The following is a 54,774-nucleotide window of genomic DNA, read 5'->3' on the forward strand; positions in this document are numbered from 1 at the left end:
AACGCATGAACGACCTGAAGGTGGGCATCCGCTCCATGACGCAGGCCGTCGAGACCCTGTCGGGTGGCCAGCGCCAGTGCGTGGCCGTGGCCCGTGCAGCCGCCTTCGCCAGGAACGTGGTCATCATGGACGAGCCCACCGCCGCCCTGGGCGTGAAGGAAGGCAACATGGTGCTGGAGCTGATCCGCCGCGTGCGCGACAAGGGCCTGCCCGTGATCCTGATCAGCCACAACATGCCCCATGTGTTCGAGATCGCCGACCGCATCCATGTGCAGCGCCTGGGCAAGCGGGCCGCCGTGCTCAACCCCAAGATGGTGAGCATGGCCGACACCGTGTCCGTCATGACTGGCGCCATGCGCCCTGACCAGCTGCCCGCGGAGGCCCTGTGCTGAAAGGCATCGACCCCCTGCTGACGCCCGAGCTGCTCAAGGTCATGGCCGAGATGGGCCATGGCGACGAGCTGATCATTGCCGACGCCAACTTCACGGCCGCCTCGCTGGCGCGTGCCAACGGCCAGCCCATCGTGCGGGTGCCCTGCGCCACCGTGATGCGCATGACCGAGGCCGTGCTCAGCCTGCTGCCCCTGGGCACCCCGCAGGAGCAGCCCGTGGGCTTCATGCAGGTGTGCCACCTGCCTGCCGGCCAGGCTTCGGGCCTGCAGCGTGACGTGCAAGGCATGTTGCGCAACCGCGGCTGGCTGGCCCCCGAGCACACCGAGTTCATCGAGCGCTTCGCCTTTTACGAGCGCACGCGTCGCGCTTTTGCCATCGTGCTGACCGGCGACCCCCAACCTTATGGCAATGTGCTGGTCAAGAAAGGCGTGATCGGCGAGGCCCTGCGGCCCTGACCGCGCCACCCCTGCCGTCCTGACCGTGTTCGCCCCCATGCCCCGCCCTGCCCACCCCGCCTCAGCACCCCTGCCAGCCCGGGGTTCCAACCAGGTCGGCGTGCGGCAGTACAACGAACGCGTGGTGCTGCAGGCCATCCGCCAGCACGGTGCCCTGCCCAAGGCCGAACTGGCGCGCCTGACGCACCTGAGCGCGCAGGCCGTCTCGCTCATCATCGACCGGCTGCTGGCCGAAGACCTGGTGACCAAGCAGGCCCCGGTGCGCGGTGGCCGCGTGGGCCAGCCCTCGGTGCCCATTGCGCTGAACCCCGACGGCGCCTTCGCCGTGGGCATCAAGGTGGGCCGCCGCAGCATGGACGCGCTGCTGGTCGATTTCACAGGGGCCGTGCGCATGCGCCACAGCACACCCTACGCCTGGCCCGACCCGCAGCAGCTGTTCGCCGACGTGGGCCGTGACGTGCAGCGCCTGCAGGCCCACCTGAGCACCCTGGGCCCCGGCCTGGCCGAGCGCCTGCAGGGTGTGGGCGTGGCCGCGCCCTTCTTTTTGGGCGGCTGGCAGACCCTGCTGGGCATGCCCGAAGCACAAGCCCGCCAGTGGCAGCACCTGGACATGGCCGCGTGCATGCAAGACACCACCGACCTGCCCGTGCACTTCGTGAAAGACACCTCGGCCGCCTGCGTGGCCGAACTGGTGGCCGGTGTGGGCCGCTCGGTGCGCAGCTTCCTGTACGTGTTCGTCGACACCTTCATCGGCGGTGGCCTGGTGCTCGACAGCCGCCTGCACGCGGGCCGCCACGGCAACGGCGGTGCGGTGGGCTCCCTGCCCCTGCACATCCAACCCGACAGCGCCCACACCACGGGCGTGCCGCCTCAGTTGCTGAGCGTGGCCTCGCTGCAGAACCTGGAACAGGCCTTCGAGCAGGCCGGGCTGGACCCCACCGCCGCCTACGACGACCGCGCGCTGCTGGCCGACTGGGCCCCGCACAGCCAGGCCTGGCTGGCGCAAACCGCCCGTGGCATTGCCATGGCGGCCAACGTCACGGCCAGCCTGCTCGACATCGACGGCGTCATCGTCGACGGCTCGTTCTCGCGCTCGCTGCACAGCCTGCTGACCCAGCAGGTGCAGCAGGCCCTGAACCAGTACCACTGGGAGGGCATCTACCGCCCCGACATCATCGCCGGCACCATCGGTTCCGATGCCCGTGCCCTGGGTGGCGCCCTGATGCCGCTGTACGCCAATTTCGCGCCCGACCGCGAAGTGTTCCTGAAGCTGGAAGCCTGACCCGGCGCCCGGCCCTGCTGTTTTCCTGCCCTCTTTGCTTCGTGACGCTTTTCAGTTGCGCAAGATTTCATTAAGATGGCGATGTAACAACGTTACTTTCAAACAAGTAACACCATTACCAAGGACGACCCCGTGTCCAGCACCCCGCTCCCTTCTTCGCACACCCCCACGCCCGAAGCCCTCGACCTGCTGATCTTCGGCGCCACGGGCGATCTGTCGATCCGCAAGCTGCTGCCGGCCCTGTACATGGCCTTCGTGCACGACCGCCTGCCGGTGGGCACCCGCATCTACGCACTGGGCCGTCAGGCCATGGACCGTGCGGCCTATGTGCAGCAGGTGCTGGGCGCGGCGCGTGCCTTCATCGAGGCCCACGCCCTGAACGACGCCGACCTCGACCGCTTCGCCAGCCTGTTCGACTACGTGCCGCTCGATGCCGGGCAGGCCGCCGACTACGCCGTGCTGGCGCAGCGCTGCGCCCGCCCTGGCGCCACCCGCGTGTTCTACCTGGCCACAGCCCCCAGCCTGTTTGCCAGCATCTGCGAACACCTGGCCGGCGCCGGCCTGGTCGACGAACGCGCCCGCGTGGTGCTGGAAAAGCCCCTGGGCCATGACCTGGCCTCGGCCCGCCTGATCAACCAGCAGGTGGGGCGCTTCTTTGCCGAACAGCAGATCTACCGGATCGACCACTACCTGGGCAAGGAAACCGTGCAGAACCTGATGGTGCTGCGCTTTGGCAACAGCATCTTCGAGCCCCTGTGGCGCGCACCGAACATCCGCAGCGTGCAGATCACGGTGGCCGAATCGGTGGGGGTGGGCACACGCGCCGGCTTCTACGACGGCACCGGCGCCCTGCGAGACATGGTGCAGAACCACCTGCTGCAGCTGCTGTGCATCGTGGCCATGGAGCCGCCCGTGTCGCTCGACCCCGACGCGATCCGCGATGAAAAGCTCAAGGTGCTGAAATCGCTGCGCCGCCTCGGCCCGGCCGAGCTGGCCCGCGACGTGGTGCGCGGCCAGTACACCGCCGGCAGCATGGGCGGTGAAGCCGTGCCCGGCTACCTGCAAGAGGCCAATGTGCCGCCGCACAGCCAGACCGAAACCTTCGTCGCGCTCAAGGCCCATGTGGACAACTGGCGCTGGGCCAACGTGCCCTTCTTCCTGCGCACCGGCAAGCGCATGGCCGAGCGCAAGAGCGAGATCGTCATCGAGTTCGCCAACCAGCCCTTCTCCATCTTCCCCGATGCCTACCAGAGCGCCAACCGCCTGGTGATCCAGCTGCAGCCGGAAGAATCGGTGCAGCTGCAGATCATGGCCAAAGAGCCCGGCAGCGGCATGCGACGCCGTCCGGTCAGCCTCGACCTGGACCTGCACCAGGCCTTCACCGAGCGCCGCGCCGAGGCCTACGAGCGCCTGCTGGTCGATGTGGTGCGCGGCCGCCTGACCCACTTCATGCGCCACGACGAACTCGAAGCCGCCTGGACCTGGGCCGAGCCCATCTTGAACGGCTGGGCCGAACAGCACGAAGCCCCCCGCCCTTACGCGGCCGGCACCTGGGGCCCTGCGGCCTCGTCGGCCCTGGCCGCCCGCACCGACATGCCCTGGTCGGAAGAGGCCTGAGCCTCGGCGCCTGCCTCCAGCACACAAGGAATCCACACCATGAACCCCACCGAACCCACCCGATTCGGCCCTGCCGCCGACCACCTCACCCGCCACCCCCATGCCAGCGAAGCGGCATTGGCCGACGCGCTGGCCCATGACATCGCCCAGCGCCTGAGCGCCGCCATCGAGGCGCGTGGCCAGGCCCTGCTGTGCGTGTCGGGCGGCAAGAGCCCCGTGCCGCTGTTCCAGGCCCTGTCGGGCCTGCCGCTGCCCTGGGCACAGGTGACGGTCACGCTGGTCGATGAACGCTGCGTGCCGGCTGAACACGCCGACAGCAACGCCGCCCTGGTGCGCCAGCACCTGCTGCAAGGCCCGGCGGCAGCCGCCCGCTTTCTGGCCTGGGTGCCGCCCACCCACACCCCTGACCACACCCGAGTGCAGCGCCCGGCCTGGCCCCAGGCCCGCGCCGTCTACGCCGAGTGGGTCGAGGCCCTGAACACCCAGCTGGCCCCGCTGTGGCCGGCGGATGTGGTGGTGCTGGGCATGGGCCTGGACGGCCACACCGCCTCCATCTTCGGCCAGGGCGAGGGCATGGCCGACGCCCTGAGCACACCCGATCTGGTGGTGGCCACCCGCCCGCCCCACGCACCGCATGACCGCCTCACCCTGAGCCTGGCCGCCCTGCAGGGCGCCCGCCACCGCGTGCTGCAGATCAGCGGCGCGGGCAAGGCGCAAGTGCTGCAACAGGCGCTGCAAGCACCCAACAAGGCCCGCCCTGTCGGCCTTGTCCTGCAACCTGGCGCTGCCAATCCGTCGCACACTGTGTCGGTGTGGATGGGAGCCTGACCATGACGACAAGCCCGCTGAACCCTGGCCTGCACCCGGTGCTGGCCGCCGTGACCGAGCGCATCACGCGCCGAAGCGCCGCCGCCCGCGCCGACTACCTGGCCCTGATGGCCCGTGCCCGCAAGGCCGGCACCCAGCGCAAGGGCATGGGCTGCGCCAACCTGGCCCATGCCTTTGCCGCCAGCCCGGCCCACGACAAGCTGGCCATCAAGGAGCAGAAGGCCCCCAACATCGGCATCGTCACGGCCTACAACGACATGCTGTCGGCCCACCAGCCCTATGCCACCTACCCCGAGTTCATCAAGCAGGTGGCCCGTGCCCACGGCGGCACCGCCCAGGTGGCCGGTGGCGTGCCCGCCATGTGCGACGGCATCACCCAGGGCGCCGAGGGCATGGAGCTGTCGCTGTTCTCGCGTGACGTGATCGCCATGGCCGCGGCCGTGGCCCTGTCCCACAAAACCTTTGATGCCGCCCTGTACCTGGGCGTGTGCGACAAGATCGTGCCCGGCCTGCTGATCGGGGCCCTGCGCTTTGGCCACCTGGCCACCGTGTTCGTGCCTGCCGGCCCCATGACCTCGGGCCTGCCCAATGACCAGAAGGCCAAGGTGCGCCAGCAGTACGCACAAGGCCAGGTCACGCGCGATGCCCTGCTGGAAGCCGAATCGGCCTCGTACCACAGCGCGGGCACCTGCACCTTCTACGGCACGGCCAACTCCAACCAGATGATGATGGAGATCATGGGCCTGCATCTGCCGGGCTCGTCCTTCATCAACCCGGGCACCACGCTGCGCGAGGCCCTGACGGCCGAAGCCGTGCGCCGCGCCCTGGCCCAGGTGCCCGCCGAAGCCGGTGGCCAGGCCCCCATGTCCCTGGCCGACATCGTCGATGAAAAGGCCATCGTCAACACCATCGTGGGCCTGCTGGCCACGGGCGGCTCGACCAACCACACCATCCACCTGATCGCCATGGCGCGCTCGGCCGGCGTGCTGATCGACTGGGACGACTTCTCCGAGCTGTCGGCCGTGGTGCCACTGCTGGCGCGCATCTACCCCAACGGCTCGGCCGACGTGAACCACTTCCAAGCCGCCGGTGGCATGGGCTTTCTGATCCGCGAACTGCTGGCCGCAGGCCTGCTGCACGACGACGTGAACACCGTGGTGGGCCGTGGCCTGCACCGCTACACGCAAGAGCCCTGGCTGAACGACGGCCAGCTGGCCTGGCGCGACGTGCCCGCCACCAGTGGCGACCTGGGCGTGCTGCGCCCGGTGGCCGAGCCCTTCAGCGCCGACGGTGGCCTCAAGCTGATGCAGGGCAACCTGGGCCGCGCCGTGATCAAGACCTCGGCCGTCAAGCCCGAGCACCGCGTGGTGCGCGCCCCGGCCATCGTCTTCCATGACCAGCAGGACATGCTAGAGGCCTTCCAGAAGGGTGAGCTGGAGCGCGACTTCGTGGCCGTGCTGACCTACCAGGGCCCGCGCGCCAACGGCATGCCCGAGCTGCACAAGCTCACGCCTGCCCTGGGCGTGCTGCAGGACAAGGGCTTCAAGGTGGCCCTGGTCACCGACGGCCGCATGTCGGGCGCCTCGGGCAAGGTGCCCGCGGCCATCCACGTGAGCCCAGAGGCTGTGGACAACGGCCCCATCGCCCGCGTGCGCACCGGCGATGTCATCGTGCTCGATGGCACCACCGGCGAACTGCGCGCCGAGGTCGATGCCGCCACCTGGGCGGCGCGCAGCACCGAAGCCCCCGACCTGTCGGGCAACGAAGCCGGTGTGGGCCGCGAGCTGTTCGGCCTGTTCCGCCAGAACGCCGGCAGCGCCGAATCGGGCGGCAGCCCGCTGTTCGGTCACGCCCTCCACCTGTGAAGCCCATGACCATGCACACCCCTGCAACCCTGCCTGCTTTCAAGTCCCGTGTGGTGCCCGTGGTGGCCCTGAGCCATGCCGACCAGGCCGTGCCCCTGGCCCGCGCCCTGCTGGCCGGTGGTGTCGACGTGATCGAGATCACCCTGCGCCACCCTTGTGCGCTCGACGCCATCGCCCGTGTGGCCGCCGAGGTGCCCGAGATGGCCCTGGGCGCCGGCACGCTGCTGCAACCGGCCGATGTGGACAAGGTGCTGCGCGCAGGCGCACGCTTCGCCCTGTCGCCCGGCCACACCGACGCCCTGCTCGACGCCGTGCTGGCCGCGGGCCTGCCCTTCGTGCCCGGCGTGATGACGCCGGCCGAAGTGATGCATTGCCGCGACCGCGGTTTCGATTTCATGAAGCTGTTCCCGGCCGCGCAGGCCGGTGGCCAGGCCATGCTCAAGGCGATTGCCGGGCCCATTCCCGACGTGCGTTTTTGCCCCACCGGCGGCGTGACCGAAGACAACTTCACCACCCTGCTGGCCGAACGCAATGTGGCCGTGGTGGGCGGCTCCTGGCTCTGTCCACTGGCCGACATCGAGGCCGGCCGATGGAACCACATCACCACCCTGGCCCAGCGCGCCACCGACAAGGTCGCCGCCGCCGGCCTGGCGCGCTGAGCGCCCCTCGCCCTAGCACACCGTTTCAACCCCTGGCCCCACCCGGGCCCGGGCCCTTCCTGGGGGCCGCCCACAAGGTGGCCCCTGCCCAAGGACACCCACCGTGCCACACGCTTCCCAACCCCAAGCCACACCGGCCTGGCAAGGCCTCGCCCTGAGCGCCGCCCAGCCCCTGCCCCCGCTGCGTGAGCTGCTGCAAGACAGCGCCCGCACCCTGGCCCTGCGCGCTCAGGCCTGCGGCCTGACCCTGGATTTCAGCCGACAGCGCCTGACCCCGCTGGTGCTGCAGCAACTGCTCGACCTGGCCCGCCAGCAAGGCCTGGCCGACCAGCGTGACGCACTGTTTGCCGGCGAGCGCATCAACCGCACCGAAGACCGCGCCGTGCTGCACATGGCGCTGCGCGCCCCCGCAGGCTGCCACACCCACCCCTGGCCCGCCGACATCACCGAGCAGGTGCTGGCCGAGCGCGAGCGCATGCTGGCCCTGGCCGAGCGCATCCGCCAGGGCCACTGGCTGGGCCCGCGCCGCCAGCCCATCACCGACCTGGTGGCCATCGGCATTGGCGGCTCCGACCTGGGGCCCCGCATGGCCGTGCACGCCCTGCAGCAAGACACGGCCCCGGCCGTGCGCGTGCACTTCGTGTCCAACCCAGACGCCACCGCGCTGCACGATGTGCTGGCCACGCTCGACCCGCTGCGCACTGGCTTCGTGGTGGCCTCCAAAACCTTCACCACGCAGGAAACCCTGCTGAACGCCGAGAGCGCGCGGCACTGGCTGCAGGCTGCAGGGGTGTCCGACTGGGCGCGGCAGTTCATCGCCATCACCACCGCCCCCGACAAGGCCACGGCACTCGGCTTTGCGCCCGAGCACACCCTGCGCTTCTGGGACTGGGTGGGCGGACGTTACTCGCTGTGGTCGAGCATCGGCCTGCCGCTGGCGGTGGCTGTGGGCCGCGAACAATTCGAGGCTTTCCTGGCCGGCGCCCATGCGCTGGACACCCACTTCCGCACCGCACCGCTGGCGCAGAACCTGCCGGTGCTGATGGCCCTGCTGGGCCTGTGGCAGCGCAACTTCCTGAACGCGCCCACGCAGCTGGTCACCAGCTACAGCGCGCGCCTGGGCCTGCTGCCGGCCTACCTGCAGCAGATGGACATGGAATCGAACGGCAAGCGCGTGCACCCAGACGGCCAGCCCGTGCGCGTGGCCACCGGCCCCATCGTGTGGGGTGGCCTGGGCATCGACGGCCAGCATGCCTACTACCAGCTGCTGCACCAGGGCACCCACCGCGTGGCCATCGATTTCATCGGGGTGCGCCAGCAGGCCAGCCTGCCGGATGCACCGCCCGCCCATGCAGCGCACCTGCGCTTCAACCAGGCCAACCTGCTGGCCCAGGCCCAGGCCCTGGCCCTGGGGCGCGATGCCCAGGCCACCGCCGCCAGCCTGCGCGCCGCAGGCCTGAGCGAAGCCGAGGTGCAGCGCCTGACCCCGCACCGCAGCTTCGACGGCAATGTGTCGAGCAATGTCCTGTGGCTGGATGCGCTCACGCCCTTCACCCTGGGTGCCCTGGTGGCCCTGTACGAGCACAAGGTGTTCTGTCAGGCCGCGCTGTGGCAAGTGCATGCCTTTGACCAGTGGGGCGTGGAGCTCGGCAAGGTCGTGGCACAGGGCCTGCAGCACAGCCTGCACACCGGCGAGCTGCCCGCGGGCGTGGACAGCGCCACGGCCGCGTCGCTGCGGTTCTTGCGCGAGGTGCCACCCCTGACGCCTGCCGCCCTGCCCACCGCCGCATCCGCAGTGACACCCCTGGCGACACCCACTGTGGCGCCAACGCCGCGCATGGATCTTGCACAAGCCCCATCGGCATGAAACAAACGGGGTGGTGCGCACCCTCTTCATGCGCCCCTCACCCACCCGACCCAACACTCACCCTCCTTCGCACACCATGGCCACTGCGAAAAAAGCCCCGACCCCTTCGGCAAAACGCACCGCTCGCGCCTCGGCCCCTCGCGCCGCCGCCAGCGCCCCCTCGCTGATTGACGACATCCGCGTGCTGGGCCGCATCCTGGGTGATGTGATCCGCGAACAGGAGGGCCGCGAGGTGTTCGAGCTCATCGAACGCATCCGCCAGCTGGCCGTGGCCTACCGCAGCAAGCGCGACGCCGACGCGGGCAAGCACCTCGACAAGCTGCTCAAGGGCCTGTCGGCAGACCGCGCCGTGTCGGTCATCCGGGCCTTCAGCTACTTCTCGCACCTGGCCAACATCGCCGAAGACCAGCACCAGGTGCGGCAATCACGCCTGCAGGCCGCACAAGGCGCGGCGCAGGCCAGCCCCGGCACGCTGGCCCACAGCCTGAGCCGCCTGCTCGACGCCGGCCACAGCAGCGAAGACGTGGCCGAGCTGCTCGCACGCGCCTACCTCTCGCCCGTGCTCACGGCCCACCCCACCGAAGTGCAGCGCAAGTCCATCCTCGACACCGAACGCCACATCGGGCAGCTGCTGGCCCAGCGTCACCTGCTGGTGGCCGCAGGCGATGCCACCGCGCTGCACGACACCGACCTGGCCCTGCGCGCCCGCATCACGCAGCTGTGGCAGACGCGCATGCTGCGTTACACCAAGCTCACGGTGGCCGACGAGATCGAAAACGTGCTGAGCTATTACCCCGGCACCTTCCTCACCGAGATCCCGCGCCTGTACGGGCAGCTCGAAGCCGCACTGCCCGGTCTGGAGGTGGCGCCCTTTTTGCGCATGGGCCACTGGATCGGGGGAGACCGCGACGGCAACCCCAATGTCACGGCCGACACGCTGAAGCTGGCCCTGTCGCGCCAGGCCGAAGTGGCCCTGCGCCACTACCTGCGCCAGGTGCACGAGCTGGGCGCCGAGCTGTCGATGTCGGGCCGGCTGGTGGGCGTGTCGCCCGACATGCAGGCCCTGGCCGACCGCTCGCCCGACCACAACCCCCACCGCGAGGACGAGCCCTACCGCCGCGCCCTGACCGGTGTGTACGCCCGCCTGGCCGCCACGCTGCACGCACTGACCGGTGGCGAGGCCCTGCGCCATGCGGTGGCACCCTCGACCCCCTACCCCGATGCCCAGGCCTTCCTGGCCGACCTGCACACGGTCGATGCCTCGCTGCGCGCCCACCATGCCGCGGCCCTGGCCGACCTGAACGTGCGGCCGCTGATGCGGGCCGTGCAGGTGTTCGGCTTCCACCTGGCCACGCTGGACCTGCGCCAGAGCTCCGACCAGCATGAGCTGGTGGTGGCCGAGCTGCTGCAGCACGCGGGCCTGGAAGACTACGCCACGCTCGACGAAGCCCAGCGCCAGGCCGTGCTGCTGCGCCTGTTGCGCGAACCGCGCCCCCTGCGTGTGCCTGGCGCCGAGTACAGCGATCTGGCCCGCAAGGAACTCGCCATCTTTGAAGCGGCGGCCGTGGCCCGCAAGCAATACGGCCCCGAGGCCCTGAAGCACTACATCATCAGCCACACCGAAACCGTGTCGGACCTGCTGGAGGTGCTGCTGCTGCAAAAGGAATGCGGCCTGATGCACGGCACCCTGGGCCACCCGCAAGCCCGAGCCGAACTCATCGTCTCGCCCCTGTTCGAGACCATTGCCGACCTGCGCAGCGCCACCGCCATCATCGGCGGCTACCTGGAACTGCCCGGTGTGGCCGAGCTGGTGCAGCGCTCGGGTGGCGAGCAGGACATCATGCTGGGCTACAGCGACAGCAACAAAGATGGCGGCTTCTTCACCAGCAACTGGGAGCTCTACCGCGCCGAGGTGGCCCTGGTGGCGCACTTCCAGCAGCTGCAGGCCTCGCACGGCATCCGCCTGCGCCTGTTCCATGGCCGCGGCGGCACCGTGGGCCGGGGCGGTGGCCCTTCGTACCAGGCCATCCTGGCGCAACCGCCGGGCACCGTGAACGGCCAGATCCGCCTGACCGAACAGGGCGAGGTGATCGGCTCGAAATACGCCAACCCCGAAGTGGGCCGCCGACACCTGGAAACCCTGGTGGCGGCCACGCTGGAAGCCAGCCTGCTGCAGCCCGAACAGCCCGTGCCGGAAGAGTTCCTGGAGGCGGCCGACTTCCTGTCGAATGCCAACATGGCGACCTACCGCGCCCTGGTGTACGACACCCCTGGCTTTGCCGATTACTTCTTTGCCACCACGCCCATCCGCGAGATCGCCGAGCTGAACATCGGCTCGCGCCCGGCCTCGCGCAAGTCCACCCGCCGCATCGAAGACCTGCGCGCCATTCCTTGGGGCTTCTCGTGGGGCCAGTGCCGCGTGGCCCTGCCGGGCTGGTTCGGGCTGGGTTCGGCCATCGAGGCCTACCTGTCACGCCCGGGCACGAAACGTGAGGCCCAGCTCAAGCGCCTGCAGAAAATGGCCAAGACCTGGCCCTTCCTGCGCACGCTGCTGTCGAACATGGACATGGTGCTGGCCAAGAGCGACCTGGCCATTGCCGAGCGTTATGTCAGCCTGATCGAAGACAAGCGCCTGGGCAAGAAGATCTTCGCGGCCATCGTGGCCGAATGGCAGCGCACCAACGAGGCCCTGAGCCTGTTGACCGGCAGCAAGAGCCGGCTGTCCACCCAGCCGGAACTGGCCGCCACGCTGGCTTTCCGATTCCCTTATGTGGACCCGCTGAACCACCTGCAGGTCGAGCTGATGCGCCGCCACCGCAAGGCCCCGGCCTTGCCACCGGGCACCTCGCACGACACACCGCCACCCGTGGGCGCGGTGGAGTCACCCACGCAACGCCTGCGCCGGGGCATTCACCTGTCGATCAACGGGGTGGCTTCGGCGCTGCGCAACACGGGCTGAGGCCCTCTGCCCCCGGGCCAGAAAACACAAACGGCTCCCGAAGGAGCCGTTTTGATGTGCCAGACCGAGCCGCTTCAAACCTTGCGGCGACGGCTCCAGACCAGCCCTGCGCCACACAGCGCCATCAGCGCCAGCGAGCCAGGCTCAGGGACGCCGGTGGGCGGCGGTGGCGTCTCGTTCACCGTGCCAGCCACCGACATCAGCTTGAACGAATCGCAGTTGCTGTCGTTGCCCAGTGCGATGACCATCCAGTAGCTGGAAAACACGTTGGTGGTCCATGAAGCTGATCCACCAAACGATGTGCCGTTGGAGGCACCCACATCGGGCTTGTGCTGAACCTGCACCCATCCGGTCGAGCCGATGGGTGTCATGCTGGAGGGGCCTGTCGGCGTACCGCCCATCCACGCGTACACGGTGATGTCGGAATCGTTGAAACCATTGACCGGGTTGTCAGTGGCGTTCCAACCAATCGACAACGCGTTCAGCGACACCGACTGGGTGAATCGCATCACCAAGGAATCGTAAGTGCCGCCATTGTCGATCGCATGCGGACCCGACGTGTTGGTGTCACCGTTGGCCATGATCCCCAGGCCGTTGCCCTGGAACGACACCACGGCCGCGTTGGCAGCGCTGGTGGTCGAACTCCAGGTCAAACCGGCCACGTCAACATCCACGCCGCCGGAGTTGGTGGCGCAGTTGATGGCACCCCAGGAGCCCGCCGCAGCCACCGTGCCATCGCCACAGGTGCTGAACGAACTGGACCAGTTGGTTGCAGCCAACGCCTGCGCGCACAGACCCACAGCCATCGCAGAAGCGATGACAGCGCGGCGGGCAATGTGTTGTATCAAATGGGTCATGTTGTGGCTTCCCGACCTGTCTTGTTTTGTAACAACCAAGCAAGATGCAGGCCGCATTCAAAAAGTCTTTCAGAAACAATGTGTTGCGTTTTCAGCATGATCGCGCAACACGGAGTCTGTCAAAAATCCCGACAGTCACTTGAGCGTCTTGAGCAGCGCCCTGGCATCTTCCGCACCGTCAAAAGAACTCGCCGTGCGCAAAGCCTCCTGAAGTTCTTGTCGTGCCTCGGCAGCGCGGCCTGTGGCGGCCAGCACCGCGCCGAGGTGGTAGCGGATTTCCGGATGCGAGGGTGCACGCAAACGAGCATCTCGTAACAAGCCCAGAGCTTGCTCCACTCGGCCTCGTTTGAACAGCACCCAACCGAGGGTATCGACCACCAGCGGATGGGTGGGGGCCAGCTTGTGGGCACGTTCGGCCGTTTCAAGGGCCTGAGGCGCATTGAGCCTCAGTTGCACATTGGCCAGGCTGTTGAGCGCATCGACCTGCCGGGGGTTCTGCGTCACCACAGAACGGTAGACCGATTCCGCCTCTTGCCAGCGCCCCAACTGCACCAGCGCACGCCCCACGGCCAGAGACAACGTGTCATCACGCGGCGTTTTGCGCAGCTGCAGTTGCCCCACCGACAGAGCCTCCGCCTGCTGCCCCGCAGACTCGAGCGCCGACATGAGCTGCCGCGCGGTCAAGGCGCTGGGCTCCACCTTGTGCGCCTGCCGGAAGGCCGCCACCGCCGCAGGAACCTGTCCACGCGACAGGGCCACCTGCCCAACAAGGCTATGCCCCACCGCCCTGGCAGGCAGGTCCCGGGCCAAAGCCTGTGCGCGTTGCCCAGCTTTCTCGGGCTGCCCTTGCCGCAATTCGACTTGCACCATCAGCCCGCGCGCCTGCACATGGGCGGGGTCTGCGTTCAAGGCCTTGTCCAGGCTGTAGGCCGCACCCTGGAGGTGTGACGCTGCGAGCTGCGCCTTGGCCACCTCGACCTGGAGGTCTGGGTTGTACTCGGCCACTCGGGTGGCAGTGGACAGTGTGGCCCTGGCCTGGGTGGTGTCCTGCATCGCAATCTGGGTGCGGGCATGCATCAGCAAGACGTTCAGGTTGTCCGGCTGTTTATCCAGGGCCAATTTGCCTTCTTCCAGCGCCTCTTTCCATTGCGTGCGCTGTTGGTACCACTGGATCAGGGCCATGTTCCAGCGCAGGTCGTTGCGTTCACTGACCTCGCGCGCGCGGATCAACCAGCGGATGGCATCGTCGGCGCGACCGCGACGCTCCAGAATGCGCCCCATTTCCGCCAGTGCGTCGCTGGATTTGGGCGCATCGCGCATCACGGTCTTCAGCCGGGCTTCGGCGGCATCCAGGGCGCCGGCCGAGATGTCCATGCGCGCCAGTTGCAACCTGGCCGAAACCAGCTGTGGAGACAGGCTGAGTGCCTTTTCATACGCCAGACGGGCATCGGCGGGCTTGCGTGCGCGCATCAGGATGTCACCCAGCAAGTTGTGCATGCCCGCCTGAGAAGGCTGGCGACTCACCAGGTCGCGGATCACCTTCAGGGCCTGCTCATGTCGTCCTTGCTGACTGTACAGCTGGGCCAGCGTCACACCAGCCCCCACTTGCCGGTTGTCTTTTTTCCAGGCCAGCTCGAATTCCTTGATGGCATCGTCAGCGCGGCCGTTGCGCATCAGGCTCATGCCCAGGGCCACCCGGGACTCGGGCTGGTCCTGCTGAGCCAGGGCCTCCTGAAACAAGCGGGTGGCGCGCGCGGCATTGCCTTGCGCCATGTGGGCAGACCCGAGCAAGGTCAAGGCCATGGCATCGTTGGGTTGACGGCGGAGATGCGACTCCAACAGGGGGATGGCGGACTTCGGGTGCCCCTCCAGAAGATGCAGCCGAGCAATCAGGCGCACCACCGGGGTGTCTGGCTGAGCACGGTTATAGGCTTCCAGGTACTGGCGTGCCTTGGCATGGCTACCCAGTCCGTAATGCGACAGGCCGTTGAGCATCAGCAGGTGTGGCCGGTGGCGAACAAAAGGCATCGGCACCGGATCCAGCAAGCGGGTGACCTCCTGGAACGCGGCCCGCGCCACGTCGGCACGTCCGTCTCGCTCGGCCAGCACAGCCCGAAGGTAGGCCGCACGCGGCTCTCGCGGTGCCACTTTGGCGATCTGCTCAAGTCGCCGAGCAGCCGCTTCACCTTGGTTGCGGTCGACCAGAATACCGGCCGCGGCCACCAGCGATTCAACATGATCGGGCGCAATCGAAAGGGCCTTGACGTGATCGGCCAGAGCTTGATCGAGTTGCCCCTGCACATGCCTGACCGTGGCCCGCGCGTTGTAGGCTTCGGGGTCCTGCGGATTGATCACCAAGGCCTGCTCGGCGGCCTTGAGTGCAGCATCGAACTGCCGCTGCCTGACACGCACCGGCACCTCGGCCAACCACACATCGGCGCGACGGTCATTGAGCGCTCGGGCCTGGGCGATCGTGTCCAGGCTGGATCGGAAGTCTCCCAGGTCCGACTGCGCGGCAGCCCTTTGAAGCAGCAAGGAAGCCATCACCTCAGGGGGCAGTCCGGACGGCTGCAACTGCGGGTGCACCAGCATGTCGGTCTGACGGCCCTGCGAATTCAGGGCCTGCGCCAGATGGACCACCACCTCGGAGCGACTGATGCCGAGCTTGAGGGCTTCTGTGTACGCCACTTCTGCACCGATGACATCGCCATTTTGGTGAAGGGCTCGTCCCAGCTGATACTGAAGCGCGAGCTTGCCCGGCTCCTTCTTGATGGCGTTTTTGAGCTGAATGATGGCGCCAGCGAAGTCTTTGGCATCCATGCGACGCAAAGCGTCTTCATGGTAATCAATTGACCAGGCCGAAGGCGCCGCCAAAGCCAGGCTCAGCAGCCACGCCAGCCGCCATTGCAGTGTGTGGTGAGCGCGAAAAACGGAGTTCAGGGGCATCATGCTGCCGATTGTGACGTCAATGGCCACGCGCCAAGCCCCCTTGATGCGGGCCCCCCGACCACCCAGTTCAAGCCCCCGTGCACCACCATGCGGTAGATGTGCCCCACATCACCCTGCCTCAGGCAGCCATGGTCCGGGAGGGATCGTCGACGACGCCATGCAGGCGCATGGTCGAAGCCTCGGGGCTGCGGCCAGGCGTGGACCGCGCGGCCACTTGCGCCAACTCATGGGCCGAGAGGGGCTGTCGGGTGCCTTCGGGCAACGGCTGGCGGGTGGCGCACAGCCACAGGGCCGACGCCAATGAGCCCGGACGCATCAAGGACCACGGCGATACGTGGCGTGCGCCCACAGCCATCATGCGCGCGGCCCACCGGGGATCTCGCACGGCGGCCGCACAGAACAGGTGTTCAGCCGCATTGAGCTGCAGACGCCGCGCGAAGTCGTCGATGAAGAAGCGGTGGGGTCCGAAGTGCTGGCGCACCTGACGGGCGTAGGCCTTCAGGCCCTCGCGCCGCCAGCGCTCGTCTTTCAGCCGACCGGACAGGGCCTCGGCCAGCCACTCAGCGCCCTGCAGAGCCCAGCCGCAGCCCACGCCGTGGACGTAGTCCACGCTCTGAAGAGCGTCCCCCACCAGGGCCATGCCTCGCACCACCGGTGGACGGTACAGATTGGGGTGGTCACGCACGACCATCAGGTCGCCTGCCACGTCGGCCTCGTGCAGCTGCGGGGCATCGGGGAGACTGCGGATGCGCGCCAGCAAGGCGTCATGCACCTCAGGCCGTTCCAGCCCGTCGAACCGATCCGGCGGCGCACACCAGGCCAGCAGGGTCACACTGTCGTCGTTGGGGAACACATAGGCCACCTCGGGGCCCGTGAGCCACATCTGCGAACGCTGCCCGCGCTGCAGGTCGACACCACGCATGGCCAACATCACACCATGGCGCCGGTTCTGCGACTGCCGCGGCACCACGCCCGCCAGACGGGCCATCTCGCTGTGCCGGCCGTCGGCGGCCACCACCAGCGGGGTGCGAAGGCTGCGCTCGCCGATGGCGCCCTGCACACGCACGCCTGCGATTCGGCCTTGATGGTCAATCAGCCCGCGAGCTGACACCCCCGTGAGCAGGGTCACTCCGCGTGTGTCCGAGGCGAGCTGTCGCACCATGGGGTCGAGGCGAGCACGGCGGATGTTGTAGCCATGCAGCGGCTGGCCTGGTGGGTGATGTTCAGGGTGGTCCGCGATCCAGCCGTGCGGAGTGTGCAGCTCCATGATGTTGGGCACCCCACCCGCCGTCTCGATCAATGGCACCAGGCCCAGCCGCTCCAGCACCGGCCAAGCCGAGGCCTGGATGTAATGGGTGCACAACTGCTTGTGGGTGTCGTGCCGCGCATGGCGCTCGATCAGGGCCACACGGGCCCCGCCTCGGGCCAGCAGGATGGCTGTGGCGCAGCCGGCCAGGCTGGCACCGACCACCACGACATCGAAATCGGCTTGCGGCATGGTCGCTCCTGAAATGAGTGCGACAGGCCGACGCCACTGCACCGTGCAGCCCGTCCCGCGATGCGGGATGCCCCATTGCAGCACGAAGCCTTGGTGTCCGAAAGACGGGGTATTCCCCCTGATGGCTGCAGAGCCGCGCCATCAGCCCGCGGGCAACACACGGGGCGCCATGCCCAGGTCACGCCACCACTCGGGGTGGCAGCTGAACAGCAGCACCTGGTGGCGTGTGGCGGCGTCGAACAGCACGCGCTTCATCTGGGTCAGGCGCTGGGCATCGGTGTGCACCAGGGCATCGTCCAGCATGATCAGCGTGGGCCGCCCCGCCTCGCGCAGCAGGTCGGCATAGGCCAGTCGGCTGATCAGGCCCAGTTGCTCGCGTGCGCCGAAGCTCAATTCGTCGAGGACGCCCCGTTCAGCCAGCCCGCCAGCCTGTGGCCGCTGCAGCACCGTGGGCACCAGCGTGGGACTGAGCGTGAGTTCAGCCCCGGGGAACAGCAGGCCCAGGTAGCGCTGGAGGTGATGTTGCAAAGGCGCCTGCAGGCGCGTCAGGGCAGCCTGCCGGTGGACCTGCAGGCGATCGCGCAGCAAGGTCAGCGCTTCGGCGCGTTGTTGCAGCTCGGCCAGGCGGCGTGCAGCGCGGGCGGCCTCGGCCTGAGCCAGGGCGAGCCGCTCTTCCAGCCCCTGCGCGCCTTGCTGGGCCAGCGCCTGCTCGCTCAGGGCCAGCTGCGTGCTGCGCTGCTGGTGGGTCTGCCGAACCTGGGCCAGGCTGCGCCCCAGGCGGCTCACGTCCTGCGCCAGAATGTCCGGGCGCGCCTGGCTGATCTGCTGCTGACACTGCTGCACGCGGGCCTGCTGGGTCTGCAGCAAGGTGTGCAGCTCGGTCAGTCGGGCCTGGGCCTCGGCCTGTTCCCGCAGCTGGTCGGGCTGCTGCGCCTGCTGTTCGGCCAGGGCCCACTCGCGCTGGGTGGAATCGGCCAGTGCACGGGCCGCGGCTTGTTCGCTCTGGGCCTGAGCGTGCGCCGCGGTGGCGCGCTGCAGGGCCTGCTCGGCCAGCTTGCAGGCGGCCTCGGCTTCCGCCACGGTGGCCGCTAAACCTGCGCCGGGTTCGGCCAATGCCGAGTCTGCCGCGGGGTCTGATGCCGCGGTGTCTCCGGCGCGCGCCAAGGCCTGCTGCAAGGTGTCCACGTCCTGTGCCAGGCGTGCGGCGTGCGCGCGCAGGGCGGGCAGGCCATGAGGTGCGACCAGTTGCAAGGCCTGCTCGGCCAGGGCCTGTTGCTGCTGACGTCGTACCTGCTCGGCCAGACGGGCCTCCGCACTTTCCAGGTCAGGCACCCCCAGCTCGTTCAAGGCCGCCAGCCAGGCTGCCTCCGCCGCCTGGGCCGTGTGGTGCTGCCGGGTCAAGGCCTGAGGGTCGGCGCCACCCGGTTCGATCTGCAAGGCACCCAGGCCAGGCAGGGTCAGGCGGGTGGCGCCCAGCAACAGCTGCTCGCCCTGGCCTTGCAAGCTCAGGGTTTCAGCATCTGTCAGGCCTTGTGCTTGCAAATGCTGCCCGGGCAACAGGTCAAAACGCAAGCGTGTGGCCAGGCCCTCCAGCCTCAGACGCGCCTGCGCCACATCGGCCTGCAGGGTGCGCAGGCGCCGGATGTCTGACTCTTTCAACGACAACGCGGTGGTGCCTTGGGGCTGAGCGACAGCCAGGAGCGCACGCTCGGCCGCCTCGGCCTGCTGCACCGATTGCGCGGCTTGGGCCTGGTCGCGCCGCAGGGCCTGCAGGTCACGTTGCCACTGGCGGCATTGCTCTGCCTGCTGCGCGCGCTGCAACACAGCCTGTGCTTTCAGCCAGGCTGCTTCGGCCAGGTCGCGCTGGGTCTGCGCCTGAAGCAGGGCCTGCTCGGCACGCTGGGCACGCTCGGCCGCCAGGCGGGCCTGCTCGGCACGCTGAACCAGTCCCTGGGCCTGGCGGGCGCTGTGGCTCAGCACCTGCTGGGCCCACTGCTGCTGGCGTTGCAGTTCGGCTTCCCGGGCCTGAGCCTCATCCAGCTGCTGCCGCGCTTGTTCGGCCAGGTTCAAGGCTTCACGGGCCTGGGTCAATTGCTGCTCCAGGGCCTCCCAGGGTCGCTCGGCTTCGTCGCGCTGGTGCTCGGCGCGCAACTGACTCAGAGCATCGACCTCCTGCTGGTACTGGCTCACCTGGGCCTGCAGGTCCTGCACACGGGCCTTCGTGGCGTCCAGCTGCGCCAGGGCCTCGGCCAGGGCGCCTTTGGGCCGCCCGGTGGCGGTCAGCAGCACCTCACGCAAGGCGTCCACCTGGGCCAGCACCGCATCGCCCTCGGTGGCGGCCAGCCCGGTCAGGCCCGGTGCATCGGCACCGCCTTGGCCATGTCGGGCCAAGGCCTGGTGCAAATGGGCATGGGCATGGTCGGCCGCCGCCTGCAAGTCCTGCCCGGTGCCCTGGCTCACCCACAACAGGCCCGGGATGCCCCAGTGCTCGGCCTTGCTGGCCCCCTTGGCCGCGAAGCCAAAACCCAGCCATTGGGCCAGGTGGTCTTCGGCCTCGGCGCCTTGCCAGCTCTGCGCCCCGATGCGCAGGTCACAGCGGCGCTTGCTGCCCAGGAACGATTTGCTCAACTCACCGGCCACGCCATCGTGCTCGAAGCCGAGCACCACCTGCGGCGTGGCGCCACTGTCGCCCCAAGGCCGCAGATCATCCACCGCCGTGGAGCGGTAGCGCTCGAAGAAAGCCGCCCGAATCGCCCGCACCAGGGTGCTCTTGCCCGCTTCGTTGGGGCCACAGATCAGGTTCAGCCCGGGCTGCAGGTCACGCAGCTCGAAAGGCTGGCGAAAGCGCCGCAGCTGCTCGACCTTCAGGCGCGTCAGGTGAAAGCTCATGCCGTGCCCCCCTGGCGCTCGGCCAGCACACCCGCCAGGATGGCCAGGGCTTCGCGGTGCACGGCCTGCTGCTCGGGCGTGCCGTGGGCCTGACCGTGTCGCAGGTCATCGATGACCGGGGCCAGGTAACCATCGGCCTTCAGGCGCGCCAGGTCCTCGTCGGAAGGCTGCAGGCGCACGGCACCCAAGGGGGCATCCAGATGGCGCAAGCGCGCGCTCGCCTGTGCCAGCGCTTCGCGCAGGGTCTGGTGGCCTGGCAGGTCGAGGGCGCCGCTCAGGGCCAGCTGCACCACGGCACCGTCAGGCAACTGCTGCAGGCTGTGCACCAGGGCTTGCACGTCAGAGGCCACATGCAGCGCGGCCTCCAGGCTGAACCAGCGGTGCCGCGCCGTGGGCAGGCGTGTCACGGTGGGGGCCTGCCCCGGCTCGGGCACATCCACCAGCAAGGCGTGACCCGCATCGTTGTCGCGGAAACGATCCGGCTCGGGCGTGCCGCTGTACCAGGTACGGGCATTGACCTCGCGGCAGCCATGCCAGTCTCCCAAAGCCAGGTAATCCAGCCGCGCGCGCTCGGCGCGGTCAGGCGCGATCGGGTTGGGCGAATCGATGTGCTCGGCCAACAGGCCCTGCACGCTGCCATGGGCCAGGCCCACGCGCACCAGGCCCGCAGGCGTGTCGGCCAGGTCGAACCACGCGGTGGCATCGTCGAAGGTGTGGCGTTGCGTCAAAGGGGCCGGCAGCACGGCCAGCCCGGCCTGCGGCAGCAGCACAGGCTCGGGGCGCAGGGCCAGGTGCACATGGGCGGGCACCACGCCCAGGCGCTGCGCGCGGGTCCACACGCTTTCGGCCAGGGCCGCGTCGTGGTTGCCGGGCATCAACACCCAAGGGCCATCAAAGCCTTTCAGGGCATTGAACAGCTGGCGCACCGTGCGCTCGGACACCGTCTGCAGGTCGAACACATCGCCCGCCACCAGCACGGCATCGGCCGCATGCTGCACCGCCAGGGCCGCCAGCCGCTCCACCGCGGCCACGCGCGCCTCGGCCAGGGGCACGGCGTCTTCTTCCGGGAAGGTGGTGTACTGGCGACCGATCTGCCAGTCGGCGGTGTGGAGGATGCGGGGCATGGGGGGCGTGTTCAGGGCGCACACGCAAGCGTGCCCCGGCACTGTACAACCCCATGCGGCTCAGGCCGCGCCGGGCACACGCATCAGCTGGTCGCGCACCCAGGTTTGCGACAGGTCCAGCCACTCGCGGTAGTGGCCCATGGCGCAGTGGTCGTCATTCGGGTAGAGCTTGAGTGTCGCACGGGGTGCCTGGGCGGCCAGGTCACGCGAGTCCTGCGTGCTCAGCAGGGTGTCGTGGTCCCCGTTGATCACCAGCAGCGGGATCTGGATCTGCGCATACAGCGGGCGCAACGACAAGGCCCTCAAGGCCCGCATCAGCCCATGAAGGCTGGTCGCCCCCGTGGTGTGCTGCAAGGCTTTGACGATGATGTCGGGGATGCCGATGGTGTTGCCGACCTGGAAGGTGCGGTGGGTGGGCGCGCCGCACGCCACCGCGCATTGCAAGCGGCGGCTGGTGGCGGCCAGGCGTGCGGCCCAGTAGGCCCCGAAACTCACGCCCACCAGGCCGATGCGGCCAGGGTCCACACGCGGGTGGCGGGCCAGGTGTTCAATCACCCCGTGGTAGATGCTTTCCGAGTCCACCGACATGCGCTGGCGGTGCGCGTAGGTGCCGGGCATCTCCATGAAAAACACCGCCAGGCCGCTGTCGTGGTAACGCAGCAGCGGGATGGCCAGCTCCTGCACCGTGCCTTCCAGGCCATTGGTCACCACCACCAGCGGGCATCGTTGCGAGCCTGCGGGCGTGGCCAGGTAGCCCTTGACGGTCTCGCCGTTCACCTCGATGGCCACGCGCTCGATGACCATGCCCAGCAAGGGCGCGACCACCTGGGTGAGGCCATCGAACAACTGCGCCGACCGGTGATACGCCTGCAGCCTGCCGGCTGTGTGCCCCGGGAAGGCGCTGACCTGGTAGTAAGTGATGGCCTTGACCGTGCAGCGCAAGGCTTCCAGCGCCTGCTGGGCCGACGACCCCTCGTCGCCGGCGACCCCCAAGGGGGCGCTACGCTCCGACATCAAGGTGGCCACCTGCGCCCCCCAAGGGGCCAGGGCCGCACGGGCCTGCGTGCAGGCAGGGTTCGAGGCGAAACCGGGCACACACGCCTCGGCCGCCTGCAACTGGGCCTCGGCCAGCGCGTTCCAGTGACCGCACCAGGCCTCGTCGGTGAACGAGCGAACACCGTTCATCTGATCACGGAACTGCGCGGCGTCCAGCCCGCCCATGGCGGCATAACGCTGCACGAACAAGGCCGGCAGGAAGTAGCCAGCCCCCAGGCGCCGGGCGGCGTGCTCGGTGGTGCGGGTCAGCAGGCAGGTCGTGATGAACAGGCGACGCAGCGCGTCGCGGAAGGGCTTGGGCATGCGGGCTCTCTGGCGGGCGTTTATTGAACTCATGTTCAATAAATGATTATGCGTAGACTGTTGAACCCATGTCAAACAAAACACCCTCTCCCACGAAGCGCCCGGTGCGCCAAGCGACAGGCGCGCGCCTCGCCCCCGACGCGCGCCGGGCCCACCTCTTGTCGGTGGGCGCAGCGGCGTTTGGCGCGCATGCTTACGACGACGTGCAGATCGACCAGATCGCGCAGCAGGCGGGGGTCTCGCGGGGGCTGCTCTACCACTACTTCCCAGGCAAGCAGGAGTTCTTCGCGGCCATCGTCGAAGACGGGTACGACGACATCCTGAGGGTGACCCTGCCGGACCCGGCCTTGCCGCCGCTGGCCCAACTCCAGGCCTCGCTGGAGGCCTACTTCGACCACGTCGCCGAGCACCCACACACCTACCGGGCGCTGTTTCGCAGCGCGGCCAGCGCCCACCAGGGCGTGCAAGCCGTGGTGCAGCGCAACCTGGACACCCAGGCCCAGCGCATCATGGTTGCCTTGGCCCCCATGTCGCCGCCCAGCCCTTTGCTGACACTGTCTGTGCGTGCCTGGCTGGCCTTCCTGGTGCACGCCGCGCTGGACTGGCTGGACAGCCAGCCGCCACTCGACCGTCAGGCCGTGATCCGTGCCTGCACGGCGGCTTTGGTGGGTGCGGTGGGGGGGGTGGGGGGTGTGCCCCCCGGCACCTGAGATGTTTGACCGCAGCGCATGGATCGACAGCTCGCATGGAAACAGATCACAAGCTGTAAGCCGAAGATACAGCTTTGGTTGCGTACCCTTGATTTACAATTCATAATACGTGAATCCTGAATACAAGCATTGGCCTGTATGCATGAATTCCCAGTTCGCAATCCAGACCAGTTGCCAGCCTTGCTGCAATCGTTTCGCAAGGCCGCTGGTTTGACGCAAGCCGAAACCGCGCTGCGCCTGGGCGTCACGCAGCAAACCTACTCTGCGCTGGAACGCCATGCCAGCAAGGTCAGCGCCGAGCGCCTGCTCCTGCTCCTCAACCTGCTCGGTGTCGAGGTGGTGCTGCACGCCAAGCCCACCTCCAACACCGGCACCGGCGTCCGGGCAGCAGAGCCACCCGCAGATCCCGCAGACCACCACGGCCCAGCATGGTGAGCCCACGCCATGGGAAGACGCTCTCACACCCGCGCCCTGAGCCTGTGGATGAACGGTGTCCGAGTGGGCACCTGGCTCACGGCACCGCGCAGCCCGGACACACTGCAATACGACCCCCACTGGGTGCAAAGCCGCGAAGGCCGGCCCCTGTCCTTGTCGCTGCCCTTCACGCCGGGCAACGCCCCGCATCGGGGCGAGCGTGTGCGCCACCATTTCGACAACCTGCTGCCCGACAGCCCAGACATCCGGGCGCGCCTGGCTCGCCGTTACCGGGCCACGTCCACCGAGGCCTTTGATGTGCTGGCACAGGCCGGCCAGGACTGCGTGGGTGCGCTCCAGATCCTGGAGGGAGATGCCAGTCCAGCCGTGGCCTCAGTGCAAGCGCGCCCGCTGAATCACAGCGAAGTGGCCGCCGTATTGCGACACGCCACCGCCGCCACGGCCCCGGGATTCATGGAAGACGACGACTTCCGCATCTCGATTGCAGGCGCGCAAGAAAAGACCGCGCTGCTCAGGCTGGATGGTCAATGGTGCGTGCCGCAAGGTGCCACCCCCACCACCCACATCCTCAAGCTGCCATTGGGCCTGGTGGGTGGCATGGGCCTGGACCTGCGCGAATCGGTTGAGAACGAGTGGTTGTGCGCGCAGATCCTGGCGGCCTATGGCCTGCCTGTGGCCCGTTGCGAGCCTGTTCAATTCGAAGATGTCAAAGCGTTGGCGGTCGAGCGCTTTGACCGCATGTGGTGGGCAGCGCCCGACGGGCAGCAGCACCTCATCCGCCTGCCACAAGAAGACCTGTGCCAGGCCACCGCGACCGCCCCTGATCTGAAGTACGAATCCCAAGGCGGCCCCGGCATCGACCGCATCATGTCGGTGCTGTCCGGCTCGATCACACCTGAGCAAGACAAGCGCACCTTCTTCCTGGCGCAGGTGCTGTTCTGGATGCTGTGCGCGCCCGACGGCCACGCCAAGAACTTCAGCCTGTTCATCCGGCCGGGAGGGCGCTTTCAACTCACGCCGCTGTACGACGTGATCTCGGCCTACCCCATCCTCGGCGATGGGCCCAACCAGATCTCACCGTTCAAGGTCAAACTGGCCATGGCTGTGCGTGGCAAAAACACGCACTGGAAGATGAACGACATCCAGCGGCAACATTGGGTGGCGGTGGGAGCTCGGCACGGTGTGGTCACCGAGCATGGCCAACCCGTCGACAAGCTGCTGGACGATCTGGTGGCACGCACACCTGAGGTCATCCGTCAAATCAGGCACAAGCTGCCTGAGGGGTTTCCGATGCCATTGGCCCACTGCATCCTGCAGGGGGTGGAGCAAGCCTCACTGAAACTTTTGGCATGACCACAAGCAGGGCACACGGAGCCCAGCGGCGAGGAATTGTCGGAACGAGGCCTGCGCATGAATTGCAGAGCCTTCCTTGAGGGGGCTGAGGTGGGGCTGTTTGCCCCAGGTCACTCAAGTGGCGCGCCCGGCTGGGATCGAACCAGCAACCCCTGCCTTCGGAGGGCAGTACTCTATCCATTGAGCTACGGGCGCAGCGCAACCGCATTCTAGCAGGCGCACTTGTCAAGCCCGTCACGCAAAACGCAGCATTTGGGCGTGCGTGCGCCACTTGTTGTGGTGACTGGGCGCCGATCACCGTTCAACTGGCTTCATCCCTGCTTGACGCGGGTTTTATAATCTTGCGATTGTTTACGTCACCGCCCCACCGAGGACTCACATGAGCCAAGCGCCCCAATCCCACGACGAAGGCCCCATCCAGACGCCCCAGCAGCTGATGCTGGCCATCGTGCTGGCTTTCGTGGTGCCCGTCACCATCATCGCCCTGCTGGTCAACTACGTGAACTCGGCTGCCAAGGGTGGCGCGGGCTCCAGCGCCCTGGCGCCTGAAGCCGTGGCCCAGCGCATCATGCCGGTGGCCGCAGTGAAGGTGCAGGCCGTCACGGCAGCGCCCGGTTCGCGTGGCGGTGAAGACGTGTACAAGGCCCAGTGTGCTTCGTGCCACGGCGCCGGCGCCCTGGGCGCACCCAAGTACGGTGACGGTGGCGCCTGGGCCGCCCGCATCGGCAAGGGCCTGGACACCCTGACCGACCACGCCGTCAAGGGTTTCAACGCCATGCCCGCGCAAGGCGGTGGTGATTTCGTCGAAGTCGAGATCAAGCGCGCCGTGGCCTACATGGCCAACGCCGGTGGCGCCAAGTTCGAAGAACCGCCGGTGGCTGCAGCCGAAGGCGCCAGCGAAGCCAAGTGACGCCGCGCGGGGCCTGATCGCCCCGCTGCCCCGCAGGCACAAAAAAGCCGACCCGTCGAGGTCGGCTTTTTCATGGCCCGCCGAACTCAGGCGGCAGCCGGTTGTGGGTTCAGCACCACCCCGTGGCGCTGCACCAAGTCGCGGCCCTGCACCTCTTCGGGTGCCCAGCCCAGGGACTCCATGGCCTCGGCCGCCGCCACCATGTCCTGCGAGCGCACGACACCCAGGCCATGCTCGGTCTGCAGGTACAGGCGCCCGTCTTCGTCCAGGTAGGTGGCCTGCACCTGCGCCACCGGCATGCCCGTGTGCGTTTCCAGACGCCAGCCCCCCGGCACGGCGGCATCGGCCATCACGCCGATCACCCAGGGGGCCGCCTCCAGCCACACGTACACGCGCTGGGGGCCGTTCTGAAAGAACCATTGGCCCTGCGCATCGTGCTCGTAGTTGCGGGCAATGAAGTCCTTGAGCTTGCCGTGCGTCACACGGCTTCCTTTGGCCTGCGGAAAGGGCCCGGAGCGCTGCGTGGGCTCGTCGCGCAGGTACCAGTCACCCCGCGCGTCCAGGCCCAGCCAGCCGTGGCAGTGCGGCACATTGGGCCACTTCTTGATGGCGGCCTTGACGATGTCATCCATGGCGTTGTCCTTGTTCGGTTGGCGCGGTGGCGCGCGGCACGTGCTGGGCCAGCCAACGGCCCACCGCTTCGGGCATGGGCCGCACATGGCCCGGCCATCGCCCGCCCGGAAAACCCACATGCCCACCATGGCGCGGACGCCAGAGCGTCACCCAGCCGCTCACCTGATCGGCCCGAGGCAGGCTACCCGCAGGCACGAAAGGGTCGTTCTGGGCGTTCAAGGCCAGGGCCGGCACACCCACCAGCCCCTGGAGTCTGGGGCCTGCCGAGCAGCGCGCCCAGTAGTCTTCGGTGTTGGCAAAGCCATGCAGAGGTGCCGTCACGACGTTGTCGTAGGCGTACAGGTCAGCGGCTGCACGCAAGGCCTGCTCGTCGATGAAGCCGGGGAAGCGCTGCAGCTTGTGCAGCATCTTGGGCTTCATGGTCGACAGGAACATGCGCGTGTACACCAGCCGGTTGAAACCCCGCCCGATGGCATGCCCTGCCGCGGCCAGGTCCAGGGGCGAGCACACCGCAGCCACAGCCAGCACCTTCTGGCGGGCTGCATGGCCCATCTCCTGCGCCCAGCGCAGCAAGGCATTGCCACCCAGCGAGATGCCCACGGCCACGCGCGGGCCCTCCGGGTGAGCCTGCTGAACCTGCCCCAGCATCCAGTCGATTTCGGCGAAATCGCCGCTGTGGTACGCCCGAGGCAGCCGGTTCAGTTCACCCGAGCAGCCCCGAAAGTGCGGCACCACACAGCCCCAGTGCTGCTCGCGGGCCCAATGGGCAAAGGCCTGCGCGTAATGGCTGGCCGACGAGCCCTCCAGCCCGTGGAACACCACCAGCACGGGCGAGGTGGGCGCCAGGGGCTCGACCAGCCAGTCGAAATCAATGAAGTCGCCATCGGGCGTGTCCACCCGCACGCGGCGGCCGGTCAGGGGGCGGCTGTCGGCCTTCCAGTGGCGCGCGGCTCGCGCGGGCCAGATGGTCTGCAGGTTGCCGCCCAGGGCGCCTGGCGCGTGCAGCCACCAGGGCGGCTGCCAGTGGTCCATGGCCATGCTCAGCGCACCCTCAATGCAGCACCGGCCCGGCCTCGACCATCTCCAGCATCTGGTCGGCCTGGCCCGGGCTGGCATGGTGGGCCACCATGCGCCAGCCCAGCTCCGACCGCACGAACACATTGGTGGCCAGCACATAGGCCGTCTGCAGGCCTTCGCTGGTGATGGCCTGCACCTTCTCCAGCACGTGGTGCACGGCGCAGGTGGCCGTCTCCATGCGGCGGGTGCTCACGGGCGTGATGGCCATGCCGCCGTTGGACAGCACCGTCTCGAAGCCGGCCCGGATCGCGCCCGGCCCCACCAGGCGGGGCCCATTGGGGTGCACGCAGGCCACCTCCTCGTCCTCGGCCCAGAGCGACATCAGCCGCTCCACATCGCCCTGCTGCAGGGCTTCATAGAAGGCCTGCTCGGTCTCTTCGGCCGTGGCCATCAAGGCCGCCTGGGCGCTGCGGGTGCGGGCATCAGCCATGGGCTACTCCAGAGATCAGCGGAAGACCACCGTCTTGTGGCCGTTCATCAGCACCCGGTGCTCGGTGTGCCACTTCACGGCACGCGCCAGCACCAGGCACTCCACATCGCGACCCACAGCCGTGAAGTCTTCGGGGCTCAGTGTGTGGTCCACGCGCTCCACATCCTGCTCGATGATCGGGCCTTCATCCAGGTCGGCCGTCACGTAGTGCGCGGTGGCCCCGATCAGCTTCACGCCACGGTCGTGCGCCTGATAGTAGGGGCGCGCGCCCTTGAAGCTGGGCAGGAAGCTGTGGTGGATGTTGATCGCGCGGCCTTTGAGGAACTGGCAGAACTCGGTGCTCAGGATCTGCATGTAGCGCGCCAGCACCACCAGGTCGATGCCGTGCTGGATCACCAGGCTTTCCACCTGCTGCTCCTGCTCGCGCTTGACCTCGGCCGAAGCGCCCGTGGGCAGGGGCAAGTGGTGGAACGGGATGCCATAGCTGGCCGCCAGCTCGGCGTAATCGGGGTGGTTCGAAACGATGGCCGGGATCTCGATGTCCAGCCAGCCGGATCGCCAGCGGAACAACAGGTCGTTCAGGCAATGGCCATGCTTGCTCACCATCACCAGCACACGGGGCTTGCGCACCAGGCTGTGGATCATGGCCTGCATCTGGAACTGCTCGCGCACATGGCTGAACAGCTTCTCCAGCGTGGCCACATCGGCCAGGTGTTCGGGTGCATGAAAGTGCACGCGCATGAAGAACAGCCCCGTGCTGTCTTCGCAGCCCAGGTCACCGAACTGCTGCGAATCGACGATGTTGCAACCGGCCTGGTACAGCAAGCCCGAGACGGCATGCACGATGCCCTTGGCATCGGGGCACGACAGGGTGAGAACGAAATCGCGTGTGCTTTTCATGATCGCCACATTGTAGAAGGCGCGCCACGTTTGCTGCGGGGCACAAGTCCTGCACAATGCGGAAGTCCGTTCCTCGAAACGCACCCACCTTCACAACGAGGTCGAATGAGGCAAACCGCTGACTTGGCCGCCCTGCTCGGGCGAGTGGCCCTGGGAGATCGCGTGGCATTCGACACGCTTTATCGCGCATCCAGCTCGCATCTGCTGGGCGTGATCCTGCGTATCCAACATGACCGAGCCCAGGCCGAAGATGTCCTCCAGGAGGTGTACATCAACGTCTGGCGAGCTGCGCAGAGCTACAACGCGGCGCTGGCCAATCCCACCACCTGGCTGGTGAGCATTGCCCGCAACCGCGCGATCGACAGCCTGCGGCGGAAGGCGTCCAGTCCGGACACCGTCTCCAGCATCGCCCGTGGCTCCGACGATGAGGACGAGCATGACCTGCTGGAACGCATGGCCGACGACAGCCCCGGCCCCCTGGAACAACTGGAAGCGGCCACCCGGGCCCGATCACTCGAGCGCTGCATGGATCAGCTCTCGGCCGATCAGCGCGGCAGCCTGGCCCTGGCTTACTACCAGGGCCTGTCGCACAGCGAAGTGGCCGACCAGATGGGGCAGCCCCTGGGCACCGTCAAAAGCTGGGTGCGACGCGGCATGCAGAGCCTCAAGACCTGCCTGGAGAGAGCCGCCGAGGCTCTGAACTGACATGGACTACAGCCGCCCCCTTCTGGCCGAACGCCTGGCCGCCGAGTACGTGCTCGGCACCCTGCGCGGCCCGGCTCGCCGCCGTTTCGAAGCCCTGTTGCCCGCCCATCCTGGCCTGAGGCATCAGGTTCAGCACTGGGAACAGCGTCTGCACGTGCTGGCGGCTGACATCCCCCCGGTCAACCCGCGCCCGGTGGTGTGGCAGCGCATCCAGCAACGCCTGTTCCCTGCCGCCGCCGAGCCCCTGCGGCCCTGGTGGCAACGCCTGGCGCTGTGGCAAGGCCTGGCCACCGTCGCCACGGTGGCCGCCATCAGCCTGGGCGTGCTGCTGCAGCAACCCACCCCCAGCCAGCCGCCCATCGTGGTCGTGCTGCAAAGCACCGACCCGGCGCTGCAGAAGGCCTCCACAGGCGCTGCAGCGCAGTTTGTGGCCAGCATCAGCGGAGACGGCCAGAGCCTGGTGCTCAAGCCCATCGCAGGCGCCAGCATCACGGCCCAGCAGGCGCTGGAGTTGTGGGCCTTGCCCAGCGGTGGCGGCGCACCGCGCTCGTTGGGCCTGGTCTCGGCCCAGGACAGCACCACCGTGCTGCGCAAGGCCTTGCTGCAAGGCAACGACGGCTTTGCCATCAGCGTGGAGCCCCCAGGCGGTTCGCCCACTGGCGCCCCCACCGGCCCGGTCATTTCCGTGGGAAAGTTCCGCACCTGACCTGATTTCGCACACGGCGCTGCATCCAAAGCAGCGCCGCTTCCGTAACCATCGGCATCGCGGGCCGATTGGGTCCGTGAACTTCAACCTGATGAACACGGAGCCTTTCATGTCCTTCAAGACCCACGCCGCCCTGAGCCTGATCGCTGTCGCCGCCACCCTCGGCGGTTGCGCCATGTCGCCCAAGGTCGACAACGCTGCATTGCCCGAGGCCGTTCGCGCGCCTGCCGGCCACAAGCAGAGCGGCTACACCGTCACCAGCGGTGGCGAGATCACCTACGAGTGCCGCACCAAGAAGGACGCGCCTGACCAGTTCGCCTGGGCTTTCGTGGCGCCCGTGGCCGCGCTGAACGAAGGCGGCAAGGCCGTGGGCAAGTACTACGCAGGCCCCACCTGGGAATACAACGACGGCTCGAAGTTCACCGGCAAGCAAGTGGCCGTGGCCCCGGGTGAAGCGGGTGCCATTCCGCTGCAACTGGTCAAGGCCGACCCGTCATCGGGCAATGGCGCCCTCAGCAACGTGACCTACGTGCAGCGCCTGAACACCAAGGGTGGCGTGGCCCCCGCACTGCCCTGCGGCGCCGCCCAGGCGGGCCAGAAGCAGGTCGTGAAGTACCAGGCCGACTACGTGTTCTACAAGGCCAGCAGCGGCTACTGATGCACCGGGGCGCATGACAGCGCCCCCATCAGCTGCCCATGAAAAAAGCCCGCCAGGCCTGAGCCTGCGGGCTTTTGTTCTTCCGGCCGCCGCACAGGCAGCCCGGCACCGCGCCATCAATGATGGTGAAGGTGCTCGCCGTCTTTCAGCTTGTACACCGTGCCACAGTAGGGGCACTTGCCTTCACCCGACTTCGACAGGTTGATGAACACGCGCGGGTGGTTGCTCCACAGCGGCATCTTGGGGTTCGGGCAGAACACCACGCCTTCGCCTTGCACGTCGGCAGCGGTCACTTCCACGGGTTGGGTGCTGGTGTTGCTCATGGGGATCACTCCACCTGGGTCAGCCAATGGGCGTACTTGGGATTGCGACCGTTCACGATGTCAAAGAAGGCCGACTGGATCTTCTCGGTGATCGGGCCACGCGAGCCAATGCCGATCTGGATGCGGTCGAGTTCGCGGATCGGGGTCACTTCGGCGGCGGTGCCGGTGAAGAAGGCCTCGTCGGCGATGTAGACCTCGTCGCGGGTGATGCGCTTTTCCTTGATCTCCAGGCCCAGGTCCTTGGCGATCGCGAAAATGGTGTTGCGGGTGATGCCGTTCAGAGCACCGGCCGACAGGTCCGGCGTGTAGATCATGCCGTTCTTGATGATGAACAGGTTCTCACCCGCACCTTCCGACACGAAACCGGCGCTGTCCAGCAGCATGGCTTCGTCGTAGCCATCGTCCGTGGCTTCCATGTTGGCCAGGATCGAGTTGGTGTAGTTGCTCACCGCCTTGGCCTGCGTCATCGTGATGTTCACGTGGTGACGGGTGTAGCTCGAGGTCTTGACGCGGATGCCGCGCTTCATGCCCTCTTCGCCCAGGTAGGCGCCCCAGGTCCAGGCGGCCACCATCAGGTGCACCTTGGCACCCTTGGGGCTCACGCCCAGCTTTTCAGAACCCAGCCACACCAGGGGGCGGATGTAGCCGCTTTCCAGGTTGTTGGCCTTGACCACCTCGATCTGGGCCTGCTCGATCTGCTCGATGGTGAACGGCATCGGCATGCGCAGGATCTTGGCGCTGTTGAACAGACGCTCGGTGTGCTCGCGCAGGCGGAAAATGGCCGGGCCCTTGGCGGTGTTGTAGGCGCGCACGCCCTCGAAGGCGCCGCAACCATAGTGCAGCGTGTGGGTCAGCACGTGGACCTTGGCGTCACGCCACTCCACCAGTTGGCCGTCCATCCAGATCTTGCCGTCGCGATCGTCCATCGACATGGGGAATCCTTTCGGGTGACACCTCGCGCCGCAGGTTCACGCGGGCCGGTGCACGTTGCTCACTTGTACGAAACCGATGATTGTACCGTCAGCACACCCCACGACCACACCCCGCCCCAGAGGGAGCCACCGTGGCGCCGCCCTGCCGCCACAGGCAAGCCACCGGCGCGGCGAAGATCGGCTTTGCATGGTTGGCGCAAGCCCCCCCAGCCCTGGCCACGACCAGCAGGACCAACAAAAAAGCCACTCGATGAGTGGCTTGGATGTTCGCAGCAAGTGCTGCGAATTGCTTTGGTTGCGGGGGCTGGATTTGAACCAACGACCTTCGGGTTATGAGCCCGACGAGCTACCAGACTGCTCCACCCCGCGATGGAAGACTTAGATTATGGCACGAAAATGACTGCCGGGGCAAGTATTGATGGCACGCGCGCTCAAAAAGATCAGAGCAGCGGTCAGCCACTCGCACAAGAAAAAACCCACCAAGGCAAAGCCTGGTGGGTTTCGAGGACCGGAATCAGCAAGGAGCCCCCGTCGAGGCCCCTGCCGGATCACTCGGCAGCAGCAGGTGCAGCGGCTTCTTCGGTGCGCTCGACCAGCTCCATGTAGGCCATGGGGGCGTTGTCGCCCACGCGGAAGCCCATCTTCAGGATGCGGGTGTAGCCACCAGGACGCTTAGCGAAGCGGGGGCCCAGCACATTGAACAGCTTCAGGACGTTGTCGCGATCGCGCAGGCGGTTGAAGGCCAGACGCTTGTTGGCAACGGTGTCTTCCTTGGCCAGGGTGATCAGCGGCTCGACGATGCGGCGCAGTTCCTTGGCCTTGGGGACGGTGGTCTTGATGGCTTCGTGCTCGATCAGCGAGTTGGCCATGTTGCGGAACATGGCAGCGCGGTGAGACGAAGTGCGGTTCAGCTTGCGAAGGCCGTTTCCGTGACGCATGGTGCTTTCCTTTCTTTATTCACCGACAGCCGGATGAAGGTACTGCCGGGTGCACCGGGTGGGCTCATGCCCACCCTCGGGTTATGACCCTTTCGTGCCGAAGCACTCAGGGCCGGATCTTTCAGCGAGGTCGAAACCTGCGCGATCAGGCGATCAGCGCTTGTCCAGACCTTGGGGCGGCCAGGCTTCCAGGCGCGAGCCCAGGGCCAGACCACGGGAAGCCAGCACTTCCTTGATTTCGTTGAGCGACTTGCGACCCAGGTTCGGGGTCTTGAGCAGCTCGGTCTCGGTGCGCTGGATGAGGTCGCCGATGTAATAGATGTTCTCTGCCTTGAGGCAGTTGGCCGAACGGACGGTGAGCTCGAGCTCGTCGACCGGGCGCAGCAGGATGGGGTCGAATGTGGCCGCCGAAGCCTTGGGGGCGTCGAACATGCCGCCGATCGGGTCACCTTCCAGCTGCGCGAACACAGCCAGCTGCTCGACCAGGATCTTGGCCGATGCGCGGATCGCTTCCTCGGGCGAGATGGCGCCGTTGGTTTCGATTTCCATGACCAGCTTGTCCAGGTCGGTGCGTTGTTCCACACGGGCGCTTTCGACCGTGTAGCTCACGCGCTTGACCGGCGAGAACGAAGCGTCCAGCACGATGCGGCCGATGGCCTTGGTCTCTTCGCCGTAACGACGCAGGTTGCCCGGCACATAGCCGCGGCCCTTTTCGACCTTGATCTGCATGTCCAGCTTGCCGCCTTGCGACAGGTGGCAAATGACATGGCCAGGGTTCACGATCTCGACGTCATGAGGCGTCTGGATGTCGGCGGCGGTGACGGGGCCTTCGCCGTCCTTGCGCAGCACCAGGGTGACTTCGTCGCGGTTGTGCAGACGGAAGACCACGCCCTTGAGGTTCAGCATGATGTGCACGACGTCTTCCTGGACACCGTCCAGCGTCGAGTACTCGTGCAGAACACCAGCGATGGTGACTTCGGTCGGAGCAAAACCCACCATCGACGACAGCAGCACGCGGCGCAGCGCGTTACCGAGCGTGTGGCCGTAGCCGCGCTCGAACGGCTCCAGCGTGACGCGTGCACGGTGGCCGCCGAGCGGCTCCACCTGGATGGCTTTGGGTTTCAGCAACGTGGTTTGCATGAGGCCTTCCTGTCAATACCCTCGGCTCGTTACACCGATAAGGCTGATGGACCAACCGGCTTGAGCCGGTACTCTTTTGAAAAACGGCAACAGGGCCCGAGATGCCGACGCTTCGTCAGCCACCTCCAGGCCCTGAGAAAGATCAGCGCGAATACAGTTCGACGATCAGCGATTCGTTGATGTCGGAACCGAACTCGTCGCGGTCAGGCGACTTCTTGAACACGCCTTCCAGCTTGGCGCCGTCCACTTGCACCCAGCCGGGCAGACCGATGGACTCGGCCAGCTTGAAAGCTTCTTGCACGCGAACTTGCTTCTTGGCCTTTTCACGCACGGCCACCACGTCACCCGACTTGACCAGGTACGACGGGATGTTGACCACTTGACCGTTCACGGTCACGCCCTTGTGGCCCACCAGCTGGCGAGCTTCAGCGCGGGTCGAGCCGAAGCCCATGCGGTACACGACGTTGTCCAGACGGCTTTCCAGCAGCGTCAGCAGGTTCACGCCGGTCGAGCCCTTGCGGCGCTCGGCTTCAGCGAAGTAGCGGCGGAATTGCTTCTCCAGCACGCCGTACATGCGCTTGACCTTTTGCTTTTCGCGCAGTTGCAGACCGAAGTCAGAGGTGCGCGAGCCGGAAGTGCGGCCGTGTTGACCGGGCTTCGAATCGAACTTGGCCTTGTCGCTGATGGGGCGACGGGCGCTCTTCAGGAAAAGGTCGGTGCCTTCACGGCGGGCCAATTTGGCCTTGGGACCGAGATAACGTGCCACGTGGGTGTCCTCGAAAAAATCTGACGTCAAGGGCAGCCTGCGCTGCGCTGCTCGACGCGAGTCTGGGCCGTCTTGTGAAGCCCTAGACGGTGGTCTTGGAAGTGCACAAGCGACGCAGCCACTGATTTGTCCAGCGGCAGGCAGTGCTTTGTGCGGGATAACCTGTGATTATAACCACAGGAATTGACAAGCACAAAAACCCGACGAGAACACAAGGTTCTTGTCAAGTCTTCGGGCAGACAATATGTCGGGCTTCACTTAGAGGCCTTCGCAGGACGCACACCCTGCGCGGGCCACCGAGAGAATCCACAGACGGGCGCGAGGCCCGCCAGACATCAGATGCGGCGACGCTTCTGAGGACGGCAGCCGTTGTGAGGAACGGGCGTGACGTCAGAAATCGAGTTGATGCGGATGCCCAGCGAAGCCAGGGCGCGCACCGACGACTCGCGACCAGGACCGGGGCCCTTGATCTCGACGTCCAGGTTCTTGATGCCTTGTTCTTGCGCGGCGCGACCGGCCACTTCAGCAGCCACCTGGGCAGCGAACGGGGTCGACTTGCGCGAGCCCTTGAAGCCCTGACCACCCGACGAAGCCCACGACAGGGCGTTGCCTTGACGGTCGGTGATGGTGATGATCGTGTTGTTGAACGAGGCGTGCACGTGGGCAATGCCGTCTGCAATGTTCTTGCGGACCTTCTTGCTCACGCGGCGAGCCGCGTTGTTGGCAGGTGCTTTGGCCATAAAAATTACTCTCTCGACGGGCCCCCATCAATCAGGGAGGGGGCTGTATCTTACAGGAAGCCGAAGAAGATCACTTCTTGCCGGCGATCGCCTTGCGCGGGCCCTTGCGGGTGCGGGCGTTCGTGCGGGTGCGCTGGCCACGGCAGGGCAGGCCACGGCGATGACGGAAACCGCGGTAGCAGCCGATGTCCATCAGACGCTTGATGTTCATGGACAGTTCGCGACGCAGGTCACCTTCGATGGTGAGCTTGCCCACTTCGTCCCGGAGCTTCTCCAGGTCGGCGTCGGTCAGTTCCTTGATCTTCTTGTTGAAAGGGATGCCAGCCGCATTGCAGATCTGCTGGGCAGTGGTGCGACCAATGCCATAGATGTGCGTCAAGCCAATTTCAGTGTGCTTGTGCGGAGGGATGTTGATGCCAGCAATACGTGCCATAGCTGTCCTCTGATACCGTGATGTGTCGCCGCGTGCCGGGCATCAGCCCTGGCGCTGCTTGTGGCGGGGGTCGGTGCAGATCACACGCACCACGCCCTTGCGACGGATGATTTTGCAATTGCGGCACATCTTCTTGACGGATGCCGAAACTTTCATGGTCTTCTCCTGAACCGCCGATTGCTCGGCAGAATTCACATAGCGTTACCGGGTCGGGTCTGCTGTTCGCTCACGTCGCCCGGAACACGATGCGAGCACGGGTCAATTCTTTCGCGCCTGGAGTCAGCTCTTGAAGTTGGCCTTCTTGAGCAGCGACTCGTACTGCTGGGACATCACGTAGGACTGGACCTGGGCCCAGAAGTCCATCGTGACGACCACGATGATCAGCAGCGACGTACCACCGAAGTAGAACGGAACGTTGTACTTCAACACCAGGAACTCGGGCAGCAGGCACACCAGGGTGATGTAAGCCGCGCCAGCCAGAGTCAGACGCGCGAGGATCTTGTCGATGTACTTGGCGGTGTTGTCACCCGGGCGAATGCCAGGAATGAACGCACCACTCTTCTTCAGGTTGTCTGCGGTCTCACGGCTGTTGAACACCAGGGCCGTGTAGAAGAAGCAGAAGAACACGATGGCAGCAGCGTACAGCAGCACGTAGATCGGTTGACCCGGCGACAGGGCCGAGGCCAGATCCTTGAGCCACCGCATGCTCTCGCCCGTGGCGAACCAGCCCACGGCCGTGGTCGGCAGCAGGATGATCGAAGAGGCGAAGATCGGGGGAATCACGCCGGCCATGTTGACCTTCAGGGGCAGGTGCGACGACTGGCCACCATAGACCTTGTTGCCGACCTGACGCTTGGCGTAATTGACCAGGATCTTGCGTTGGCCCCGCTCGACGAACACCACGCCGTAGGTCACGGCCACCACCACTGCGATGATGAACAGCGCAGCAGGGATGCTCATGGCACCGGTGCGAATCAGCTCGAACAGACCACCGATCGCGCTGGGCAAGCCAGCGGCAATGCCTGCAAAGATCAGGATCGAGATGCCGTTGCCCAGGCCACGCTCGGTGATCTGCTCACCCAGCCACATCAGGAACATCGTGCCAGCGGTCAGCGACACCACGGTGGTCAGCTGGAAGCCGAACCCGGGGTTGATGACCAGGCCAGGTGTGCCCTGCAGTGCCACTGCGATGCCGAAGGACTGGAACAGGGCCAGACCCACGGTGCCGAAACGCGTGTACTGCGTGATCTTGCGACGGCCAGCCTCGCCTTCCTTCTTCAGCGCCTCGAGGTGAGGCACCACGTAGCCCATCATCTGCATGATGATGGACGCCGAGATGTAGGGCATGATGCCCAGCGCGAAGACGGTGAAGCGCGACAGCGCACCGCCCGAGAACATGTTGAACAGGCTCAGGATGCCGCCCGACTGGCCCTTGAACAGCTGTTGAAGCTGTGCGGGGTCGATGCCAGGAACGGGGATGTGGGCCCCGATGCGGTAGACGACCAGCGCCAGCAGCAGAAAGATCAGACGACGTTGCAGGTCGCCAAACTTGCCGCTCTGTGCCAGTTGAGTGGGAGACGTTGCCATGAGTCCTGTTCGCGCTCGTGTTCGCAGCCTGAGGCTTATTCAGCCAGAGAACCGCCAGCAGCTTCGATCGCAGCCTTGGCGCCAGCGGTGGCACCAACGCCCTTGAGGGTGACCTTGGACGTCAGTTCGCCCGACTTGATCACCTTCACGACCTTGGCCAGTTGAGGCACCAGGCCAGCCTGCTTCAGGACGATCAGGTCCACTTCGGCAGCGCCCAGCGCCTGCAGTTCGCCCAGGGTGACCTCGGCGTTGTACTTCAGGGTCATCGACTTGAAACCGCGCTTGGGCAGACGGCGTTGCAGAGGCATTTGACCGCCTTCGAAGCCGACCTTGTGGTAGCCGCCCGAACGCGACTTCTGACCCTTGTGACCGCGACCAGCGGTCTTGCCCAGGCCCGAGCCAATGCCACGGCCGACGCGGCGCTTGGCGTGCTTCGAACCCGATGCGGGCTTGATGGAATTGAGTTGCATGGTATTCCCCAGAGTCGGAAGTGGTTTACACCACCTCGACCATGTAGCGAACCTTGTTGATCATGCCGCGCACTGCGGGCGTGTCTTCGAGGGTCGAGGTGCTGTGCATGCGACGCAGGCCCAGACCACGCACGGTGGCGCGGTGGTCGGCACGGGTGCCGATGGGGCTGCGAACCAGCTTAACGGTGAGAGTCTTCTTCTCGCTCATGTTCAGTACTCCCCGGCTCAGTTGAAGAGCTCTTCGACCGACTTGCCACGCTTGGAGGCGATTTCGGACGGAGTGGTCGACTTGCGCAGAGCGTCGAAGGTGGCGCGAACCAGGTTGTAGGGGTTGGTCGAACCGATGGCCTTGGCCACCACGTCCGTCACACCCATCACCTCGAACACGGCACGCATCGGGCCGCCAGCAATGATGCCGGTACCGGCAGGTGCCGGAGCGATCAGAACGCGCGAGGCGCCGTGCTCGCCCACCACGTTGTGGTAGACGGTACCGTTCTTCAGCGAAACCTTCAGCATGTTGCGACGGGCTTCGTCCATGGCCTTGGACACGGCCAGAGGCACTTCACGCGCCTTGCCCTTGCCCATGCCGATGCGACCATCGCCATCGCCGACCACGGTCAGGGCTGCGAAACCCATGATCCGACCGCCCTTGACCACTTTGGTCACGCGGTTCACCTGGATCATCTTTTCGCGCAGACCGTCGTCGCGACCTTCGTCAGCCACCTTGGGTTGAAACTTTGCCATTTGTGATTCCTTCCAGTGCCAGCGGCTTAGAACTGCAGGCCGGCTTCACGCGCGGCTTCAGCCAAGGCCTTGATGCGGCCGTGGTAGGCGCAGCCCGAGCGGTCGAAAGCAACCTTCTCGACGCCAACGGCCTTGGCCTTCTCGGCGATGCGCTTGCCGATCAGCGTGGCAGCGTTGACGTTGCCACCCTTGCCAGCGGCGCCCAGCTGTTCGCGGACTTCCTTCTCGGCGGTCGAGGCAGCTGCCAGGACCTTCGAGCCGTCGCCGGTGGTGACTTGGGCGTAGATGTGCAGGTTGGTACGGATAACCGTCAGACGAACGGCGCCTTGCAAAGCAATGCGAGCGCGCGTTTGACGCGAGCGACGCAGGCGCTGTTCCTTCTTGTTGATGGACATGGTTCAGCTCCTTACTTCTTCTTGGTCTCTTTCAAGACCACGCGCTCGTCGGAATAGCGGATGCCCTTGCCCTTGTAAGGCTCGGGCGGACGGAAGGCACGCACTTCGGCGGCGATCTGACCCACCACTTGACGGTCAACACCCTTGATCAGGATCTCGGTCTGAGACGGGGTCTCGACCTTGATGCCTGCGGGCATGTCCTTGACCACGGGGTGCGAGAAGCCGATCGACAGATTCAGCTTCTGACCTTGGGCCTGGGCACGGAAGCCCACGCCGACCAGGGTCAGCTTCTTCTCGAAACCCTTGCTCACGCCGTTGACCATGTTGGCCACCAGGGCGCGCACGGTACCGGACATCGCGTTGGCTTCGGCGCTGTCGTTGGCCGGGGCCACCTTCAGCTCGTTGCCGTCCTTGGCCACGGAAGCCAGGGGCGATTGAGGGCGGGTCATGGTGCCCAGGGCACCCTTGACGGTGATTTGTTCAGCAGTGACCTGCACGTCCACACCTTGGGGGACGGCGATCGGCATCTTTCCTACGCGGGACATGTCGATGCTCCTATCAGGCGACGTAGCAGAGCACTTCGCCACCGATGCCGGCAGCGCGAGCCTTGCGGTCGGTCATCACGCCCTTGGGGGTGGTGACGATGGCAACACCCAGGCCATTCATGACCTTGGGGATGTCCTGGCAGCCCTTGTAAACGCGCAGACCAGGCTTGGACACACGTTCGATGCGCTCGATCACGGGGCGACCGGCGTAATACTTGAGGGCAATTTCCAGGGTGGGCTTGGTAGCCTCGCCGGAGACGGCAAAACCGTCAATGTAGCCTTCGTCCTTCAGGACTTGGGCGATCGCGACTTTCAGCTTGGACGAGGGCAGTGCAACGCTGGCCTTCGAGACCATTTGTGCGTTGCGAATGCGCGTCAGCATGTCGGCGATGGGATCACTCATGCTCATGGGATAACTCCTGTTCGTTCCAGGCCGACTTACCAGCTGGCCTTGGTGACACCGGGGATGTCACCGGCAAAAGCCAGTTCGCGGATCTTCATGCGGCCCAGGCCGAACTGACGGAAGGTGCCACGGGGGCGGCCAGTCAGATGGCAACGGTTGCGCAGGCGGGTGGGGTTGGCGTTGCGAGGCAGCTTTTGCAGCTCCAGGCGGGCGGCGTAACGCTCTTCTTCCGACTTCGAGGTGTCATCGATGACGGCCTTGAGTTCGGCGTACTTCTTGGCGTACTTGGCGACCAGCTTTTCGCGCTTTTCTTCGCGTTGCTTCAGGGAAACTTTAGCCACGTTCCACCTCAGTTCTTGAACGGGAATTTGAAGGCAGCCAGCAGAGCCTTGGCTTCTTCGTCGGTCTTGGCAGACGTCGTGATGCTGATGTTCAGACCACGGATCGCGTCGATCTTGTCGTACTCGATTTCCGGGAAAATGATCTGTTCCTTGACACCGACGTTGTAGTTGCCGCGGCCGTCGAACGAACGACCCGAGATGCCACGGAAGTCACGGACGCGGGGCAGCGACACGGTCACGAAGCGGTCCAGGAATTCGTACATGCGGGCACCACGCAGGGTGACCATGCAGCCGATGGGCATGTTTTCGCGGATCTTGAAACCAGCGATGGCCTTGCGCGACTTGGTCACGACAGGCTTCTGGCCAGCGATCTTGGTCAGGTCGCCAACGGCGTGTTCCATGACCTTCTTGTCGTTCACGGCTTCCGAGACACCCATGTTCAGGGTGATCTTGGTCAGACGGGGCACTTCCATGATCGACTTGTAGCCAAACTTGGCCATCAGATCAGGAACGACCTTGGTGCGGTAGAAGTCTTGCAGACGAGCGGTTTGTTGAGTCATCTTGTCCCTCATCAAGCCTTGATTTCTTCGCCGCTGGACTTGTAGACGCGCACTTTCTTGCCGTCTTCCAGGAGCTTGATACCCACGCGATCAGCCTTGCCCGTGGCGCCATTGAAGATGGCGACGTTGGACTGGTGGATCGGCATGGTCTTGTCGACGATGCCGCCGGTCGTGCCCTTCAGGGGGTTGGGGCGAACGTGCTTCTTGGCAACGTTCACACCTTCGACCAGCAGATGGTCGGCATCGACGCGAGCAGCGATGGTGCCGCGCTTGCCTTTGTCGCGACCGGTCAACACGATGACCTGGTCGCCTTTACGCAGTTTGTTCATGGGCTGTCCTTTGCTATGCCAGCGGGTGCTTACAGAACTTCAGGCGCCAGGGACACGATCTTCATGAAGCGCTCGGTACGCAGTTCACGCGTCACGGGGCCGAAGATGCGGGTGCCGATCGGCTCCAGCTTGGTGTTCAGCAGCACGGCGGCGTTGCCGTCAAACTTGATGAGAGAGCCGTCTTGACGACGCACGCCCTTGGCGGTGCGGACGACCACAGCGCTGTAGACCTCGCCTTTTTTGACGCGGCCACGCGGAGCGGCTTCCTTGATGGACACCTTGATGATGTCACCGATGCCTGCATAGCGGCGCTTGGAGCCACCGAGCACCTTGATGCACATGACGCTCTTGGCGCCAGTGTTGTCTGCGACATCGAGTCGCGATTGCATTTGGATCATGTTGTACCCCAACTTGAACCCGTCGGTTGCGCAACCCCTGCAAAACCCTTTTGCAGACCAGTTACACGACGACGACCGGACAGTCTTGGGCCCGTGGAACGGGCGGATCTGACTAAACAGCCTGTTTTGTCAGTGACACCCTCCGCAGCAGCCCGACATGATCGAAACCGGTGTGCGCCAGCTTCAATCCGCCTTGACTGAGGGACAGGCCGACAAAATAGCCTTTACTCAGCGAAGCCTTGCATTGTGCCAGAGGTTTTCCTTTGGCGTCAAGCATGTGCACCTTTTGACCGCCATTTGGCGCCCGCACCCCCGGCTTGAGGGGTGCGCGGTGCAGCGTCATTGCGCGCGAGGCTGCCGCTCAGGCCGTGCCGCCGACGGTCAGGCCGTCGATGCGCAAGGTGGGCTGCCCCACGCCGACCGGCACGCTCTGCCCGTCTTTGCCGCAGGTGCCCACGCCGCTGTCGAGCTTCATGTCGTTGCCGATCATGCTGACGCGGGTGAGGGCGTCGGGGCCGTTACCGATCAGGGTGGCGCCCTTGACCGGGTACTGGATCTTGCCGTTTTCGACCCAGTAGGCCTCGGAGGCCGAGAACACGAACTTGCCGCTGGTGATGTCGACCTGGCCGCCACCGAAGTTGACGGCGTACAGGCCGCGGTCGATGGAAGCGACGATTTCGCCAGGATCCTTGTCACCCGCCAGCATGTAGGTGTTGGTCATGCGGGGCATGGGCAGGTGGGCGTAGCTTTCGCGGCGACCGTTGCCGGTGGGCGCCATTTTCATCAGGCGCGCATTGGTGGCGTCCTGGATGTAGCCGCGCAGGATGCCGTCTTCGATCAGCACGGTGCGCTGGCTGGCGCAGCCTTCGTCGTCGACATTGAGCGAGCCGCGGCGGTCGGTCAGGGTGCCGTCGTCGAGCACGGTGACGCCTTTGGCCGCCACGCGCTGGCCGATGCGGCCGGAAAACACGCTGGAGCCTTTGCGGTTGAAGTCGCCTTCCAGGCCATGGCCCACGGCCTCGTGCAGCAGGATGCCGGGCCAGCCGTTGCCCAGCACCACGGTCATCTCGCCTGCCGGCGCGGCCTGCGCGGCCAGGTTGACGGTGGCGGCGTGCACGGCCTGGTCCACGTACTGCTGGATGAGGTCGTCGGTGAAGTAGGCCAGCCCGTAGCGACCACCACCACCCGATGAGCCCACTTCGCGGCGACCACCCTCTTCGGCGATGACCGAGATGGACAGGCGCACCAGGGGACGCACATCAGCGGCCAGGGTGCCGTCGGCACGGGCCACCAGCACCACGTCGTATTCCATGCCCAGGCCGGCCATGACCTGCACGACGCGCGGGTCTTTGGCGCGGGCCATGCCTTCGGCTTTTTCGAGCAAGGCCACCTTGGCGGCGCTGTCGAGGGTGGCGATGGGGTCGAGCGACGGGTAGAGGCTGCGCGACGGGGCCACCCGGGTGCCGCCGACCTTGACCTTGCGGCTCTGGCCCGCCGAGGCGATGGTGCGCACGGTGCGGGCCGCGTCGAGCAGTGCAGCCTCGGAGATGTCGTCAGAGTAGGCGAAGGCGGTTTTCTCGCCAGCGATGGCGCGCACGCCGACACCCTGGTCGATGCTGAAGCTGCCCGACTTGACGATGCCTTCTTCCAGGCTCCAGCCCTCGGAGCGCGTGAACTGGAAGTAGATGTCGGCGTCGTCGACGCGGTGCTCGGTGATGACCTTCAGGGCCTTGAGCAGGTGGACCTCGTCGAGCCCGTAGGGCGCGAGCAGCAGGTCACGGGCGGTCTGGAGGCGGGCGAGGGTGGCGTCGACGGCGATCATGGGCACATTGTAGAAACAAGATGGGCCGCGCGGGGCTCGGGGCCACCAGCGGTGCGCGGGGCGTGTGTCACCCCGGGAACATCATGGCAGCTTCAGCAGGGCCCGCACGCGGATCTGGTCCTTGTCCTGGAAATTGCTGCGGACATAGCGGTCCATCTCGTCTTTTTTCTGCGGCTCGGACAGGTTGCTCAGGCCCTGGAGGCGGTCCCATTCGTTGCGGGCCGCGGCCAGTCGGCGCTCCCAGTCGGCCCACTGGGCGTCCACAGCATCGAGGCGGGTGGCCGCTTCTTCGCCATAACGGGCCACGCGCTCGGCGCGCACGGCCTCCGGATCCTTGCCAGGCTCCATCTGGGGCACGGGCTCGCCGGGGTGCGGTGGCGGCGCCTTGCCAGACTCAAGTTGCTGGTAATAGGCCTGGAAGTGCGATTCGTCGTCAGCGAAGAAGGCCTGCGCCCAGTCGGCCCCCAGGATCTGGCGACGCACGGCTTTCTGTTCTTCAAAGACCGGCATCCAGGTGCTGCGGTCGCTCTGGATGAACTTGTTGCGCCACTCGTAGGTGCGCACCTTCCAGTAGCGGTCGAAGATGAGCATGATCTCGCCGGCCAGCTTTTCGCCATGGGTGCGGCGGGCTTCGTCTTCGATCAGCAGGCGGATCTCCTGGATGGTGACTTCACCGATGCCCAGGATGTAGTACTCGAAACGGCTGCGCAGCCCTTCGCAGGGGCGCAACTTCTGGTCCATGGCCACACACCATTCACCGGACGGCTCGGTACCCGCAAAGGAGCCTTCCTTGAACAGGCGGTGGCGGATCTGATCGGCGGTACGGGCCGGCGGCTCATCGTCGGAGGCAAACAGCGAGCCACCATTGCCGCCGCTCTGCCACGTGTTGACGCCGCTGTCGGAGATTGCCTCGCCCTCGGCGTGAGGCGCCGCCTGGCGATGTGTCATGAACCAGCTGCCCGCGCCCACCGTCAGCGCTGCGGCCAGCCCCACCAACCATTTCGTCTGTGTCTGCATCGCATACTTCCTGTGCTGCGGTTGCCTGTCTCTCATTTGTCGGGAGGGGTGCCGTGAGGCACGGACGCGAGCTTACCCCCTCCGGCGCGGTCTGGCCATGGTGGTGCAGAGGAAAACAAACGGCCGGCACCCAAGGCACCGGCCGCTTCACCCAGGGTTTCGGCCCCTGGCGCCGAGGGGGCGACACAGCCGCCCTACCGTGCCCACAGGCTCAGCCTGGGCTCACAGGCCCTTCCACTTCAGGCGGTTGACCATGCTGACGTAGTAGGACTTGGGGTCGGGTGCCCAGGTGCCGATGGAGCCCAGCACCTGGTTGATTTCGTCCAGGTGGTTCCAGGGCAGGGCCATGTTGATCTGCTTGCCCCACTTGGCTTCGGCCGGCGACACCAGGCCGTCGTTGGCAGCACCTTCGTAATAATCGGCGGTGATGGCGAGCAGCGAATCAGAGATGTCGCCGCCGTTGCTGGTCTTGACCTTGTTGCCTGCGTACGAATAGAAGAACTGGCCGTTGGCGGCCTTCTCGACGTTCTGGCCGTTGGGGAACTTGGCGTTGAAGGCGGCGGCACCCGAGCTGCTCAAAGCATTCAGCGCTGTCTTGAGGTCAGCCTCAGAGGAGGTCTTGTTGCCAGTCAGCCAGGCAATCAGCTTCAGGCCCCCGGTGGCCGCCTTGTCGAAGCCGCCATCTGGGGTCATGTTGGCAAGGATCTTGTCGGCCACTTTGGAGCCGTAATGGGTGCCCGACATGGTCGAGACCGAAGCGATGTCGCCACGGGTGGCCGCCGAGTAGCGCACGGTGGGACCGCCATGGCTGTGACCGATCAGGTTGAACTTGACCACACCGTCTTTGGCCTTCCACTGGTCGAGCTGCTTGTTGAGCTCTTCACCGCGGAACTCGGTGGTCTGCGACGGATTGACCGAAGCGATGTAGACCTTGGCACCCTCCTTTTCGAGCGCGCCGGGGATCTGGTAGAAATAGTTCACCACGCCCAGGATGCTGTCAAAACCGATGAAGCCATGCACCAGCACGATGGGGTACTTGGTCTTGGCGGCGGTGCCAGCGTGAGCGACGGGGGTGATGGCCACAGCGGCTGCGGCCACGGCCACGGCGGTGGCCACACGACGGATAGCGGACGAGTTCATGAGGGTCTCCTGATCAAGCATCTGCTTGTTTGCGTAACTGATGTTTCAGTATGTCAGTTGCGCAAGGCGATGTGATCGGCATTTCCCCGATGCGGGAGAACCCGACACGTTGAATGATTCATCGACATCGTCGGTGAAAAAAAGGCCGGCACGAAGCCGGCCTGTCAACATGCTCTCTATGACGGAGGCGCTGCCGGCCCCTGAGGGCTCGGACGCCTGCACTTCGAACCGTCGGAAACAAGTGCAACGCCCATTATTCTGACGAATTCATCCATCAGATGATGGGGTTTACGCTGGGTCTGTGGCGTCATCGCCCCGCTGCCGAGAGGCCAGCGCTGCCTGGTAAAGCTGCTTGCTGGGCAAGCCGGTGAGTTCGGCCACCAGGCGGGCCGCTTCTTTGACCGGGTGATGGGCGGCCAGGGCCGAGATGCAGGCCAGCACCGGGGCAGGCAGCGCGGCATCGTCGTCCCGGGCCTCGGGGGGGCGGGCGTGCCAGACCACGGCGAATTCGCCACGGGCGTGCTGCCCTTCCTTGAGCCAGGCGGGCCACTGGGCGGCCGGCATGCGCACCACGTCTTCGAACTGCTTGGTGAGTTCGCGCCCGACGGTGAGGGTGCGCTCGGGATCGACCGCGGCCAGGTCACGGGCGAGCTCTTCCACGCGGTGGGGCGATTCGAAAAACACCAGGGCCTGCGCACTGCCCTGCAAGGCCTTGAGTGCGGCCAGGCGGGCCTGGGCCTTGGGCGGCAAAAAACCCACGAAAGCAAACCCCTGCGCAGCGGTGTCGCCCGCCACCGACAACAAGGAAACGACCGCGCTGGCACCCGGGATGGGCAGGGTGCGAAGGCCTGCGGCCTGCACCGCATGCACGAGTCGCGCGCCCGGATCGGACACCGCAGGCGTGCCCGCATCGGACACATAGGCCACGCGCTGCCCGGCCTGCAAGGCCTGAACCACCTGTTCGGCAGCCTGGTTCTCGTTGTGCTCGTGCACGGCCATGAGCTTCTTGCTCAGCCCCAGGTGTTGCAGCAGGCGCTGGGTCATGCGGGTGTCTTCGCAGGCCACCACGTCGACCAGTTCGAGCACATGGATGGCCCGCAGGCTGATGTCGGCCAGGTTGCCGATGGGGGTGCCCACGACATAGAGCGCACCTGCGGGATACTGCTGGGCAGCGGCGGCCGCACGGGCCGTGTCAAGGAGCAAGGTGGCGTCCATGGTGACGACGAAATCCAGGGGAGATGAAGGGGAAGATCAGGCCCTGGCCCATCTGCAGGCACAGGGGCTGAGCCTGGTCGAGCGCAATTATCGGGTGGCGCGCGGGCCTTCGGCGCGCGGGGCCGAGGTGGACCTGATCATGCGCGATACCGACGGCACCCTGGTGTTCGTGGAGGTGCGCAAGCGCACCGACCGCTCGCATGGCGGCGCCGCAGCCACCGTGGGCCGAGGCAAGCAGCAGCGCTGCATCCGCGGCGCAAAGCATTATCTGATGCAGCTGAACCGCCTTCCGCCCTGCCGTTTTGACGTGGTGGCCATCGATGGCGAATGCATCGAATGGTTGCCAGCCGCCTTTGACGCAGGCAGCTGACTTATCATCGGCGCGCGTATTGAATTGACCCGATGCCCCAGACCCAGATCCAGCAGACGTTTGCCGAAGTGGCCGACGGTCTTTACCAGTCGGCCGAACGACTGGCCATCCAGCTCGAGGCGGCCGCGCACGCCATCGTGCACAGCCTGACCAGCGGCGGCAAGGTGCTGTGCGCCGGGCAGGCCGAAGCCGCCTGGCTGGCCCGGCATGCCGCGCACCTGCTGGCCCTGGGTGCCGGGCGCGAGCGTCCGCCCCTGGCCTCGGTCAACGTGGCGGGGCCAGGCGGCCCCGGCATGCAGGCCGTGCCGGGCGAAATGGACGCTTTCGTGCGGGCCATTGGCCATCCGGGCGACATCTGGCTGGCGTTCTCGCTGGAAGCTGACGAAGGCGAAGTGGCCATGGCCACGGCCACGGCCCGCGAGATGGACCTGATCCTGGTGGTGATGACCGGCGAAGCCGCCACCGTGCTCGGCCCCATGGTGCGTGACACCGATGTGTGGGTGCCCGTGCCGGGCCGCAACACCCCTGAACTGTTCAGCGCCAGCTGGTTGGCGCTGCAAGCCTTGATGGAGGCCGTCGATGGCTGCCTCCTGGGAGAAGACGCATGAACCGAATCTTCAAGACCCGTCGATGGCTGGCCGCTGCGGCCGCCGTGGTGGTCGCCTCGCAACTGAGCGCTTGCGCGCCGCTGGTGCTGGGCAGCGCCGTGGGGGGAGCCTTCGTGGCCACCGACCGCCGCACCTCGGGGGCGCAGCTGGAAGATCAGGGCATCGAGATCAAGGCCAGCAGCCGCCTGAAGGAGTCGCTGGGCGAGCGTGCCCACATCAACGTCAATTCATACAACCGGCTGGCCCTGCTGACCGGCGAAGTGGCCAGCGAGGCCGATCGCCAGCTGGCCGAACGCACGGTGGCGCAGGTCGAAAACGTGCAGAAGGTGGTCAATGAGCTGGGCATCATGGGTGCGTCGTCGCTGACCGCACGTGCCAACGATGTGCTGATCGCCACCAAGGTGAAGGCCACGCTGGTCGATGCCCGCGATGTGCACTCGAATGCCTTCCGTGTGGTGGTCGAGCGCGGCGAGGTCTACTTGCAGGGCATGGTGACCGAGCGTGAAGGGCAGCGCGCGGCCGAGCTGGCCGCCTCGGTGTCCGGCGTGCAGCGGGTGATCAAGGTGTTCCACCTGATCAGCGAGGAAGAGCTGGCCCGTCGCACCCCGAAGGCCCCCGAGCAACCCAACGAACGCCCCAGCCACCGCTGAACGCGACCGGGGTCGAACCCGGTGCCGGCCTGAACGTCTGCTTCAACGCAAACGGCGGATCAGGCTGGAGGTGTCCCAGCGGCCGCCGCCCATGGCCTGCACATCGGCGTAGAACTGATCGATCAGGGCCGTGACGGGCATCGTGGCCTGTTGCCGGCGGGCTTCGTCGAGCACCAGGCCCAGGTCCTTGCGCATCCAGTCGACGGCAAAGCCGAAATCGAATTCGTCTTTCACCATGGTGGGGCCGCGGTGCTGCATCTGCCAGCTGCCGGCCGCGCCCTGGGTGATCACGTGCAGCACCTGGGCCATGTCCAGCCCGGCCTTCTGACCGAAGGCCAGCCCCTCGGCCAGGCCCTGCAGCAGGCCGGCGACGCACACCTGGTTGACCATCTTGGCCAGCTGGCCATTGCCCGCTGCGCCCAGGTGCGTGACCGCACGGCTGTAGGCCATCAGCACAGGCTGCACACGGGCAAAGGCCTGGGCATCACCCCCACACATGACCGTGAGCGCACCGTTGAGCGCACCCAGGTTGCCGCCCGAGACCGGCGCGTCGATGACGGTGTGCCCCTGGGGCGCCAGCTCGGCGGCCAGGCGCCTGGCGATGTCGGCCGAGGTGGTGGTGTGGTCGACCACGATGCCCCCCTGGGGCAAGGTGGTGCAGGCGCCCTGGGGGCCTCGCAGTACCTGCTGAAGGTCGGTGTCATTGCCCACGCAGGTGACCACCAGCTGGGCCTGCGCTGCGGCCTCGGCGGGCGTGGCAGCGCAGGTGCCGCCGTGCGTGGCCACCCAGGCCTGGGCCTTGGCGGCGGTGCGGTTGTACACGGTGACCTGGTGCCCGGCGCGCAGCAGGTGCGCGGCCATCGGGGCACCCATGGTGCCCAGGCCCAGGAAGGCAATGCGCAGAGGCGAAACGGCCTCGTAGGTCTTGTCGGCGATCATGCCGACATGATCACATGATCTGCAGGTGCTCGGTGCCGGCCGACAGGTCGGTGCTGCGGGCGCGGTGGCTGTTGAGCTTGATCTGCAAGCGCAGGTCGTTCACCGAATCGGCGTTGCGCAGCGCGTCTTCGAAGGTGATGTAGTTGCCCTCGTACAGGTCGAACAGGGCCTGGTCGAAGGTCTGCATGCCCAGCTCGCGCGACTTCTTCATGATCTCCTTGATCTCGCCCACCTCGCCCTTGAAGATCAGGTCGGAGACCAGCGGCGTGGCCAGCAGGATCTCGACGGCCGCCGCGCGGCCCTTGCCCTCCTGGCGCGGGATCAGGCGCTGCGACACCAGGGCCTTGAGGTTGAGCGACAGGTCCATCAGCAGCTGGGCGCGGCGCTCTTCGGGGAAGAAGTTGATGATGCGGTCCAGCGCCTGGTTGGCGCTGTTGGCGTGCAGGGTGGCCAGGCACAGGTGACCGGTTTCGGCGAAAGCCACAGCGTGCTCCATGGTCTCGCGATCGCGGATTTCGCCCATGAGGATGACGTCAGGCGCCTGGCGCAGCGTGTTCTTCAGCGCGATGTCCCAGCCCTCGGTGTCCAGGCCCACTTCGCGCTGCGTGACGATGCAGTTCTTGTGCGGGTGCACAAACTCGACCGGGTCTTCGATGGTGATGATGTGCCCGAACGAGTTCTCGTTGCGGTGGTCGACCATGGCGGCCAGCGTGGTCGATTTGCCCGAGCCCGTGGCCCCCACCAAGATGACCAGGCCGCGCTTTTGCGCCACCACATCTTTGAGCACCTGGGGCAAGCCCATGCCGTCGATGGTGGGCAGCTGTTGCGGGATCACGCGCAGCACCATGCCGATGCTGCCCTGCTGCACGAAGGCGTTCACGCGAAAGCGGCCCACCCCCGACGGCGAAATGGCGAAGTTGCACTCCTTGGTGCGCTCGAACTCGGCCGCCTGCTTGTCGTTCATGATGGCGCGGGCCAGGGCGATGGTGTGCTGTGGCGTGAGCGGCTGGGGCGACACCTTGGTGACCTTGCCATCGACCTTGATGGCCGGCGGAAACTCGCTGGTCAGAAACAGGTCAGAGCCGCCGCGCGTGACCATCAGGCGCAGCAAGTCGTTGATGAATTTCGAGGCCTGATCGCGTTCCATGAATGCACCTGCGTAGAAACGAACGGGTCAGCGGGGCGTGGGCCCCTGGCTGGCCAGCAAGGCGCCCAGACGGGCACTGAGTTGTCGGGTGCGCAGCGACAGGCGCCGCGCCATGCTGTAGGTCAGGGCCATGCCGATGCGAGGATCGTCGATGGCCATGTCGTCGAGGGCCTGCCCGGTGAGCACGGCCAACCGACAAGGCGTGAGGGTGAGGCAGGACGCGAAGCGGGCACCAGCGTCGAGCAGCGACATCTCGCCCACCACATCGCCCTCTCGGGCCTCGGCCAGGCGGGCACGCTCGCCGGTGGGCTGCACACGGTCAACGGCCACCACCCCGCTGAGGATGATGAGGGCGTAGTCGCCTTTTTCGTCCTGGTGGATGAGCTCACGCCCCGCGGGCACCGTGACGAATTCCAGCACGCGGCCGACCTGTTCACGCTCGGCAGGCATCAAGGCGGCAAAAAAGTGATCGGCGCCCCATGCCTGATTCAGCAGAGGCATGCCCTCTTCCGGCGCGAGGGCATGGGCGCCCACGCCGAGCGCACGGGCGGTCCAGGCCGACGTGGCGCGCACGGCCTCGGGACGCTCCATGAACTGGGTGGCGAAGTAGCCTTCGTCGTCGGCCGCCGGGGCCTCACGCGCGGCTGCATGCCCTCCCAGGATGCGCTCGAACAGGTGTTTCATGCCCTCATTGTGACGCGATCAGACACGATTGGGCGCGGCCTGATGCATCTCGTCACACGCCCGGCGGAGGGATCAGCCCGGGAAGTTCTCCGGGAACTTGGCCTTGGCGCGCGCCTCGGCGGGCGAGATCACGTTGCGGCGCACCAGGTCGGTCAGGTTCTGGTCGAGGGTCTGCATGCCCACGCTGTTGCCGGTCTGGATGGCCGAGTACATCTGGGCGATCTTGTTTTCGCGGATCAGGTTGCGGATGGCCGCCGTGCCGATCATGATTTCGTGCGCCGCCACGCGGCCGCTGCCGTCCTTGGTCTTGCACAGGGTCTGCGAGATCACGGCCTGCAGCGATTCCGACAGCATGGCGCGCACCATGTCCTTCTCGGCCGCGGGGAAGACGTCGACGATCCGGTCGATGGTCTTGGCGGCGCTGGAGGTGTGCAGGGTGCCGAAGACCAGGTGGCCGGTTTCGGCAGCGGTCAGGGCCAGGCGGATGGTTTCCAGGTCGCGCATTTCACCCACGAGGATGGCGTCAGGGTCTTCCCGCAGGGCCGAACGCAGCGCATTGGAAAAGCTCATGGTGTGCGGTCCCACCTCGCGCTGGTTGATCAGGCACTTTTTGGATTCGTGCACGAATTCGATCGGGTCTTCCACCGTCAGGATGTGGCCGTATTCGGTCTCGTTGAGGTGGTTGACCATGCCGGCCAGCGTGGTCGATTTGCCCGAGCCGGTGGGGCCGGTGACCAGCACCAGGCCGCGCGGCTTCAAGGCCAGGTCGGCGAACACCTTGGGCGCATTGAGCTGCTCCAGCGTCAGGATCTTGCTGGGAATGGTGCGGAAGACCGCGCCCGAGCCCCGGTTGTGGTTGAAGGCGTTGACCCGGAAGCGCGCCAGGCCCTGGATCTCGAAGGAAAAGTCGCATTCCAGCGTTTCTTCGTAGGCCTTGCGCTGGGCATCGTTCATGATGTCGTACACCATGTCGTGCACCGCCTTGTGGTCCAGCGGGTCGACATTGATGCGTCGCACGTCGCCATGCACCCGGATCATGGGTGGCAGGCCCGCCGAGAGGTGGAGGTCGGAGGCCTTGTTCTTCACAGAGAACGCCAGCAGTTGGGTGATGTCCATGGTGGATGATTGCGCTTGGGTCCAACAAGAAAAACCATTATCGCGATGATCGAGCAGAACCTACAACGGGTGAACAGCCGGATACAACAGGCCTGTTCTGCCCACCAGCGCCCGGAAGGCGCCGTGACCTTGCTGGCCGTGAGCAAGACCTTCGACGCCAGTGCGGTGCGCGACGCCTTTGCCGCGGGGCAGCGCCGCTTCGGCGAGAACTATGTGCAGGAAGCGCTGGACAAGATCGCGGCGCTGGGCGATGTGCGCGCACAGATCGAATGGCACCTGATCGGGCCGCTGCAGAGCAACAAGACGCGCCCGGTGGCCGACCAGTTCGACTGGGTGCACAGCGTGGACCGGCTGAAGATCGCGCAGCGCCTGAGCGAGCAGCGCCCCGCGCAGCTGCCGCCGCTGCAGGTGCTGCTGCAGGTGAACACCAGCGGCGAAGACAGCAAGAACGGCCTGTCGGTGGCCGATGAAGCGGGCCTGCTGGCCCTGGCCCGCGAGGTGAGCGCCCTGCCCCGCCTGCAGCTGCGTGGCCTGATGGCCCTGCCCGCCCCCGACACCGATGATGCTGGCCAGCGGGCCGCCCACCACCGGCTGCGCACCCTGTTCGACCGGCTGGTGGCCGCCGGCCTGCCTCTGGACACCCTGTCGATGGGCATGAGCGCCGACCTGGAAGCGGCCATTGCCGAAGGCTCGACCCTGGTGCGCGTGGGCACGGCCATTTTCGGCGGCCGGCCTCAGGCATGATCTCACCCATGAACACGACGAACTCTCTCATCGCTTTTGTGGGTGGCGGCAACATGGCCACGGCCATCATCGGCGGCCTGCTGCGCCAGGGCCGCGCCCCGGCCAGCATCCTGGTGATCGACCCCAGCGAAGCGCAACGCGAGCGCCTGGCCGCCCAGGGCCTGCAGACCGCGGCCGCACCTTCGCAAGCCCTGCAACAGGCCCAGGTGGTGGTGTGGGCCGTCAAGCCCCAGCAGTTCAAAGAGGCCGCGGCCCAGTGCAGCGGCTGGACCACCCAGGCGCTGCACTACAGCGTGATGGCCGGACTGCGCACCGACGACATGGCGCGACTGCTGGGCACGCCCCGCATCGTGCGGGCCATGCCCAACACACCTGCCCTGGTGGGCCAGGGCATGACCGGCCTGTTCGCCCGCGCCGAAGTGGATGCCGATGAAAAGGCGCTGGTGCAGGCCATGGTCGAGCCCACGGGCCAGGCCCTGTGGGTGCAAGCCGAAAGCCAGCTGGACACCGTGACGGCGCTGTCGGGCTCGGGCCCGGCCTATGTGTTCTATTTCATCGAGGCCATGATGCAGGCCGCGCAGGACATGGGCCTGAGCGCCGAGCAGGGCCGCACGCTGGCCTTGGCCACCTTTGGCGGTGCCACGGCCCTGGCCAGCCAGTCGGCCGACAGCCCGGCCACGCTGCGCGAGAAAGTCACCTCCAAGGGAGGCACCACCTACGCGGCCCTGACCTCGATGGAAACCGCTGGTGTGAAAGCCGCTTTCGTGGCGGCCATGCGCGCCGCTGAACAGCGCGCGGGCGAGCTGGGCGACGAATTCGGACGCTGAGTCAATCGGGCGCTAGCCTGTGGCCTCACAAACAGACCGAGGATCATGGGCGAGCGACCAATTCTGGGGTGACCGCCCAGATGAGCTGATCTGCAGACCGCCTGACACCGACCAACGCTCCACCAGGCGCCCAAACAAGCTCAAGGCCGCCCTGTGATGAGAAATCCACCGCATACGCATCTCTCAAATGCCGAACGACATTCAGGCCATGACGCGGGTCTCGCAGCAGATCATCGACACTTTTGGGCAGCTCGCGCGCGCGTCCCGGCGTGGCCAGCGCATATCGCTCGATCGCAGCCACGTACTGTCGCGCAACCCATTGCTGATGCGCGGC

Annotated in this window: 59 protein-coding genes and 2 tRNA genes (2 of these 61 only partly in view); 21 read left to right on the forward strand and 40 right to left on the reverse strand. The window is 66.4% G+C overall.

Going from position 1 to position 54,774, the window contains the following annotated elements; all coding sequences use genetic code 11:
- The 9 genes from EYS42_RS11920 to ppc all read left to right on the forward strand — a co-directional run.
- A protein-coding gene (locus EYS42_RS11920; RefSeq protein WP_130968380.1) for an ATP-binding cassette domain-containing protein crosses the window boundary here: on the forward strand, positions 1-392 show its final stretch. Its footprint begins 415 nt before the window's first position; the window shows 392 of its 807 coding nt (coding positions 416-807); the start codon falls outside the window, past its left edge; the stop codon is at positions 390-392.
- Positions 386-847, forward strand: coding sequence for an RbsD/FucU family protein (locus EYS42_RS11925; protein WP_130968381.1), 462 nt, complete (start codon positions 386-388; stop codon positions 845-847). The genes EYS42_RS11920 and EYS42_RS11925 overlap by 7 nt, the downstream gene beginning before the upstream one ends.
- A 37-nt stretch (positions 848-884) precedes the next feature.
- The gene (locus tag EYS42_RS11930) at positions 885-2,129 is read left to right on the forward strand and encodes an ROK family transcriptional regulator (RefSeq protein ID WP_130968382.1); all 1,245 of its coding nucleotides are present in this window, start codon (positions 885-887) and stop codon (positions 2,127-2,129) included.
- Positions 2,130-2,261: 132 nt separating this feature from the next.
- Complete coding sequence (gene zwf, locus EYS42_RS11935; RefSeq protein WP_130968383.1) at positions 2,262-3,746, forward strand: glucose-6-phosphate dehydrogenase; 1,485 nt, start codon at positions 2,262-2,264, stop codon at positions 3,744-3,746.
- Positions 3,747-3,785: 39 nt separating this feature from the next.
- On the forward strand, positions 3,786-4,574 hold the full coding sequence (pgl, locus tag EYS42_RS11940; protein WP_130968384.1) for a 6-phosphogluconolactonase: 789 nt from the start codon (positions 3,786-3,788) through the stop codon (positions 4,572-4,574).
- Between the two features lie 2 nt (positions 4,575-4,576).
- On the forward strand, positions 4,577-6,439 hold the full coding sequence (gene edd, locus EYS42_RS11945) for a phosphogluconate dehydratase (RefSeq protein ID WP_130968385.1): 1,863 nt from the start codon (positions 4,577-4,579) through the stop codon (positions 6,437-6,439).
- 11 nt (positions 6,440-6,450) lie between these two features.
- Complete coding sequence (locus tag EYS42_RS11950; protein ID WP_130968386.1) at positions 6,451-7,098, forward strand: bifunctional 4-hydroxy-2-oxoglutarate aldolase/2-dehydro-3-deoxy-phosphogluconate aldolase; 648 nt, start codon at positions 6,451-6,453, stop codon at positions 7,096-7,098.
- A 103-nt stretch (positions 7,099-7,201) separates the two neighbouring features.
- The gene (gene pgi / locus EYS42_RS11955; RefSeq protein ID WP_130968387.1) at positions 7,202-8,965 is read left to right on the forward strand and encodes a glucose-6-phosphate isomerase; all 1,764 of its coding nucleotides are present in this window, start codon (positions 7,202-7,204) and stop codon (positions 8,963-8,965) included.
- Between the two features lie 28 nt (positions 8,966-8,993).
- Positions 8,994-11,924: a phosphoenolpyruvate carboxylase gene (gene ppc / locus EYS42_RS11960; protein WP_425358902.1), complete on the forward strand. Its 2,931-nt coding sequence runs from the start codon at positions 8,994-8,996 to the stop codon at positions 11,922-11,924.
- A 74-nt stretch (positions 11,925-11,998) separates the two neighbouring features.
- Here the strand turns inward: ppc and xdp1 are convergent, their stop codons facing one another.
- The 6 genes from xdp1 to EYS42_RS11990 all read right to left on the reverse strand — a co-directional run bounded on the left by xdp1 (position 11,999) and on the right by EYS42_RS11990 (position 22,600).
- Positions 11,999-12,781: an exosortase-dependent surface protein XDP1 gene (gene xdp1 / locus EYS42_RS11965; RefSeq protein ID WP_165456754.1), complete on the reverse strand. Its 783-nt coding sequence runs from the start codon at positions 12,779-12,781 to the stop codon at positions 11,999-12,001.
- Positions 12,782-12,916: 135 nt separating this feature from the next.
- Complete coding sequence (gene prsT / locus EYS42_RS11970; RefSeq protein ID WP_130968390.1) at positions 12,917-15,730, reverse strand: XrtA/PEP-CTERM system TPR-repeat protein PrsT; 2,814 nt, start codon at positions 15,728-15,730, stop codon at positions 12,917-12,919.
- Between the two features lie 118 nt (positions 15,731-15,848).
- Entirely contained in the window at positions 15,849-17,228 is a 1,380-nt protein-coding gene (locus EYS42_RS11975) for an NAD(P)/FAD-dependent oxidoreductase (RefSeq protein ID WP_130968391.1), read from the reverse strand.
- Between the two features lie 141 nt (positions 17,229-17,369).
- Positions 17,370-20,117 (reverse strand): AAA family ATPase, encoded by a 2,748-nt coding sequence (locus tag EYS42_RS11980; protein WP_130968392.1) that lies wholly within the window; start codon positions 20,115-20,117, stop codon positions 17,370-17,372.
- Entirely contained in the window at positions 20,114-21,241 is a 1,128-nt protein-coding gene (locus EYS42_RS11985; RefSeq protein WP_130968393.1) for a metallophosphoesterase family protein, read from the reverse strand. Before EYS42_RS11985 ends, EYS42_RS11980 begins: the two co-directional genes overlap by 4 nt.
- A 60-nt stretch (positions 21,242-21,301) precedes the next feature.
- Positions 21,302-22,600, reverse strand: a complete 1,299-nt coding sequence (locus EYS42_RS11990) for an alpha/beta hydrolase family protein (protein ID WP_165456755.1) — start codon at positions 22,598-22,600, stop codon at positions 21,302-21,304.
- Positions 22,601-22,704: 104 nt separating this feature from the next.
- Between EYS42_RS11990 and EYS42_RS11995 the strand changes: the two genes are divergently transcribed.
- From EYS42_RS11995 to EYS42_RS12005, 3 genes are all read left to right on the forward strand, one after another.
- Positions 22,705-23,310 carry a TetR/AcrR family transcriptional regulator gene (locus EYS42_RS11995; protein ID WP_165456756.1) on the forward strand — a complete coding sequence of 202 codons (606 nt, stop codon included), beginning with the start codon at positions 22,705-22,707 and terminating at the stop codon, positions 23,308-23,310.
- 138 nt (positions 23,311-23,448) lie between these two features.
- Positions 23,449-23,745: a helix-turn-helix domain-containing protein gene (locus tag EYS42_RS12000; RefSeq protein ID WP_130968396.1), complete on the forward strand. Its 297-nt coding sequence runs from the start codon at positions 23,449-23,451 to the stop codon at positions 23,743-23,745.
- A gap of 9 nt (positions 23,746-23,754) precedes the next feature.
- Complete coding sequence (locus tag EYS42_RS12005; protein ID WP_130968397.1) at positions 23,755-25,098, forward strand: type II toxin-antitoxin system HipA family toxin; 1,344 nt, start codon at positions 23,755-23,757, stop codon at positions 25,096-25,098.
- A gap of 119 nt (positions 25,099-25,217) precedes the next feature.
- On the opposite strand, the gene EYS42_RS12010 is transcribed toward EYS42_RS12005, so the two are convergent.
- Positions 25,218-25,293, reverse strand: a tRNA-Arg gene (locus EYS42_RS12010).
- A 184-nt stretch (positions 25,294-25,477) separates the two neighbouring features.
- On the opposite strand from EYS42_RS12010, the gene EYS42_RS12015 reads away from it, so the two are divergent.
- The gene (locus EYS42_RS12015) at positions 25,478-26,008 is read left to right on the forward strand and encodes a c-type cytochrome (protein WP_130968398.1); all 531 of its coding nucleotides are present in this window, start codon (positions 25,478-25,480) and stop codon (positions 26,006-26,008) included.
- A gap of 86 nt (positions 26,009-26,094) precedes the next feature.
- Here the strand turns inward: EYS42_RS12015 and EYS42_RS12020 are convergent, their stop codons facing one another.
- The 4 genes from EYS42_RS12020 to purU are packed head-to-tail and all read right to left on the reverse strand — an operon-like array spanning position 26,095 to position 29,048.
- Positions 26,095-26,640, reverse strand: coding sequence for a DUF2946 family protein (locus EYS42_RS12020; RefSeq protein ID WP_130968399.1), 546 nt, complete (start codon positions 26,638-26,640; stop codon positions 26,095-26,097).
- Positions 26,633-27,673, reverse strand: coding sequence for a YheT family hydrolase (locus EYS42_RS12025; RefSeq protein ID WP_130968400.1), 1,041 nt, complete (start codon positions 27,671-27,673; stop codon positions 26,633-26,635). The genes EYS42_RS12020 and EYS42_RS12025 overlap by 8 nt, the downstream gene beginning before the upstream one ends.
- A gap of 19 nt (positions 27,674-27,692) precedes the next feature.
- Positions 27,693-28,148 carry a YybH family protein gene (locus EYS42_RS12030; protein ID WP_245503622.1) on the reverse strand — a complete coding sequence of 152 codons (456 nt, stop codon included), beginning with the start codon at positions 28,146-28,148 and terminating at the stop codon, positions 27,693-27,695.
- A gap of 15 nt (positions 28,149-28,163) precedes the next feature.
- Positions 28,164-29,048 carry a formyltetrahydrofolate deformylase gene (gene purU, locus EYS42_RS12035; protein ID WP_130968401.1) on the reverse strand — a complete coding sequence of 295 codons (885 nt, stop codon included), beginning with the start codon at positions 29,046-29,048 and terminating at the stop codon, positions 28,164-28,166.
- 105 nt (positions 29,049-29,153) lie between these two features.
- On the opposite strand from purU, the gene EYS42_RS12040 reads away from it, so the two are divergent.
- The 3 genes from EYS42_RS12040 (at position 29,154) to EYS42_RS12050 (ending at position 31,117) form a co-directional block, all read left to right on the forward strand.
- Entirely contained in the window at positions 29,154-29,753 is a 600-nt protein-coding gene (locus tag EYS42_RS12040; protein WP_130968402.1) for a sigma-70 family RNA polymerase sigma factor, read from the forward strand.
- A gap of 1 nt (position 29,754) precedes the next feature.
- A complete protein-coding gene (locus EYS42_RS12045) occupies positions 29,755-30,459 on the forward strand; it encodes an anti-sigma factor (RefSeq protein WP_130968403.1) in 705 nt (234 codons plus the stop codon).
- Positions 30,460-30,568: 109 nt separating this feature from the next.
- The gene (locus EYS42_RS12050) at positions 30,569-31,117 is read left to right on the forward strand and encodes a DUF3455 domain-containing protein (RefSeq protein WP_130968404.1); all 549 of its coding nucleotides are present in this window, start codon (positions 30,569-30,571) and stop codon (positions 31,115-31,117) included.
- Between the two features lie 116 nt (positions 31,118-31,233).
- Here the strand turns inward: EYS42_RS12050 and EYS42_RS12055 are convergent, their stop codons facing one another.
- The 24 genes from EYS42_RS12055 to rsmI form a co-directional block, all read right to left on the reverse strand.
- Positions 31,234-31,440, reverse strand: a complete 207-nt coding sequence (locus EYS42_RS12055; protein ID WP_130968405.1) for a zinc-finger domain-containing protein — start codon at positions 31,438-31,440, stop codon at positions 31,234-31,236.
- Between the two features lie 5 nt (positions 31,441-31,445).
- On the reverse strand, positions 31,446-32,372 hold the full coding sequence (locus EYS42_RS12060) for a branched-chain amino acid transaminase (RefSeq protein ID WP_130968406.1): 927 nt from the start codon (positions 32,370-32,372) through the stop codon (positions 31,446-31,448).
- Between the two features lie 292 nt (positions 32,373-32,664).
- Positions 32,665-32,741: transfer RNA gene (locus tag EYS42_RS12065), tRNA-Met, on the reverse strand.
- Positions 32,742-32,920: 179 nt separating this feature from the next.
- Positions 32,921-33,310, reverse strand: a complete 390-nt coding sequence (rplQ, locus tag EYS42_RS12070) for a 50S ribosomal protein L17 (protein ID WP_130968407.1) — start codon at positions 33,308-33,310, stop codon at positions 32,921-32,923.
- A 153-nt stretch (positions 33,311-33,463) separates the two neighbouring features.
- Positions 33,464-34,450 carry a DNA-directed RNA polymerase subunit alpha gene (locus EYS42_RS12075; RefSeq protein WP_130968408.1) on the reverse strand — a complete coding sequence of 329 codons (987 nt, stop codon included), beginning with the start codon at positions 34,448-34,450 and terminating at the stop codon, positions 33,464-33,466.
- A 142-nt stretch (positions 34,451-34,592) separates the two neighbouring features.
- The gene (gene rpsD, locus EYS42_RS12080) at positions 34,593-35,216 is read right to left on the reverse strand and encodes a 30S ribosomal protein S4 (protein ID WP_130968409.1); all 624 of its coding nucleotides are present in this window, start codon (positions 35,214-35,216) and stop codon (positions 34,593-34,595) included.
- Positions 35,217-35,551: 335 nt separating this feature from the next.
- The gene (rpsK, locus tag EYS42_RS12085; protein WP_130968410.1) at positions 35,552-35,956 is read right to left on the reverse strand and encodes a 30S ribosomal protein S11; all 405 of its coding nucleotides are present in this window, start codon (positions 35,954-35,956) and stop codon (positions 35,552-35,554) included.
- Positions 35,957-36,026: 70 nt separating this feature from the next.
- A complete protein-coding gene (gene rpsM / locus EYS42_RS12090; protein ID WP_130968411.1) occupies positions 36,027-36,389 on the reverse strand; it encodes a 30S ribosomal protein S13 in 363 nt (120 codons plus the stop codon).
- 42 nt (positions 36,390-36,431) lie between these two features.
- Positions 36,432-36,545, reverse strand: a complete 114-nt coding sequence (gene rpmJ, locus EYS42_RS12095) for a 50S ribosomal protein L36 (protein WP_035036301.1) — start codon at positions 36,543-36,545, stop codon at positions 36,432-36,434.
- A 123-nt stretch (positions 36,546-36,668) separates the two neighbouring features.
- Positions 36,669-37,976, reverse strand: a complete 1,308-nt coding sequence (gene secY / locus EYS42_RS12100; protein ID WP_130968412.1) for a preprotein translocase subunit SecY — start codon at positions 37,974-37,976, stop codon at positions 36,669-36,671.
- A gap of 35 nt (positions 37,977-38,011) precedes the next feature.
- A complete protein-coding gene (gene rplO / locus EYS42_RS12105; RefSeq protein ID WP_130968413.1) occupies positions 38,012-38,446 on the reverse strand; it encodes a 50S ribosomal protein L15 in 435 nt (144 codons plus the stop codon).
- 25 nt (positions 38,447-38,471) lie between these two features.
- Positions 38,472-38,654: a 50S ribosomal protein L30 gene (rpmD, locus tag EYS42_RS12110; RefSeq protein ID WP_130968414.1), complete on the reverse strand. Its 183-nt coding sequence runs from the start codon at positions 38,652-38,654 to the stop codon at positions 38,472-38,474.
- A 17-nt stretch (positions 38,655-38,671) separates the two neighbouring features.
- A complete protein-coding gene (gene rpsE, locus EYS42_RS12115; protein WP_130968415.1) occupies positions 38,672-39,190 on the reverse strand; it encodes a 30S ribosomal protein S5 in 519 nt (172 codons plus the stop codon).
- 26 nt (positions 39,191-39,216) lie between these two features.
- A complete protein-coding gene (gene rplR / locus EYS42_RS12120) occupies positions 39,217-39,585 on the reverse strand; it encodes a 50S ribosomal protein L18 (RefSeq protein WP_130968416.1) in 369 nt (122 codons plus the stop codon).
- 11 nt (positions 39,586-39,596) lie between these two features.
- Positions 39,597-40,130: a 50S ribosomal protein L6 gene (gene rplF, locus EYS42_RS12125; protein WP_130968417.1), complete on the reverse strand. Its 534-nt coding sequence runs from the start codon at positions 40,128-40,130 to the stop codon at positions 39,597-39,599.
- A 13-nt stretch (positions 40,131-40,143) separates the two neighbouring features.
- Positions 40,144-40,539: a 30S ribosomal protein S8 gene (rpsH, locus tag EYS42_RS12130; RefSeq protein ID WP_130968418.1), complete on the reverse strand. Its 396-nt coding sequence runs from the start codon at positions 40,537-40,539 to the stop codon at positions 40,144-40,146.
- A 29-nt stretch (positions 40,540-40,568) separates the two neighbouring features.
- Positions 40,569-40,874: a 30S ribosomal protein S14 gene (gene rpsN, locus EYS42_RS12135; protein ID WP_130968419.1), complete on the reverse strand. Its 306-nt coding sequence runs from the start codon at positions 40,872-40,874 to the stop codon at positions 40,569-40,571.
- An 8-nt stretch (positions 40,875-40,882) separates the two neighbouring features.
- A complete protein-coding gene (gene rplE, locus EYS42_RS12140; RefSeq protein ID WP_130968420.1) occupies positions 40,883-41,434 on the reverse strand; it encodes a 50S ribosomal protein L5 in 552 nt (183 codons plus the stop codon).
- An 11-nt stretch (positions 41,435-41,445) separates the two neighbouring features.
- Positions 41,446-41,763, reverse strand: coding sequence for a 50S ribosomal protein L24 (gene rplX, locus EYS42_RS12145; protein ID WP_130968421.1), 318 nt, complete (start codon positions 41,761-41,763; stop codon positions 41,446-41,448).
- A gap of 29 nt (positions 41,764-41,792) precedes the next feature.
- Complete coding sequence (gene rplN / locus EYS42_RS12150; RefSeq protein ID WP_130968422.1) at positions 41,793-42,161, reverse strand: 50S ribosomal protein L14; 369 nt, start codon at positions 42,159-42,161, stop codon at positions 41,793-41,795.
- 361 nt (positions 42,162-42,522) lie between these two features.
- Positions 42,523-43,983 carry a metalloprotease TldD gene (tldD, locus tag EYS42_RS12155; RefSeq protein ID WP_130968423.1) on the reverse strand — a complete coding sequence of 487 codons (1,461 nt, stop codon included), beginning with the start codon at positions 43,981-43,983 and terminating at the stop codon, positions 42,523-42,525.
- 81 nt (positions 43,984-44,064) lie between these two features.
- On the reverse strand, positions 44,065-45,000 hold the full coding sequence (locus EYS42_RS12160) for a lipase secretion chaperone (RefSeq protein ID WP_165456757.1): 936 nt from the start codon (positions 44,998-45,000) through the stop codon (positions 44,065-44,067).
- A gap of 222 nt (positions 45,001-45,222) precedes the next feature.
- Positions 45,223-46,140, reverse strand: coding sequence for an esterase/lipase family protein (locus EYS42_RS12165; protein ID WP_130968425.1), 918 nt, complete (start codon positions 46,138-46,140; stop codon positions 45,223-45,225).
- 288 nt (positions 46,141-46,428) lie between these two features.
- A complete protein-coding gene (gene rsmI, locus EYS42_RS12170; RefSeq protein ID WP_130968426.1) occupies positions 46,429-47,355 on the reverse strand; it encodes a 16S rRNA (cytidine(1402)-2'-O)-methyltransferase in 927 nt (308 codons plus the stop codon).
- On the opposite strand from rsmI, the gene EYS42_RS12175 reads away from it, so the two are divergent.
- The 3 genes from EYS42_RS12175 to EYS42_RS12185 are packed head-to-tail and all read left to right on the forward strand — an operon-like array spanning position 47,354 to position 48,983.
- Positions 47,354-47,725 (forward strand): YraN family protein, encoded by a 372-nt coding sequence (locus EYS42_RS12175; RefSeq protein WP_130968427.1) that lies wholly within the window; start codon positions 47,354-47,356, stop codon positions 47,723-47,725. The two genes, rsmI and EYS42_RS12175, sit on opposite strands and share 2 nt — an antisense overlap.
- A 32-nt stretch (positions 47,726-47,757) precedes the next feature.
- Positions 47,758-48,333: an SIS domain-containing protein gene (locus EYS42_RS12180; protein WP_130968428.1), complete on the forward strand. Its 576-nt coding sequence runs from the start codon at positions 47,758-47,760 to the stop codon at positions 48,331-48,333.
- A complete protein-coding gene (locus EYS42_RS12185) occupies positions 48,330-48,983 on the forward strand; it encodes a BON domain-containing protein (protein ID WP_130968429.1) in 654 nt (217 codons plus the stop codon). The genes EYS42_RS12180 and EYS42_RS12185 overlap by 4 nt, the downstream gene beginning before the upstream one ends.
- A 42-nt stretch (positions 48,984-49,025) precedes the next feature.
- Here the strand turns inward: EYS42_RS12185 and EYS42_RS12190 are convergent, their stop codons facing one another.
- The 4 genes from EYS42_RS12190 to EYS42_RS12205 all read right to left on the reverse strand — a co-directional run bounded on the left by EYS42_RS12190 (position 49,026) and on the right by EYS42_RS12205 (position 52,869).
- A complete protein-coding gene (locus EYS42_RS12190) occupies positions 49,026-49,922 on the reverse strand; it encodes an NAD(P)-dependent oxidoreductase (protein WP_130968430.1) in 897 nt (298 codons plus the stop codon).
- 10 nt (positions 49,923-49,932) lie between these two features.
- Entirely contained in the window at positions 49,933-51,069 is a 1,137-nt protein-coding gene (locus EYS42_RS12195; RefSeq protein ID WP_130968431.1) for a PilT/PilU family type 4a pilus ATPase, read from the reverse strand.
- 27 nt (positions 51,070-51,096) lie between these two features.
- The gene (locus EYS42_RS12200; protein WP_245503623.1) at positions 51,097-51,753 is read right to left on the reverse strand and encodes a Crp/Fnr family transcriptional regulator; all 657 of its coding nucleotides are present in this window, start codon (positions 51,751-51,753) and stop codon (positions 51,097-51,099) included.
- 72 nt (positions 51,754-51,825) lie between these two features.
- Positions 51,826-52,869, reverse strand: coding sequence for a type IV pilus twitching motility protein PilT (locus tag EYS42_RS12205; RefSeq protein ID WP_130968432.1), 1,044 nt, complete (start codon positions 52,867-52,869; stop codon positions 51,826-51,828).
- A gap of 39 nt (positions 52,870-52,908) precedes the next feature.
- Between EYS42_RS12205 and EYS42_RS12210 the strand changes: the two genes are divergently transcribed.
- Both EYS42_RS12210 and proC read left to right on the forward strand, forming a co-directional pair.
- On the forward strand, positions 52,909-53,613 hold the full coding sequence (locus EYS42_RS12210) for a YggS family pyridoxal phosphate-dependent enzyme (protein WP_425358903.1): 705 nt from the start codon (positions 52,909-52,911) through the stop codon (positions 53,611-53,613).
- Between the two features lie 8 nt (positions 53,614-53,621).
- On the forward strand, positions 53,622-54,440 hold the full coding sequence (gene proC / locus EYS42_RS12215; protein WP_130968434.1) for a pyrroline-5-carboxylate reductase: 819 nt from the start codon (positions 53,622-53,624) through the stop codon (positions 54,438-54,440).
- Between the two features lie 43 nt (positions 54,441-54,483).
- Here proC and EYS42_RS12220 read toward each other — a convergent pair whose 3' ends face one another.
- Positions 54,484-54,774, reverse strand: the 3' portion of a protein-coding gene (locus EYS42_RS12220; RefSeq protein WP_130968435.1) for a hypothetical protein. 72 nt of this gene lie beyond the right edge of the window; 291 of the gene's 363 nt are visible here — the last part of the coding sequence; its start codon lies off the right edge, out of view; its stop codon occupies positions 54,484-54,486.

Source organism: Aquabacterium lacunae (assembly GCF_004310865.1).
GTDB classification, from domain to species: domain Bacteria; phylum Pseudomonadota; class Gammaproteobacteria; order Burkholderiales; family Burkholderiaceae_C; genus Aquabacterium; species Aquabacterium lacunae.

Excerpts from the sequence above, each read along its gene's own strand:
- rplE (WP_130968420.1), bottom strand. The coding sequence starts at position 41,434 with ATGACTCAACAAACCGCTCGTCTGCAAGACTTCTACCGCACCAAGGTC.
- EYS42_RS12075 (WP_130968408.1), bottom strand. The coding sequence starts at position 34,450 with ATGCAAACCACGTTGCTGAAACCCAAAGCCATCCAGGTGGAGCCGCTC.
- EYS42_RS12025 (WP_130968400.1), bottom strand. The coding sequence starts at position 27,673 with ATGGACCACTGGCAGCCGCCCTGGTGGCTGCACGCGCCAGGCGCCCTG.
- purU (WP_130968401.1), bottom strand. The coding sequence starts at position 29,048 with ATGAAAAGCACACGCGATTTCGTTCTCACCCTGTCGTGCCCCGATGCC.
- ppc (WP_425358902.1), top strand. The coding sequence starts at position 8,994 with ATGCGCCCCTCACCCACCCGACCCAACACTCACCCTCCTTCGCACACC.
- rplN (WP_130968422.1), bottom strand. The coding sequence starts at position 42,161 with ATGATCCAAATGCAATCGCGACTCGATGTCGCAGACAACACTGGCGCC.
- rplX (WP_130968421.1), bottom strand. The coding sequence starts at position 41,763 with ATGAACAAACTGCGTAAAGGCGACCAGGTCATCGTGTTGACCGGTCGC.
- EYS42_RS12165 (WP_130968425.1), bottom strand. The coding sequence starts at position 46,140 with ATGAACTCGTCCGCTATCCGTCGTGTGGCCACCGCCGTGGCCGTGGCC.
- rpsK (WP_130968410.1), bottom strand. The coding sequence starts at position 35,956 with ATGGCCAAAGCACCTGCCAACAACGCGGCTCGCCGCGTGAGCAAGAAG.
- EYS42_RS11975 (WP_130968391.1), bottom strand. The coding sequence starts at position 17,228 with ATGCCGCAAGCCGATTTCGATGTCGTGGTGGTCGGTGCCAGCCTGGCC.
- rpmD (WP_130968414.1), bottom strand. The coding sequence starts at position 38,654 with ATGAGCGAGAAGAAGACTCTCACCGTTAAGCTGGTTCGCAGCCCCATC.
- EYS42_RS12205 (WP_130968432.1), bottom strand. The coding sequence starts at position 52,869 with ATGGACATCACCCAACTGCTGGCGTTCTCTGTGAAGAACAAGGCCTCC.
- pgl (WP_130968384.1), top strand. The coding sequence starts at position 3,786 with ATGAACCCCACCGAACCCACCCGATTCGGCCCTGCCGCCGACCACCTC.
- EYS42_RS12195 (WP_130968431.1), bottom strand. The coding sequence starts at position 51,069 with ATGGAACGCGATCAGGCCTCGAAATTCATCAACGACTTGCTGCGCCTG.
- EYS42_RS12160 (WP_165456757.1), bottom strand. The coding sequence starts at position 45,000 with ATGCAGACACAGACGAAATGGTTGGTGGGGCTGGCCGCAGCGCTGACG.
- EYS42_RS12175 (WP_130968427.1), top strand. The coding sequence starts at position 47,354 with ATGGTGACGACGAAATCCAGGGGAGATGAAGGGGAAGATCAGGCCCTG.
- rpsM (WP_130968411.1), bottom strand. The coding sequence starts at position 36,389 with ATGGCACGTATTGCTGGCATCAACATCCCTCCGCACAAGCACACTGAA.
- tldD (WP_130968423.1), bottom strand. The coding sequence starts at position 43,983 with ATGATCGCCGTCGACGCCACCCTCGCCCGCCTCCAGACCGCCCGTGAC.
- EYS42_RS11950 (WP_130968386.1), top strand. The coding sequence starts at position 6,451 with ATGCACACCCCTGCAACCCTGCCTGCTTTCAAGTCCCGTGTGGTGCCC.
- EYS42_RS11985 (WP_130968393.1), bottom strand. The coding sequence starts at position 21,241 with ATGCCCCGCATCCTCCACACCGCCGACTGGCAGATCGGTCGCCAGTAC.
- rpsE (WP_130968415.1), bottom strand. The coding sequence starts at position 39,190 with ATGGCAAAGTTTCAACCCAAGGTGGCTGACGAAGGTCGCGACGACGGT.
- edd (WP_130968385.1), top strand. The coding sequence starts at position 4,577 with ATGACGACAAGCCCGCTGAACCCTGGCCTGCACCCGGTGCTGGCCGCC.
- rplR (WP_130968416.1), bottom strand. The coding sequence starts at position 39,585 with ATGTCCATCAACAAGAAGGAACAGCGCCTGCGTCGCTCGCGTCAAACG.
- EYS42_RS12050 (WP_130968404.1), top strand. The coding sequence starts at position 30,569 with ATGTCCTTCAAGACCCACGCCGCCCTGAGCCTGATCGCTGTCGCCGCC.
- EYS42_RS12015 (WP_130968398.1), top strand. The coding sequence starts at position 25,478 with ATGAGCCAAGCGCCCCAATCCCACGACGAAGGCCCCATCCAGACGCCC.
- EYS42_RS12055 (WP_130968405.1), bottom strand. The coding sequence starts at position 31,440 with ATGAGCAACACCAGCACCCAACCCGTGGAAGTGACCGCTGCCGACGTG.
- rplQ (WP_130968407.1), bottom strand. The coding sequence starts at position 33,310 with ATGCGTCACGGAAACGGCCTTCGCAAGCTGAACCGCACTTCGTCTCAC.
- EYS42_RS12000 (WP_130968396.1), top strand. The coding sequence starts at position 23,449 with ATGCATGAATTCCCAGTTCGCAATCCAGACCAGTTGCCAGCCTTGCTG.
- proC (WP_130968434.1), top strand. The coding sequence starts at position 53,622 with ATGAACACGACGAACTCTCTCATCGCTTTTGTGGGTGGCGGCAACATG.
- xdp1 (WP_165456754.1), bottom strand. The coding sequence starts at position 12,781 with ATGACCCATTTGATACAACACATTGCCCGCCGCGCTGTCATCGCTTCT.
- prsT (WP_130968390.1), bottom strand. The coding sequence starts at position 15,730 with ATGATGCCCCTGAACTCCGTTTTTCGCGCTCACCACACACTGCAATGG.
- EYS42_RS11930 (WP_130968382.1), top strand. The coding sequence starts at position 885 with ATGCCCCGCCCTGCCCACCCCGCCTCAGCACCCCTGCCAGCCCGGGGT.
- secY (WP_130968412.1), bottom strand. The coding sequence starts at position 37,976 with ATGGCAACGTCTCCCACTCAACTGGCACAGAGCGGCAAGTTTGGCGAC.
- EYS42_RS12060 (WP_130968406.1), bottom strand. The coding sequence starts at position 32,372 with ATGTCGATGGACGATCGCGACGGCAAGATCTGGATGGACGGCCAACTG.
- EYS42_RS12045 (WP_130968403.1), top strand. The coding sequence starts at position 29,755 with ATGGACTACAGCCGCCCCCTTCTGGCCGAACGCCTGGCCGCCGAGTAC.
- EYS42_RS11990 (WP_165456755.1), bottom strand. The coding sequence starts at position 22,600 with ATGCCCAAGCCCTTCCGCGACGCGCTGCGTCGCCTGTTCATCACGACC.
- rpmJ (WP_035036301.1), bottom strand. The coding sequence starts at position 36,545 with ATGAAAGTTTCGGCATCCGTCAAGAAGATGTGCCGCAATTGCAAAATC.
- rplF (WP_130968417.1), bottom strand. The coding sequence starts at position 40,130 with ATGTCCCGCGTAGGAAAGATGCCGATCGCCGTCCCCCAAGGTGTGGAC.
- rpsH (WP_130968418.1), bottom strand. The coding sequence starts at position 40,539 with ATGAGCATGAGTGATCCCATCGCCGACATGCTGACGCGCATTCGCAAC.
- EYS42_RS12040 (WP_130968402.1), top strand. The coding sequence starts at position 29,154 with ATGAGGCAAACCGCTGACTTGGCCGCCCTGCTCGGGCGAGTGGCCCTG.
- EYS42_RS12185 (WP_130968429.1), top strand. The coding sequence starts at position 48,330 with ATGAACCGAATCTTCAAGACCCGTCGATGGCTGGCCGCTGCGGCCGCC.
- EYS42_RS12020 (WP_130968399.1), bottom strand. The coding sequence starts at position 26,640 with ATGGATGACATCGTCAAGGCCGCCATCAAGAAGTGGCCCAATGTGCCG.
- rplO (WP_130968413.1), bottom strand. The coding sequence starts at position 38,446 with ATGCAACTCAATTCCATCAAGCCCGCATCGGGTTCGAAGCACGCCAAG.
- EYS42_RS12190 (WP_130968430.1), bottom strand. The coding sequence starts at position 49,922 with ATGATCGCCGACAAGACCTACGAGGCCGTTTCGCCTCTGCGCATTGCC.
- EYS42_RS12030 (WP_245503622.1), bottom strand. The coding sequence starts at position 28,148 with ATGGCTGATGCCCGCACCCGCAGCGCCCAGGCGGCCTTGATGGCCACG.
- EYS42_RS12005 (WP_130968397.1), top strand. The coding sequence starts at position 23,755 with ATGGGAAGACGCTCTCACACCCGCGCCCTGAGCCTGTGGATGAACGGT.
- EYS42_RS12180 (WP_130968428.1), top strand. The coding sequence starts at position 47,758 with ATGCCCCAGACCCAGATCCAGCAGACGTTTGCCGAAGTGGCCGACGGT.
- EYS42_RS11980 (WP_130968392.1), bottom strand. The coding sequence starts at position 20,117 with ATGAGCTTTCACCTGACGCGCCTGAAGGTCGAGCAGCTGCGGCGCTTT.
- EYS42_RS12200 (WP_245503623.1), bottom strand. The coding sequence starts at position 51,753 with ATGAAACACCTGTTCGAGCGCATCCTGGGAGGGCATGCAGCCGCGCGT.
- rsmI (WP_130968426.1), bottom strand. The coding sequence starts at position 47,355 with ATGGACGCCACCTTGCTCCTTGACACGGCCCGTGCGGCCGCCGCTGCC.